Source organism: Flavobacterium sp. PL11, assembly GCF_035985025.1.
Lineage (GTDB): Bacteria > Bacteroidota > Bacteroidia > Flavobacteriales > Flavobacteriaceae > Flavobacterium.
Genome location: NZ_JAXCIA010000007.1, coordinates 57672 through 115342, shown reverse-complemented (window position 1 = coordinate 115342; position 57671 = coordinate 57672). Strand labels below are relative to the sequence as shown.

Here is a 57671-nt window from a genome sequence, read left to right as displayed (position 1 = left end):
ATAGAAAGTTATTACAAGCTATCTTAGAAAAGAATATAGATTTATACGATTATGAAACAATAGTTGACGCTGACAATCGTCGGCTAATTGGTTTTGGTAGATATGCTGGAATTGTGGGAGCATATAACGGAATTCGTGCATTCGGAATAAAATTTGAATTATTCAAATTACCAAAAGCAGAAACACTTTCGGGTAAAGAGGCACTAATTACGCATTTAAAACGATTAGTTTTACCACCATTAAAATTTGTAATCACAGGAACGGGTAAAGTGGGAAATGGAGCTAAAGAAGTTTTGGATGCGATAAAAATAAAAGAAGTTTCAGCTGAAAATTATTTGACAAAAAAATACGATCAAGCTGTTTACACACAAATCGATGTTTTAGAATATAACAAACGTAAAGACGGACAAATATTGGATTTTACTGATTTTTATCAAAATCCAAAAGAATATATCTCTGATTTTGAAAAGTTCACAAAGGTAACTGATATCTATATTACTGGACATTTTTACGGCACCGATGCACCTACAATTCTAACTCAAGAAATGCTAAAAGCTAGCGATTGTAATATAAAAGTAGTTGCTGATATATCCTGTGATGTCAATGGTCCTATTGCTTGTACGTTGAGATCATCTACTATTGCGGATCCTCTTTATGGCTATTTACCTGATGAAAATAAAGAAGTAGATCTTTTTCATCCCGCAGCAATTGTGGTAATGGCTGTTGATAATTTACCTTGTGAATTGCCAAAAGATGCCAGTGACGGCTTTGGTGAAATGTTTTTACAACATGTGATCCCAGCCTTTTTTAATAATGATAAAGATGGAATTTTACATAGAGCTAAGATCACTGAAAAAGGAAAGCTTACTCCACGATTTAGTTATCTACAAGAATTTGTAGATGGGCATTAAACTTTTTATGAAGTATATCAAACCTGTAGCATGAGTTGCAGGTTTTTTTTATTGTGTTAATATCTGTTTTCTTATGTTTTCAGTTCTGAATACTTATTCTCGAAAATAAAATAATTAACACGCAAAAGCGTAAAGGTATATTATTTCAGTAATTTTTTAACGACTTTGCGACTTTGCGATTTTGTATGGCATATTAAAAAATTGTCAAATAACTTAAATTAACATTAAAAACTAATAAATGGAACAGGTTACAAGTTTTTAAAAATCCTTTATCTGATAACTGTATATTAAAAATTACAAATCTCTTAACAGCACATAATTTCAGTCCTCATCTTAAAAGCTTAATTTTGTATAAACGATGAAAATGATCATGATGGCAAAAAACATTCCTATTTCGATACTAGAGTTAGCGGTAATTTCTCAGGGTAGTAATGCGCAAGAAACCTTCGAGAAAACAAAAGAACTGGCACAACTTGCTGATAATTTAGGTTATAAAAGATTCTGGCTGGCAGAACATCATAATATGGCGCACGTGGCAAGCACCGCAACGGTGGTTCTCATTGGTTATATTGCAAGCCAAACTAAAACGATACGCGTGGGTTCTGGAGGTATTATGTTACCCAATCACGCTCCTTTGATTGTTGCAGAGCAATTTGGAACGCTCGAAATTTTATATCCTAATCGCATTGATTTAGGTTTAGGTAGAGCGCCAGGAACTGATGGATTGACTGCTCAAGCAATTCGTAAAGATTTTTATGAGCAATCGCAGCGTTTTCCGCAAAATGTAGAGTCGCTGCAAAATTTTTTCTCAACTGATAATGCTGTTGCAAATGTGCGAGCTTTCCCTGCCGAAGGCACAAATGTTCCTATTTGGATTTTAGGATCGAGTATGGATAGTGCGGCATTGGCTGCAGCCAATGGATTACCGTATGCTTTTGCAGGACATTTTGCACCAAAACAGATGGTTCAGGCTTTTGAATATTACCGCGATAATTTTGAACCATCAAAATATTTAGAAAAACCAAAAACAATGGCTTGTGTAAACGCTGTTGTTGCTGATACTAATGAAAAAGCCGAAATATTATCTACAAGTTTAACCCAAATGTTTTTGAACTTGATTAGAAATGATAGAAAAGCATTGCAACCACCACTTGATTCAATGGACGATTTAATGACCGAACAAGAACATTTTCACGTCAACCAAATGACAGCCTGCTCTTTTATAGGAAGTAAAAGTAAAGTGGAATCAGAGCTGAAACAATTTATTAATTATACGCAAGTTGATGAACTGATGGTTACCAGTCCTATTTATAACCATATCGATAAATTGAAAAGTTTTCAATTATTAAAAGAAGTGGTTGATTCAATGCAAATAGAAAGTAGAGATACAGTATTTCAAAATAACTAATTCAAAAAACTTATAAAGTGTTTGTAAAGAAATAGCAGTTTTAATTAAATCATTTCTCTAAAATTTGATTTTTATTGTAATTTTGGATTTTAAACACAAACACTTTTTGAGAACTTCAATTTTTAAGTCTGTCCCTAATGCAAAGCTGTTTAAGCAACAGCTTTTATTTTGGTCACAGCAATATCGCGAAATTATATATTTAGATAGTAATGATTATCCTCAAGTTTATTCCAGCTATGACTGTGTTCTTGCAGTGGATGCTTTTACTTCGATAAAAACAGATTTTCATAACGCCTTTGAGGACCTAAAACAATACCAGCAAACCAGTAATGACTGGCTTTTTGGTTATTTATCTTATGATCTAAAAAACAGTACTGAATCATTATCTTCTAAAAATTTTGACGGGCTTGAATTTCCTGATTTATTCTTTTTTCAGCCTAAAAAAATATTTTTATTGAAGGGAAACCAACTCGAAATTAAATATCTTAATTTTTGTGATGATGAGGTAGAAGCTGATTTTGAAGAAATAGAGCAAATTTCTAATTTAGAAAATAGCAAGGAAGAAAAACTGAACATTCAGCAGCGCATTTCTAAGAAAGATTATATCAGTAAAGTGTCAAAAGCACTAGAACATATTCACAGAGGTGATATTTATGAACTTAATTTTTGTATGGAATTTTTTGCAGAAAATTCAACTATAAATCCTTTTGAAAAATTCAGTTTACTTAACGACATTTCTCAACCTCCATTTGCTACTTTTTTCAAGAATAACAATAACTTTTTACTGTCAGCGACTCCTGAGCGGTATTTAAGAAAAGACGGAGAGCGTGTAATTTCGCAACCAATTAAAGGTACCGCTAAACGATTTGCAGATCCGCTTGAGGATTTGAACTCTAAAAATCAATTGGCTTTAGATCCAAAAGAACGTTCTGAAAACATCATGATCACAGATCTTGTGCGCAATGATTTATCAAAAACAGCACAAAAAGGTAGCGTTGAAGTAACTGAATTATGCGGCGTTTATTCGTTTTTACAAGTGCACCAAATGATCACTACAATTACATCAAAGCTAGATTGTCAATTTGCTGCTGTTGATGTGATCAAAACTACTTTTCCTATGGGAAGTATGACTGGCGCACCAAAAATTGCTGCTATGAAAATAATTGAGGAACTTGAAGAAACTAAGCGTGGACTATATAGTGGAGTAACAGGTTATTTCACACCTGATGGCGACTTCGATTTTAATGTGGTTATTAGGAGTATTTTATACAATCAAGAAAAAAAATATGTTTCATTTTCAGTGGGAAGTGCAATCACTTCACTCTCTATTCCAGAAAAGGAATACGAAGAATGCCTGCTAAAAGCAAAAGCAATGCGGGAAGTTTTGGGAGATTTAGCGTAGTAATTGTAAATATTGAAAATTACATACAAAGTACACAAATTTAGACAGATTTTAGATTGGCATTATTACTAAAAACCGTTTATTTTCATTGTTAGAAATCTTAATTAACGTGATGAGTTTAATGGTTTAAAAAATGTAATTTTTATATAACCGGCATTACTTCAAATCTGCGAGAGGGATTGAAGATAATTGTTGCGTTTCATATCGCAAGTCTTAGCTTAAATTAAAATGAATTAATTAAATTTGGCGATGCTACAAAAATTCCAAGATCATTTACTTAATAATTTTCAGTTTTTAAATAATAAAAAGCTACTTCTTGCCACCAGTGGAGGAATTGATAGCATGGTTATGGTTCATTTATTTCAGCAATTAAACTATAAAATAGCTATTGCACATTGTAATTTTCAACTCCGTGGGGTAGAAAGTTTTGAAGATCAAAATTTTATTCAGGATTATGCTGCGGCTAATAATGTTGCTGTTTTTATCACACAATTTGATACAGTTGCTTTTGCTGACGACTACAAGCTATCTACACAAGTGGCGGCTAGAGAGCTACGTTATAATTGGTTTTATGAACTACTTGATACAAAAAAATACGACTATATAGTAACTGCACATCATGCGGATGATAATTTAGAAACCTTTCTTATTAATCTCTCTCGTGGAACGGGTTTAGATGGATTAACTGGTATACCAGAACAAAACGAAAAAATAATTCGTCCGCTTTTAGAATTTAGCCAACAAGAAATAGAAAATTATGCGGCAATAAATACTATTCAGTGGCGAGAAGATAGCAGTAATGCTTCCGATAAATATTTACGAAATAAAATTCGCCATCACCTGATCCCGATTTTTAAAGAAATAAATCCAAATTTCCTCTCCTCATTTCAAAAAACACAAAACTATTTGCAAGAAGCCGCTGATATGGTCGAAGATGCAACGATAATGATCTATCAGCAAGTTGCAAAACAAGAAGAGGAAAACATCAAATTTGATCTTAAACAATTAAAAAAATTGCCAAATTATAAGTCGTATTTGTATCGTTGGCTTCATGAATTTGGATTTACAGCGTGGAATGATATTTATGATTTGGTAAATAATCAATCAGGAAAGCAAGTTTTCTCTTCAGAATTTCGATTATTAAAAGATAGAGAATTTTTAATTTTATCGCCTTTGGATCTTGAAAAAAAAATACAAGAGTATTTTATTGAAAAGGATCAAAAAGTAGTTAATATTCCCTTAAAACTATCATTTCACAATGTCGCTGCACTAAGTTCGGTCTCAAATAAAACTATCTTTGTCGATTCTAATAAATTGCAGTTTCCATTAACTTTGCGGTCGTGGAACAAAGGCGATCAATTTCAACCTTTTGGGATGAATGGGAAATCAAAAAAGATTAGTAAACTTTTTAAAGATGAAAAATTATCACTTTTAGATAAAGAAAACACTTGGCTTTTATGTTCGAATAATACAATTGTTTGGATCGTTGGTCTGAGACAAGATGAGCGATTTAAAATTGAAAACACAACTAGAAATATACTTAAAATACAATTAGAAGAATGAAGAAATTACTGTTTATACTGATCGCTTTTTTGGCTTTTGCCAATGTAAATTCGCAAATTTTAGATCCTGCAAAGTGGACAAGCAAAATTGAAAAAAAATCAGAAACAAATTATGTTTTAGTATTTGATGCAGTTATTGAAAAAGATTGGCACCTATATTCTCAATTTACTCCTGATGGTGGACCATTACCGCTAGAAATTGAATTTAAAAATCAAAAAGGAAACTATACTTTAGTGGGTAAAGCTAAAGAAAGTAAAACCAGAACAGCCTTCAACGATATATTTGAAGTTAATGAAACCTTTTTTGAAAATAAAGCACAAATCCGTCAGGAAATTGTCATTACAAACGTAAAACTTACAGAAATTAAAGTAGATTTTAATTTTCAGGTTTGTAAGGAGGTTTGTATTAATGTGGAGAAAAATTTTACTTTTAAAATCCCTGCAATCGCCAGCAACACAGCGGTGGCAACTACTACAATTAGTGATGTTATTCCTCTTGATACAGTTACCGTAGTGGCTCCAGCAACAACGTTAAATGAAACACCAATAATAGAAACCACACCAAAAGAAGTAGCTACCACTGATTCTAAAACAACGGAGCAAAGAGGGTTATGGTCCATTTTCTTTATCGCATTTTTATCAGGATTTGCAGCATTGCTGACGCCTTGTGTGTTTCCAATGATTCCTATGACGGTTAGTTTTTTTACTAAACAAAGTAAAACAAAAGCTAAAGGAATAAGCAACGCAATTATCTATGGCGTTTCTATTATATTTATTTATGTCGTTTTAGGACTTTTAGTAACATGGATTTTTGGTGCTGATGCGCTCAATGCCTTATCGACAAATGTGTGGTTTAATGTTATTTTCTTTTTAATTTTAGTAACATTTGCAGTTTCATTTCTTGGAGCATTTGAAATTATGTTGCCAAATTCTTGGGCTAATAAAGTAGATAGTCAAGCCGATAGAGGCGGAATAATCGGTATTTTATTTATGGCTTTGGCTCTGGCTATTGTATCTTTTTCATGTACAGGTCCTATCGTGGGAACTTTATTAGTCGAAGCTGCCTCTAAAGGTGGAATCGCACCAGTTGTAGGTATGTTTGGCTTTTCATTGGCATTAGCCTTACCATTTATGTTATTTGCAATGTTCCCAGGTTGGTTAAATTCATTACCAAAATCAGGCGGATGGTTAAATACAGTAAAAGTTGTTTTAGGATTTTTAGAATTAGCGTTGGCATTTAAATTTTTATCGAATGCAGATTTAGTTTTACAATTGCATTATTTAGAAAGAGAAGTTTTCTTGGCCATTTGGATTGCAATTTTTGGAACATTAGCACTTTATTTGTTTGGGAAAATCACTTTACCGCATGATAGTCCTATGACTCATATTTCTGTAGGTCGATTGTCGTTTGGACTAGTAGTTTTAGCATTTACTATCTATATGATTCCAGGACTTTGGGGAGCACCATTAAAAATAATTTCTGGTTTTCCACCACCAATGACGTACAGCGAAAGCCCGTATGGAGTAGGAAATTCAAAAGGAGGATCAAACTCAGCTGCTCAAGTTTTACCAGAGGGAGCACATTTAGGTCCGCATGATCTAATTGCTTTTGAAGATTATGATAAAGGTGTGGCTTACGCTAAATCAGTAAATAAACCTATTTTACTTGATTTTACAGGATATGCTTGTGTCAATTGTAGAAAAATGGAGGATTATGTATGGTCAGATCCAGCTGTTTTGAAAATTTTGCAAGATGAAGTAGTATTGATTTCATTATATGTAGATTCTAAAGAGGAATTACCTAAAAATGAGCAATATATTTCTAAGGAAACAGGTAAGGAAATCACTAGTGTAGGAAATAAATGGAGTGACTTTCAAATCACCAGATACAAAGCCAATGCGCAACCTTATTATATTGTTTTAGATACTGAAGGCACAATGTTGTCCAACAAACCAGAAAGTTACAACTCAAATATTGACGAATACAAAGCTTGGCTGAGAGAAGGAATTGATCGCTTCAAAAAAGGAGAATAATAATACCTACTTACGTTTTATTTTTATAAAAATTGCACTAATTTACACAAATTTATGTGTGAAAATTAGTGCAATTTTCGTTTAAAGTCAAAATTATTAATGGGCATAAAACTTTAATTGGAAAAAATAAAAGGCACAATAAATAAACTTTTAAAATTTACAAATCCATAAAGTCCATTAAGTTTTGGCAGTGCTTAATTTTGTTTAATATTCTTAATGGTTTAAAAAAAATGGTTTGCATTTTAAATTGATAAATATTACAAAAGCAATCACTTTTTCAAAAACTCTTATCTATTCAATAGTTTTCTCAATATAATCCGAATTCAATAGATATAAAGCACCCATATATCGAATGGTAAAAGATACTAAATCCCCAATTTTATAAGTCTTTTTAGAATTTGAAATATCAATTACAAGCATATCAGAACTAGCGTCGACAATAGTAATATCTGCATCATCCGAAGCAAGATATTGTGGTTGCATATCTAGCAAACCAATATCTAGTATTGCTCTTAGAGAAGTAATTCCTAAGTCGGTGACATCATTCATAGAAAACGAATTTCCTGCAACATTTTCTCCTAATTCACCTGTTGGCGTTTTTGGTTTTTCAGTAATTTCAATGATTTCAGCAAATAGTTTAAAAACATCATTGTGCATTCCCTCAATAGTATCACCAGTGAACAAATCTTTACCAAAAAATAGCGCTTCGCCAATTCTAAAATGGTTAACCGCCATAGGTCGAGCATTTTTTAAAATCAACGGAATTGCAACTGAAGTTCCACCAGATACATACGGAATACTGATATTAAACTTGGCTTCAATTAATTGTTTGTATAAACTTAGTTGTATTAACTTGTCCTGCGTGGGCATAACGCCACTCAAACAATTCAAATTGGTACCAATTCCTGAAATTTCTATATTGGGCATTTTTAAAATGTCACCATAAAAAGCGATTAATTCCTCACCCATCACGCCTTCACGAAGATCACCCATTTCAATCATAATAATGACCTTATGCGTCTTGTTTTGTTTTACGGCTTCGTCAGATAAAAGTTGGATTGTATAAATTTCAGTATTAAAACTGATGTCTGCATATCGCACAATGCTTTCAATACTGCGTTTTGCTGGAGGTTTTATATACACCGTTTGAATATCCGGATCTAGCGCTTTTACTTTTTTAAGATTACTCACTCTAGAATCATGTATTTCTCGAACCCCTAATGCAATAATTTCTTGTAAATATATTTTATTACCACAAAGAAGTTTTGAAACTACGCCCCACTCTATATTTCTAGATTTAAAAATGTGGTCTAAAAAGGCATAATTTTCTTCAAGTTTTTTTCTATATAATTTTATAAAAGCCATTATTCTATAATTTTTCTTGGAATCGCCGTAGAAATTCGAGTTAATAATTCGTAATTAAGCTGGTCACTAAAATCACTAAAAGACGCCACAGTAATTGACAGTTCTTTTTGTATTCCTATTAATACCACTTCATCATTTTGCTTTGCTAAATCAATATCAGTAACATCAACGGTCATCATATTCATATTTACTGATCCTATTACAACACAGCGTTGTCCATGAATAAGGACGCGACCTTGATTGCTTAGTGATCTACTATAACCATGGCTGTAGCCAATGGGAACCGTAGCGATTTTCGTCATTCGCTTAGCCATAAAGCTTGTTCCATAACCAATAAAATCTCCAGTATGTACAGCTTTTATACTCATGATTTTACTTTTCCAACTAATAACACGTTGCAATGGATCGATTATATTTTTTTGAGAATGTAAATAAGTGATAAAAACCTCTGGACTTGGCCATAAGCCATATTGGATAATTCCCACTCGAATTAAATCCATCCTGGTCTCTGGAAACATGATTGATGCCGCTGAACATGCAGTATGTCTAATTTCAGGTATTAAATCATTTTGGCAAAATTGCTGGTAGATTCCCTCAAAATTCTTTATCTGGTTGCTAACGCGATCGTGATTTGAAATGCTTTCTGCGCCAGCATAATGCGTACAAAGTCCTTTAAAATTTAATTGATTAATCTGTTTTTTTACAATAGCAATTACCTCATTTACTTCATTTATATCAAAGCCAGTTCGATTCATTCCAGTTTCAACTTCAATATGAATTACTGCTTTTAAAGCTAATTTTTTTGCTATTTTAACAGCCTGTGATAATCGATTTTTATCGAAAACAAAGAATTCTATATTGTTTTGAATAACCCATTCCATCTCATCATCTTGCACTAATCCCATCACTAATATTGTCACTTGATCTTGCAATGTTTTTTTAATTTCTTTAGCTTCTTGCACATCAAAAACGGAAAAATGATTTACACCACATTGAAATGCCATAAGAACAAATTGGGCTATGCCATGTCCGTAAGCATTACCTTTTACTACCGAAGAAAAAATCACTTTATCGCCAAAAGTATTTTTAATAAATTGAAGATTATTTTGATATGCTGAGCGATTTAACTCAATTACTGAATTGCTATGCATTTGTTAATTCTTTACTGATTTGGTAAAACATTTTTACTCCAGTGCCAATAATTTCATCGGGAAAATCATAATCAGGATTGTGCAACGCAGCTGTGTTTAGTCCTGCACCTAATCCAAACATAGCACCAGAATAGTGTTGTGTAAACAAGCCAAAATCTTCTCCCCAAGTAAATGGTGTTTCTTTTTCTACTACTTCAAAATGATTTTTTTTTGCTACTTTCCTTATAATTTCTGCCGCTGTGTCACTATTACTATTAGCTTTAAAATTTTGAACCCAATTAATTTTACTATTCAAATCGTATTTATTTGCTATTGATTTTGCTACATTTTCTAAAGTAGCTTCTATAATTTCCATTTGTGCATTGCTATCGCTGCGAACAGTAAAATGAATTTCGCCAGCACCTGCAGAAACGCCATAGGCTTTACTGCCCATATTAATATAAATAGGAGTAATTAAACAATAATTTTCCTGACTTAGATCACTTTGAATCAAAGCGTTAAATTCCTTAATAATTTCTGCGATTGCTAGTGCAGGATTTATTCCATTTTCGGGCTCGCCTGCGTGAGCAGTTTTACCTTCTAATTTTATGATAATACTATGTACCGCACAAGTGAAAGTATTGTTCTTAACTACAATTTGATGCATCTTATAACTTGGTAAATTATGAAGTGCAAAAACGTAATCAGGTTGTAAATGTTTAAAATTTGGATCTAAAAAAACGCTTTGAGCACCTGATCCATCTTCCTCAGCGGGTTGGAATAATAAAATTACGGTACCCTGTTCCAATTTATTTTTATGCAATTCAGTTGCTAAACCACAAAGAATAGCGATATGCCCATCATGGCCACACTTATGTGAAACGCTTTTATTTTTAGATTTATGCCTAAAAGTATTTATTTCTTGAATTGGTAAAGCATCTAACTCGCAACGAAAAAGAACAGTATTTCCTGTTTTTTGACCTTTATAAATGGCAGCAAAACCTGTCATTCCTAAACTCGGAATTAGTTTATCAGGCGAATAATTTTCAAGAAAAGATAGAATGCGTTTTCGGGTTTCAAATTCCTTACCACTAAGCTCGGGATATTGATGCAGTTCTTTACGTAGCTCAATAAGCTCTTTTAAGATTTCCATGTATGTCTATTTTATGAGACGCATTTCTAAATACTTGTTCGTAAAACCTAATTTTTCATATAATTTTTTTGCAGGATTATCAGGCTCTACATGCAGCGCAATATTTCCCTCAGCGATTGAAATAGCTTTTTCCATCAATTTCTTTCCATATCCTTTTCCGCGATGACTGCTATCCACAGCTATATACACTAAAATATTTTCAGGAATAAAATCTTTCATCCCGGTATTATTTAATATCACAACGCCTACAATTTTTTGTTCATCGATTCCCAAAATAATATTTCCTCCTTTTAAAGGATTCATTACATAATTCATACATTTTGTAATGTCGGCAATAGTATCGCCGTATTGCTCTAAATGAGCGTATAGAAATAACGCTATAGCTTCACTAGTATATGTTTTGTCTTCTCCTGTGCTATCATTTATTTGTTTAAAATCCATTTTGTAGTTGTTAATTATTATAAATTATTACAGGCATTCCTTATTCTTCTTGATTGTATTTATTATTCAATAGCTTACAATAGTTCTTAATAAAAATTTTAGGAAATGAATATAAACGATACAGTAAACTACAATTAAAAGATAAGGATTTCTGTTTAAATTTTATTTTCGTAAAAGAAATTCCTTAATAAGATTCAGGCTTTAAAAACTAAAAGCAAAATAATTTTGAATCTAAAATGCGATTTAGCAAAGATAGCTTATAAATGAACAAAAATCCATTCGAAAGCTCTATTTTATGATTTTAAGATAAATTTTTGAACATTTAATTTGTAATAAACGCAATTATTTAGTTAATTAAAAGTTTGGTATACAGTAATTTATATAAAATCAGTGCAATTTTTTTTAGAAACTAAATTATTAACCAATTAGATTTTACTTTTTTGGCTTTTATCAGGTTTAGACAGTTTAAATATATTCAATTTGAAATTTTAAAACCAATTTAAGATGATTATTTGGCGTTATAAGTTTCTAGATAAAAGTAATAAAGCAGGTTGAAGTTTTTAAATTTTTAGTATCTAGTAATATTTTTGCTAATTAATTTTGGAGAAAATGAAAAGATTTCAAGATGCTTTACTGGGAGGAAATTTTTTTTTTCTAAAAACCTTAATTTAAAATAAAGTGAGTCATTACTAAATAAAAAAACTCCGATAACATCGATTATCGGAGTTCAGAGTTTATGTATTAAATTTATTTTCTAACAAATGTTGGTAATAATTTGCTAGACACTTCGCCAAAACCTATTCGTACATTTTCGTTTTGAGAATATCCTTTCATGATCACTGTATCATTATCATTTATAAATTTACGTTCTGTTCCATCACTCAATTTAATTGGGTTTTTACCTCCCCAAGTTAGTTCTAACATTGAACCATAACTATCTGCTGTAGGACCTGAAATAGTTCCCGAACCCATCATATCACCAGAATTCACACGACAACCATTAGAGGTATGATGCGCTAATTGCTGACTCATAGTCCAATACATATATTTAAAATTTGAACGTGTAACAACTGTTAGTTCGGCCTTTTCTGGTTTAATTGCCACTTCTAAATGAATATCAAAAGAGTGTTTTCCTTTTTGTTGCAAATAAGGCAAAGGTGTCGGTTCTTGTTTTGGTCCTTTAGTTTTAAAAGGTTCTAAAGCATCCATAGTCACAATCCAAGGAGATATTGACGATGCAAAACTCTTAGCTAAAAACGGACCTAATGGCACATATTCCCATTTTTGAATGTCGCGTGCGCTCCAATCATTTAGTAAAACCATTCCAAAAATATATTCTTCCGCTTCCGCTAGTAACAAATTTTCACCCATAATGTTCACATCCGTAGTGATAAAGGCAGTTTCTAATTCAAAATCAACTAAGCGCGAAGGACCAAAAACAGGTGTTGTTTCACCAGCCGGCAAGGTTTGACCCATAGGTCTATGAACTGGAATTCCAGATGGAACGATGGTAGAACTTCGTCCGTGATAGCCTACTGGAATATGTAACCAGTTTGGTAATAATGCATTGTCTGGATCGCGAAACATGGTTCCAACATTCGTTGCATGTTCTTTACTAGAATAAAAATCAGTGTAATCACCTATAAGAACAGGTAGTTGCATTTCTACTTCATCCATTTTGAAAATGATAATTTCTTTATCTTTTTCATTTTCTTGCAGCTTTGGGTTTTCTAGATCAAAAATGTCTGCAATGCGATTGCGAACTAATCGCCATGTTTTTTGACCATCTGAAATAAAATCATTCAATGTGTCTTGCATAAACATATCGTCAGTCAATTCTATACCTTCAAAATAATTTAATTGTTGTAAAGCACCTAAATCTATAGCGAAATCGCCGATTCTAGTTCCTACAGTAACCACATTTTCTCTGGTAAGAAAAACTCCAAAAGGTATATTTTGAATAGGAAAATCGCTATCAGCAGGAACGTCTATCCATGATTTCCTATTTATATCGTTAGCTAATATTGGCATATTTTGTTAATTATTTTGTTAAAAAATTACTCATCAAATATATTATAATCTAACTATTAACCAAACGTTTTTTCGTATTTTTGCATCAAATTAACGAAAATCAAAAAAATGCAACGCGACAAACAAATTTTTGACCTTATTCTAGAAGAACAAGAAAGACAAATTCACGGATTAGAACTTATCGCTTCAGAAAACTTTGTAAGCGACGAAGTAATGGAAGCTGCAGGTTCCGTTTTAACTAACAAATATGCTGAAGGATACCCTGGCAAAAGATATTACGGAGGTTGTGAAGTAGTTGATGTTGTGGAGCAAATTGCTATAGACAGAGCCAAAGAATTATTTGGTGCTGAATATGCTAATGTGCAACCACACTCGGGATCCCAAGCTAATACAGCAGTTTACCATGCTTGTATTAAACCTGGTGATAAAATTTTAGGTTTTGATTTATCTCATGGTGGTCACCTGACTCACGGTTCTCCAGTAAACTTTTCGGGACGTTTGTACACGCCTTCTTTCTATGGTGTTGATAAGGAAACTGGACTATTGAACTACGATAAAATTCAAGAAATAGCCACTAGAGAACAACCAAAATTAATTATTGCAGGAGCTTCGGCTTATTCTCGCGATATGGATTTTGAACGTTTTAGAGTGATTGCTGATAGTGTAGGTGCTATTTTATTAGCCGATATCTCTCATCCTTCCGGGCTTATCGCCAAAGGTTTGATGAATGATCCACTACCTCATTGTCATATTGTTACTACTACAACGCACAAAACATTGCGTGGTCCTCGTGGTGGTTTAATCATGATGGGCAAAGATTTTCCAAACCCATTTGGTGCAACAACTCCAAAAGGAGAAATAAGAATGATGTCTTCTTTATTGGATTTAGCCGTTTTTCCTGGAAATCAAGGTGGTCCATTAATGCATATTATTGCTGCTAAAGCTGTGGCTTTTGGTGAAGCATTACAAGATGAATTCTTTATTTATGCTTTGCAATTGCAGAAAAATGCAAAAGCAATGGCTGATGCTTTTGTAAAAAGAGGATACGAAATTATTTCTGGAGGAACGGATAATCACATGATGTTGATTGATTTGAGAAACAAAAATATCTCTGGAAAAGATGCTGAAAATGCATTAGTAAAAGCAGAAATCACAGTAAATAAAAATATGGTTCCATTTGATGACAAATCTCCATTTGTCACTTCAGGAATTCGTGTTGGAACTGCTGCAATTACCACTCGTGGTCTTATAGAATCAGATATGGAAACTATTGTTGATTTAATTGACAGGGTTTTAGTAGATCATACAAATGAAGACGTTATCGAGGCGGTTGCTAATGAAGTAAACGAAATGATGAGCGAAAGAGCTATTTTCGTATATTAAATAACTTTTTTTAAAGTTTAAGGTTTAAAGTGGTGTTTTGCAGTAATGTATGACGCAATTTTAAACTTTAAACTTTTTTATTTTTACATTAACCTGAAACTTTAAACAAATTTTCAATGTCTGTACTTAGATTAAAATTGCCAACGGATCCTAGATGGGTAAATATTGTAGAAAAAAATATTGAAGAAATACTAACGGATCACGCTTGGTGCGAACAAAAAGCAGCTACAAATGCCATTACAATTATAACTAATAACTCAGAGCACCAAGATTTAGTGCAGGATTTATTGGCTTTAGCCAAAGAAGAAATAGATCATTTTGAGCAAGTGCATAATATCATTATCAAACGTGGACTAAAGTTGGGACGCGAGCGCAAAGACGATTACGTAAACGAATTGTATTTATACATGAAAAAAAGTGGTAACGGCAGCCGAGTTTCTAGTTTAGTGGAACGTTTACTTTTCTCAGCTATGATTGAAGCTAGAAGTTGTGAACGATTTAAAGTACTTTCTGAAAACATTCAAGATGAAGAATTATCCGTTTTCTATAGAGAATTGATGGAAAGTGAAGCTGGACATTATACTACCTTCATTACTTACGCTAGAAAATACGGAACAGGAATTGACGTCGAAAAAAGATGGCGAGAATGGATTGAATTTGAAGCTTCTATAATAGCAAATTATGGGAAAAGCGAAACGATTCACGGATAATTAGTTTTAAATTTTTTATAAAAAGATAATGCTGTAACTTAATTCTTCCGTTTATTTGAAGGAATTATATAAGTATTAAACCAGATTCTCAATGCTTATTTTTGTATATTTAGAGTTCAATTAGTTTGAATCACTACAGTTAAATAAGAAGTACAATGAGTTCGAAAATACTTTCATTACTGGTTTTGTTGCTTTTATTTTCTTGTTCCAAAAAGGAAACGGAAAAAATAAAACCCACAATAGGCGATGTTACAGAAAGCGTTTATGCATCGGGAGTTATAAAAGCTGAAGGTCAATATACCGTTTACGCTACTGTGAACGGAACGCTACAAAAAGTAAATGTTATCGTTGGTCAATCTATAAATAAAGGTCAAACTCTTTTTGAATTAGAAAGTGATAAAGCAGAAATCAATACTGAAAATGCTCGATTGGCATATCAAATAAGTTTAGAAAGCAGCAGATACATCCAAGATAAAATCGCTGAAATGATACTGAAAGTTCAATCAGCTAAAGATAAGTTAGCCTTAGATGAATCTATTTTCAATCGAAATCAAAATGTAATTAAACAAGGCGGTATTTCTCAAATTGATTTTGAAAAAGTAGAACTAAGTTATAAAAGTTCAAAAATTAATTATGAATCAGCTCAGAAACAATTGGCGCAACTAAAAACGCAGTTGAAAAATGATCAAAGCAGAAATGCTAATAATCTCAGATTAAATCAAAAATCCCAAAGCGATTTTATTATCAAAAGTGCTTTTTCTGGACAATTATTCGATATTTTAGTTAAAGAAGGGACATTGATCACTCCACAATTTCCTTTAGCAATCATTGGTCAATCCAATTCTTTTTTACTAGAATTAGAGGTGGACGAAAACGATATGGTTCGCGTTAAACTGGGTCAAAGAGTGCTTGTAACAATGGACAGTTATAAAGGACAAGTTTTTGATGCCACTGTTGAAAAAATTTATCCCATTATGGATGAGCGCTCACGAACTTTTAAAATCGAAGCTCATTTTATAAATCCACCACAAAAATTATATCCAAATCTTACCGCCGAAGCTAATATTATTATTCAAATTAAAAAAAATACAGTCACGATTCCAAAATCGTATTTAATCAACGGTGCCTATGTTTTGGTAAATGAAGAGGAAAAGAGAGCTGTAAAAACGGGTTTGAGCGACTATGAAAAAGTAGAAATTTTAAGTGGATTAAAATCGGAGGAAATGATTTATAAACCTAAATAATGAATACGAAGCTAATTTTAAATATTGCATTTCACTTGCTACGCGCTCGTCTAAAACAAACTATAGTTGCGGCAGTTGGAGTAACGTTTAGTATTGCTATGTTTATCGCTTTAGTAGGTTTTATGAATGGTTTAAATGATTTGCTGGATGGTTTAATGATGAACAGAACTCCACATGTTTTACTCTATAATGAAATAAAACCATCAGAAAATCAACCTATATTTTTATCCAAGGAATTTAAGGATAAAACTAATTTTGTAGGTTCCATTAAACCAAAAGACATCGGTTTATCCATTTACAACAGCAAAACAATTATTGCTGTTTTGAAAAAAGATTTTCGTGTGATAGATGTGGCTCCAAAAGTTACGTTACCTGTCTTTTTTAATACGGGAACTATCGAAATATCTGGGATTATTAACGGAATCGATGTTTTATCCGAAGATAAATTATTTAAAATTAGCGACAATATTATAGAGGGAAAAGTAGCCGACTTGCTGCAGAACAATAGTATTATTATTGGAAAAGGCTTATCAGATAAAATGTTGCTTACAATTGGTGATATTATCAAAATCACTACGGCTAAAGGGAATTTAGCTTCACTTAAAATAGTTGGTATTTCAGAAATTGGTATTTCAGAAATTGATAATACAATGAGCTATACTTCATTAAACACAGCTCAAAAAATATTGGGTGAACCCACAAATTACATCACTGATATTCAGGTTAATTTGTATGATATTGAGTCGGCTCTCGCTGTTTCAAAAGAGTTTAAAGATAAATTTGATGTTGATGCGATTGATTTTAAAACTGCTAATTCTCAGTTTGAAACAGGAAGTTCAGTGCGAAGTATAATATCCTATGCAGTAGGAGTAGTGCTTTTGACCGTAGCAGGTTTTGGAATTTACAATATTTTAAACATGATGATTTATGAAAAAATGGATAGTATTGCAATATTAAAAGCGACGGGTTTTTCAGGAAATGACGTAAAATGGATTTTTTTATCGCTATCAGTAATTATCGGACTTGCTGGAGGAATTTTAGGTTTAGTATTTGGTTATATTTTCTCCTCCGTCATAGATTTAATTCCGTTCAAAACAGCTTCATTGCCTACTATAACTACCTATCCAATAGATTATAACCCTATTTATTACATGATAGGAATTGTGTTTGCTTTATTTACAACAATCATTGCCGGGCTTTTTCCAGCATTAAAAGCGAGTAAAGTAGATCCAGTATCCATTATTAGAGGGAAATAAATATGGAAAATAACGCAATTTTAGAGACAATTGGCATAAGCAAATATTTTTATGATCCTGTGAAATTTCAGGTATTAAAAGAAATTGACTTGAAAATAAATCATGGCGAATTTGTTTCCGTAGTCGGTAAATCAGGTTGTGGAAAATCAACATTGTTGTATTTGCTTTCTACTATGGATACGGATTACGAAGGTAAAATTTTGATTGATAACCAACTTGTAACGGGGAAAACCGATAAAGAACTGGCGATAATCCGCAATGAAAAAATAGGTTTTGTTTTTCAATTTCATTACTTGCTAGCAGAATATTCTGCATTAAAAAACGTAATGCTTCCTGGAATGAAATTAGGTAAATATTCTAATGAAGAATTAGAGCATCGAGCTATGGAACACTTAAAAACATTAGATATGGGCGACCAAGCCCTTAAAATGACCAACCAATTGAGCGGTGGACAGAAACAGCGGGTTGCTATTGCACGAGCATTAATTAATGATCCTGTGTTAATAATGGGCGATGAACCTACAGGAAATTTAGACAAGAAAAATAGCGACTTGGTGTTTGATATTTTTAATAAATTGACTCAAGAAGAAAATCAAACTTTGTTAGTGGTAACACATGACACTGATTTTGCTGAACGAACTAATAGAATTATCACGATGGAAGATGGTAAAATAATTTCTTAATTTACAATAATATCATGTTTATAAAGTAATCCTTTAACTCCTTCTAAAGAAAAAACTGCTTTCTTAATTTTGGTTTTGGTGGGATCGATAGTGTAATTGTAACTCGTTTGAAAATTAGCTTTATTAGCTATCGCTTTTGCAAATTCGCTACGGTACAAATCACAATTGTCAAAAACCACTTCGGTTAAGTCTGTGCTCATAAAATCGACTGCGATCAAACTGCAATTTTTGAAAGAGGTTCTTTTTATTTTCAGCGTGTAAAATTTGGAGAAATCCAAAACACAATCATTGAAAGCAATTTCAAAGATAAATTTATCACACATTGCAAAATTGACATCTTTGATTTCGCAATGATTAAAAATTACGGTTCTAAAGGCTACATAATTAATTCTAGCTTCGCTAAAAATACAGTTATTAAACGTGCAATCAATAAAAGTAACTGCTACAAAAACGCATTGTGAGAAATTACAATTGGAAAAAGTACAACATTCAAATTCCTTAAAATTGACTTCTTCTTCTGTATAAGTGATATTTTTGTATTCAATATCTAAAAAATATTCTGGCATTTAATATTTTAAATTTAGGTTTAATAGTAGCCACAAAGAAACAAATTCTTGACAGCTATTGTATGCATTATTTTTAAATATTAAACTCTCTCATAATCACCTTTCCAGTTAACAATTGCTTTTTTGATTGTATCACCTGTGAGATTATCTTTTAAAGCTATATCAGCTAAAGCAGCAAGTTCTTCATCAGGCGCAAATCGTAAAGCAAAAAGTTGAGAGTCATCAAATTTATCTTCGATTTCCTCAAATCTTTGTCCCGTTGTAGCTAGATAACGATAGCGTAATTCTAAGCGAACAAGGCGGTTTTGCAATGTTAAGGCATAATGTTGGCGGAGCATAAAGGCAAGACAAAAAAGTACAACAAAAATAGCGCTGATAAAACTCCATAATAAAGTATCCTCTGTGGTAAAAGCAAAATAAATACTGATAGAAATAAAAGCCATTACAACTGGATAATAGACAAAATGATGCGGTGGATAAAAGCGGATGTGATTCTTATAAGATTGCGTTTTCATATTTTTAATTTTTCTAAAGATAATTAAAAAAGAATTAAATAGAAATAAGGTGAAAGTCAATAAATTTCTAATAATGTATTTTTATACGAATGGGTATCTTTTTTTTTAATACCATATAAGAAATTGAAGAACATTGAAAAGTGTACTTATAAATAAGGAGCTTAAGAAATTTTATTAAATTTTTGAATAATACTATTGGATGATTTAATAATATGGTGTTCGGAAAATTTAAACATTTAAATAATGGCTTTCTTTTTTGCATTAGCTAATAAGGTTAAGAAAATTTATTGTAGTCTGTTCAAATTTTATCTTATCATATTTATAGAGGTAATTATCGTGTGAAAAATAAATGCGCACTCTATTGGAATTTTTTTATTGCTATTCGACGCTATGCGCAATAATTTAAAAGTAATTATAATAAAAAGTAAACAAAAAATTTTTTCAAAATTTGATGATTAATTGGTTTTATATAAATTTTGCATTATACTAGAAAATAAATTATAGAAATATTGTGAGTTGAGAGTACAACTAAAATTTAATAATTCCTTATTTTTAATAAAAATTAAAATCATGATACAAACGAAAGGATATGCAGTTCAAGATGCAAAAACAGATTTAGCTCCATGGAGTTTTGACCGAAGGGAAGTGGGACCACACGATGTGCAATTTGATATTCAATTTTGTGGTGTTTGCCATAGTGATTTACACCAAATAAAAGACGAATGGGGTGGATCTATTTTTCCAATGGTTCCTGGTCATGAAATTGTTGGAAAGGTTGTTAAAGTAGGAAGTCATGTCAAAAAGTTTAAAGTTGGAGATCTTGCTGGAACAGGTTGTTTAGTGGATTCATGTAGAACATGTGAAAATTGCAAAGAAGGCTTAGAGCAATTTTGTTCTAATGGAAGTACGGGAACTTATAATGCTTTAGGGCAAGATGGTAAAACACCAACTTATGGTGGCTATTCGAATACGATTGTAGTACATGAAGACTTTGTACTTCACATTTCTGACAAATTAGATTTAGCCGCTGTTGCTCCATTGCTTTGTGCTGGTATAACTACCTATTCTCCATTGAGACACTGGAAAGTTGGAAAAGGACATAAATTAGCTGTTTTGGGCTTAGGTGGTTTGGGCCACATGGCAGTAAAATTTGGAGTGTCCTTTGGAGCGGAAGTGACAGTACTAAGTACTTCACCTGAAAAAGAGGCAGATGCTAAAAAATTAGGTGCTCATAAGTTTGTTGTAACTAAAGATGCAGAACAATTTAAAAGCGTATCGGGTTATTTTGACTTTATTTTGGATACCGTTTCTGCACCACATGATTTAAATTTATACCTATCTCTCTTAGGTGTAAACGGAGTTCATATTTGCGTAGGAGTGCCACCAACACCTTATGAAATTCATGCTTTTAGCTTGATAGGAGGAAGAAAAAGTTTAGCGGGATCACTAATTGGTGGATTGCCAGAAACTCAGGAAATGCTTGACTATTGCGCAGAACACGACATCGTTTCTGATATTGAAATGATTGATATCAAAAACGTTCATGAAGCTTATGATCGAATGATTAAAGGGGATGTCCGCTATCGTTTTGTAATTGATATGGCAACGTTGTAAAATCTGATTTTAGATAAATTGATATAGAAAACGCTGCGAGTTACTGCAGCGTTTTTCATTTTATGTGGCCTTAGATTTTAGTATTACATTATATTTTTTTTTGAGCTTTTCTTGATTTAAGAACCATTACTTTTAACCACAAATTACACAAATTTTCGCAAATTATTGAAATTGTGTTATTTAAAGATTTTTTTATAAAGTTTTGTTTAATGATTTAGAATACAGTTTTTACCAAGCTTTCTTTACTTTTGTGATTTAAGCTTAATAGTTTGAATTACTATCTAAGTGACGGCATTTAATTGTATGCTAAAAGTGCTTCCTAAACCGAGTTCACTTTTCACTCCAATTACACCATTTTGTGCTTCTATAAATTCCTTACTAATGGCTAAGCCAAGTCCTGTTCCTAATTTATGACTTCCTGGAATTTGGAAATATTTATCAAAAACTTTGTTTTTATAATGGCTATCAATCCCTTTTCCTTTATCAATAACTTCGAAAACGATAGTGCTATTTTCTTTTCTTACTTTGACACTAATTTTACTATTTTCAGAGGAGTAGGTGATGGCATTCGTTAAAAAGTTAATCAAAACCCAAGAGGTTTTGTCGCTATCAGCTTTTACTAACGGCAAATTTTTATCAGCATCAATAATTATCTGGATTCCTTTTTGTTCCGCTTTTACTTTTACAGCATCAACCGAATAATCTATGATTTCATAAGGACTAGTATTGTCTATAGTCAGATGCAATTTTCCAGTTTCAACTTGGGATAAGTCCAGCAGTTCTCCTGTAATTTTTAGCAAGCGTTCACTATCTTCTTTAATACTTGTAATTAATTGCTTTTGATCCTCATTCATTATGCCCGTAACTTCTTTTTCAAGTAGTTGCAAACTCATTTTTATGGAGGAAATAGGCGTTTTTAACTCATGAGAAACGGTAGCAATAAAATTTGTTTTAGCAAAATCAAGCTCTTTAAAAACAGTAATATTTCTTAATATAATTACATCGCCTATGTCAATTGAGTGGTCTTCGCCTGTTGGTTTAACAGTAATATTTACAATTTCTTTTTCGAAATAACTTTCGATATTGTCTGCAAATATTTTCATGGGTTCCACCTTTTTCTTATCATCTTGAAAAGTACTTACAATCAATGATTTCATTAAATCGTTCTTTAGCGCAAGTGTTGTTGCTAAGTGGCCTACAACTTCTTCTAATTTTAATCCTATAATTTTTAAAGCTTCATTGTTTACAAATAATATACTTCCTTTATCATCTAATCCTATAATGGGATCGTGCATATTATTAATTAAAGTTTCTAATCTTCGTTTTTCAAATGACAATTTGTGCAAGTTACTATTACTGTATTCTTGTAATTTTTCTGCCATAGAATTGAATGATTTTGCTAAATCTCCAAATTCATTATGATTTAAAAAATGCACGCGTTGTGAATAGTTTTTATTAGCTATTTCCTTGATACTATTAGTTAATTCCTTAATAGGATTAGCGATATTATTGGGTAAATTGACTAATAAATTAAATGCAATCAAAAAACATAAAGTACCAGTTATGGCAATCCATAAGTTTGCGGTTTCGGCAGTGTGCGTTGCCACATTACTTTTTAATTTGATAGCATTCATATTCAACTTCATAATCTCAAAAATATCTTGCCGAATTTGATTTTTGATGGTATCATTATCAAAATCATTCTTAAGCTTGTTGAACTTTTTTTCTAAATTAATATTAGCATTTTTTTCACCAATTTCAGTTGCATTTGTCAACTGACTTTTAAGATTTTTTTCAAAAAAAGCAATATCTATTTTTTTATCCACATTACTTTTTTCTAGCGCTAACAACATATTACGAGAATATTCCAAAGTGTTATAATTCGCTTTTAAGATATTTTGAGTATCTATTTTTATCAAAAAAACTGAATATGCACTAACAAGAGAAAGAACGATGATCATTAAGAATAATAATCCAACTCCCAGATTTAATTTGGTTTTTATTTTCATGATGCTAGATTTATTGTTATGATAAAATGACTAAGTCAATATTTGATGACGATAGATTATTAAGTAATTTATTAAAGATAGTCGTGGATAAAATTACTTTAAATAAATTCAAATGTGGTTTTCCAATGCAAACTGTTGTAATGTTTTTCTGTTCTACAACTTCTAATATCGCATTAGTAATACTACTATTTTCAGTTTTAATAACCTCAGCATTTAACTGTGACGCTAGCTTGAAATTATTGATTAAATGACGCTGCTTATCTAAGGCTATTTTATTGGAACTTTCTTTTGGAGTTTCTACATACAAAACATACCATTTACAATTGTAATAACTTGCCAGTCGAGCCGTTTTCCGAATCACAATTTTAGCCATTTTATCATTACTACTAATGCAAGCTACTATTTTTTGAGGTTTAAGCGCCAGATTTTTTGGAACTTCATTTTCTACTTTTCGACCAACTTGATTGACTACTTCCTTCAGCGCCAATTCACGTAATTGCAAAATCTGATCTGATTTGAAGAAATTATTTAATGCCGTCGGAATTTTATCCGCTGTGTAAATTTTGCCCTCCTTTAATCGAGCAATCAAATCCTCTGAAGTTAAATCAATGTTTACCACTTCATCCGCCATTCTTAGCACATGATCTGGAATTCTCTCTTGCACATCAATATTAGTAATTCTTTTTACATCTTGATTTAAGCTTTCAATATGTTGAATATTTACTGCCGAAATTACATTAATCCCAGATTCCAGAATTTCTAAAACATCTTGCCAGCGCTTTTCATTTTTGCTTCCTTCTACATTGGTATGTGCTAATTCATCGACAATCACCACTTCGGGACGTAAATTTATGATAGCTTGGACATCCATTTCTTCCAGCTGTTTCCCCTTATAAAAAATAGAACGACGCGGTATAACAGGTAAACCGTCTAATAATTCATGAGTTTCTTTTCGATTATGCGTTTCAATATAGCCTATTTTAACATCAATGCCATTTTTCAATAAAGTATGAGCCTCTTGCAGCATGCGGTAGGTTTTACCCACACCAGCGCTCATTCCAATATAGATTTTAAACTTGCCTCTACGAGATTTCTGAATTAAATCTAGAAAGTGTTTGACATTATTTTCTTTTTCGTTGTCCATTTAGGTTAAATTATTTTTGCCGTTAAGGCACAAAGTCACCAAGAGTTTTGTAACAAAATTTAAAATACTCCAATAAAAATACTCTTTTCATTACTTAATCTAAAGAAAGCTTTGAGTCTTTGAGCCTTCGCAGCAAAATTTTTAATTTAAAATTTGATAGCCAAAGCAGTAACTATTGAAAAACTATTATTTGATACTTCAGCTGTATTTTTTGCAAAAATATCATCTTTACTACTATAATTTTTAATTTCAGTTCTCCACATTAAGTTTGATGTGATTTTATAATCTGCATTTAATGAAAAGCCATACGTTTCAAAACCATTAGGGTTTCCTGAAGAAATAATCACACCTTTTTTATCTTGATAATATTCGCCTCTAACGGCAAAATTTAATTTATCAGTCGCCATCAATTGCGCCATTATAGATGTACCGTACCATTTATTATAGTCGTCGCTTTGAGGTGCATCTTGTTCCCAACCTATATCAAATCCTGCTAATACTTTCACTTTAGTTGTTATATCGTAATCAAAATATAAATCATGGAAATAACGTTTTTGACGTACGTTATCAGCTTTATCATTCCCTAAAAAAGAACTACTATTTATTGAAAAATTAGAAGATGGTCTATATACAATTTGATGACCAAAACTTGGCGTTGTATTTCCATCAACTTTTTGAATTCTTTGCCATCCGTTAAGATACAATCCAGTTAATTCCCATTGTCCACTTGGTGAAATGTAGGTAATTTTGGCTCCAGCTTCAAAATAAGGAGAATTCTCTGCCATTATACTTCTTGTCAATGTAAAGCAATCTGCTCCTACAGCACTTTCATAACCTATATGTGATGGCATTATTCCCGCCGTTAGCCATAAATTATGATTCTTAGCCACTTTAAAACTTACATTGGCTTCGTAAATGTTTTTTAAAACTCCAGGTTCTACTGCATAATTAGCATTCATATAAGAACCGGCAGCGATAGCTAAATTAGCTCGTACGTTTTCAGTTTCGTAATTCGCTTTTACAAATCCAAGGTTCAAACTAACCTCATTATTGCGATTATGGCTGTAAATGAATCCTGGACGTGAATTATTGTCGGGATTATTAGCATCGTATTGAAAATAGGTTTCAGCATAACCACTTATGGTTAATGGATTTGTAGATTTTTCTTCTTGGGAAAACGCAATAGCTGAAAAACATAAGGTCATCGCAGCTAAACTAATTTTTGTATTCATCTTATATACGTTAAAGTAATTTTTAAAAAAGGGAAGTATGACAAGACCTCCCTAGCTCTGTTAACAGGTTTATTTTAGTTGGTCTAGAGCGATGTTTAATTTTAGAACATTAACTTTTTGTGGTCCAAAAACACCAAATAAGGGATCTTCAGTGTTCGCATCAATTAAGACAATTAATTTTTCGTAGCTTATATTTCTCGCTTTTTGAATACGAGCCACTTGAACTTTAGCACTTGCAACTGAAATATTTGGATCTAATCCGCTACCGCTTGCAGTTACCAAATCAACTGGAAGATCTGCCTTTTTTATCGTTGGGTTTTTAAGCAAAAAAGTATCAATTCGACCTTGTACCACAGCTAAATACTCTTCATTAGAAGCTCCTTTATTACTTGCCCCTGAACCTGCAGCATTATAGTCTACAGCTGATGGACGACCCCAAAAGTATTTATCGGCTGTAAAGCTTTGTCCTATGTTAGCGTATCCTTTATTTTGATTGTATAATACCACTTCGCCTTTTCCGTTGTTTGGAGCTAATTGTGCAATTGCCCAAACGAATAGTGGATAAACTACTGTGAAAAGCACAAGTAACACCACGGTCATTCTGATTCCTTTTATTAAATTATCTTTCATAATTTCTAATTTTTCGCCGTACTTTAACTCCTATCAATAAAGAGAGGAGCCAAGTTTGGAATTTGTTTGTTATTAAATTGTATCAAATTTCTTCATAAAAATCTCTATGCTCTATAATCTTTGTTCTTTTCTCTTTAATCTTTTTTCTTTTTTCTTTCTTCTTCTCTCTTTCTTCTTTTCTCTTTAATCTTTTTTCTTTCTTCTTTTCTCTTTAATCTTTTTTCTTTCTTCTTTTCTCTTTCTTCTTTTCTCTTTCTTCTTTTCTCTTTCTTCTTTTCTCTTTCTTCTTTTCTCTTTCTTCTTTTCTCTTTAATCTTTTCTCTTTAATCTTTTCTCTTTATTCTTTTCTCTTTCTTCTTTTCTCTTTAATCTTTACTCTTTACTCTTTACTCTTTTCCCTCCTCTACATAAACAATGCAACTACAATATCAATCAATTTGATCCCAATGAAAGGAACAATGATTCCACCAACACCAAAAAGCAAAAGGTTTCTTCTTAACAAAGCACTGGCGCCAATTGGTTTATAACTCACGCCTTTTAAAGCCAATGGAATCAAGAACGGAATAATAATCGCGTTAAAGATTACTGCTGAAAGTATCGCGCTTTGAGGACTATATAAATTCATTATATTCAAGCCTTGAAGCGCAGGAATTGCAGTGATAAATAAAGCAGGAATAATAGCAAAGTACTTAGCAACATCATTGGCAATACTAAAAGTTGTCAAGGTTCCGCGAGTCATTAATAACTGTTTACCAATTTCAACTATCTCAATTAACTTAGTTGGATCATTGTCTAAATCGACCATATTTCCTGCTTCTTTTGCCGCTTGTGTTCCGCTATTCATGGCTACACCTACATCTGCTTGGGCAAGGGCAGGAGCATCATTTGTTCCATCTCCCATCATAGCAACAAGTCTACCCGCCATTTGCTCTTGCTTGATATAATTCATCTTATCTTCAGGTTTCGCTTCAGCAATAAAGTCATCAACCCCAGCTTTTTCAGCTATGAATTTAGCAGTCAAAGGATTATCTCCCGTAACCATTACGGTTTTAATTCCCATTTTTCGTAGGCGTTCAAATCGTTCGAACATCCCTGTTTTAATGATATCTTGTAATTCGATTACTCCAAGAGCGATTTCATTTTCAGAAACTACTAAAGGCGTTCCTCCATTTTCAGCAATGACTTTAACTTGATCTAAAAGTTCTGTTGGAAAAGGATTCCCAGCATTTGTAACCATGTTTTTAATCGCATCTGTAGCTCCTTTTCTAATTCTAGTATTTTCAAAATTGATTCCTGAACTTCTTGTTTCAGCAGTAAACTTGATAAATTGTGCATTGCTCGTTTGAAAAGATAAAGGATCTATTTTTGATAGTTCAACAATCGATTTTCCTTCTGGCGTTTCATCAGAAATAGAACTTAAAAACGCCACTTTTACTAATTGTACTTCTAAAATTCCGGGAGCAGGGTAGAAGTGAGTTGCTTTTCGATTACCAATGGTAATTGTTCCCGTTTTATCTAATAGCAATACATCAATATCTCCAGCAGTTTCTACCGCTCTACCACTTTTGGTTATTACATTCGCTCTTAACGCTCGGTCCATTCCAGCGATTCCAATTGCTGATAAAAGTCCGCCAATCGTCGTTGGAATCAAGCAAACAAAAAGGGCGATAAAAGAAGCGATTGTAATATTAACATTTGAATAATCGGCCAATGGTTTTAAAGTCACACAAACAATGATGAACACTAATGTGAACCCAGCAAGTAAAATGGTTAAAGCGATTTCATTAGGTGTTTTTTGACGTGAAGCCCCTTCTACCAAAGCAATCATTTTATCTAGGAAACTTTCGCCAGGTTCGTTAGTTACTTCGACTACAATTCGATCAGAAAGCACTTTTGTACCACCAGTAACCGAACTTTTATCTCCACCTGATTCTCTAATTACGGGAGCGGATTCGCCTGTAATGGCACTTTCATCAATGGTGGCCAAACCTTCTACGATTTCTCCATCGGTTGGAATAATATCGCCAGCTTCACATACAAATAAATCGCCTTTTTTAAGTTGAGAGGAAGATGTTTTCTCGCCACTTTTTAACGTTGCAGGAGTTTCTTCTCTGGTTTTTCGCAAACTGTCGGCCTGTGCTTTTCCTCTTGCTTCAGCGATGGCTTCGGCAAAATTTGCAAACAATAACGTTAATAACAAAACTATGAATACAACGAAATTATATCCAAAACTACCTTGCGACGTTTCGCCTGTCAATGTCCAAATAGAAACAATAAGCATCACAAATGTTCCGATTTCTACCGTAAACATCACAGGATTTCGAAACATAAGTTTCGGATTCAATTTCACAAAAGAGTTTACTAATGCTTGTTGCACAATATCTTTTTGAAATAAGGATTGATCTTTATTCATTTTATATTTTTTTTAGTAAATGGTAAAATATTCAGCTATCGGTCCTAACGCTAACACCGGGAAAAAGGCTAAAGCGGCAATGATCACTATTACTGTTAAGGTTACTAATCCAAAAGTTCCTGTATCGGTTCTTAAAGTTCCATCGCCTTGTGGGATGTATTTTTTCTGTGCCAATAAACCAGCAATCGCTACAGGTCCAATAATGGGTAAAAATCGAGCTAAAATCAGAATGATTCCTGTAGAAACGTTCCACCAAACCGTATTATCTCCTAAACCTTCAAATCCACTACCGTTATTTGCTGAGGCTGAGGTAAATTCGTAAAGCATTTCACTTAGACCATGAAATCCAGGATTATTCAGTGTTGCAGTGCCATACTCAGGCATCGCAGCGGTTAATGCAGTGCCAACTAATATTAAAATGGGGTGGACTAAAGCTATAATCATAGCTATTTTCATTTCTCTAGCTTCCACTTTTTTCCCAAAAAATTCTGGAGTTCTGCCTACCATGAGACCACTAATAAAAACTGCCAAAATGATAAAGACAAAAAAGTTTAAAATTCCAACACCCACACCACCATAAAAACAATTAATCATCATGGCAATTAGCTCATTCATACCTGACAGAGGCATACTACTATCATGCATAGAATTCACGGATCCTGTTGAAATAACTGTGGTAGCAATGCTCCAATATCCTGATGCCGCTGCGCCAATTCGTGCTTCTTTTCCTTCCACAGCACCAAGAGAAGTATCAATTCCCATTTTTTCAATAGCAGGATTTCCATGCATTTCTCCTATTACATTTGGAATGGCCAAAGCCAAAAATCCAATTGTCATTACTCCAAAAATCATCCAAGAGAATTTCTTTCTTTTTATAAAATATCCAAAGGCAAAAATCATTGCAAACGGAATCAACATTTGAGCAATCATTTCGACCATATTAGACAAGTAAGTAGGATTCTCAAAAGGATGGGCGGAATTAGTACCAAAAAATCCACCTCCATTAGTTCCCACATGTTTTATTGCTATAAATGCTGCTGCTGGTCCACGAGAAACCTCTTGTGTATCATTTTGTAAAGTAGTAATGCTATCTTTTCCTTCAAATGTCATAGGCGTTCCTTGGAAAGCCAAGATAAGCGCAACTATAAATGAAATAGGGAGTAAAATACGCGTACAAGATTTCATAAAGTACATATAGAAATTTCCTAGAGTGGTACTGGATTTATCTCTAAAAGCTCTGAATACGACTACTGCAGCAGCCATTCCAGTTCCTGCACTTACAAACTGTAAGAACATTAACCAATATTGACCTAGATAACTTAATCCAGACTCACCTGAATAGTGCTGCAAGTTGCAATTCACAACAAAAGAAATCACCGTATTAAAAGCTAAATCGGCGGACATACTTGGATTCCTATCAGGATTCAGGGGTAAATTTCCTTGTGTCATTAGGATAATCATTCCCAAAACAAACCAAATTAAGTTTATGGTCAATAGAGCTTTTAAGTGTTGTTTCCAATCCATTTCTTCATCTGGATCGACACCGCTTAACTTAAAAAACATTTTTTCAAGCGGATTAAATATAAAATCAAGCCACGTCTTTTCTAGTCCGTAAACCTTGGAAATATATTTTCCTAATGGAATAGCGAGAGCCAAGGTGAGCAAAAACATTGCTACAATTCCTAATATTTCTGTATTCATTTTTTATTATTAAAGGTTAAATAATCTTTCATCGTCAAAATTTTTCTGGTTTTATAAGCACATAACAGATGTAAATAAAAACGGCTATTGCTACTATAAATAATGCTGTCATAATTTTTTAATTTTCTAAAATGGTTCGTAGATAACCTTGTTTTGATTCCTTGGAGAGAAAACCCAAATGTTTCTTTAAGCTTGCTGGATTTTCCTGAGTGCTTAACTCAGTAAAAAATTCATTTTCTATTGCGTTTCTCATATAATGATTACCGCCTTCATATAGCATATTTATTACTCTTATAACTTCTCTTGCCGCCTCAGATTCTTCTTCATTGGCTGAATCCATGTTTTCCATACAATATCTAGCGACACGTTTTAAAAGCGCATATTGATCAACGGTTTCATCATTTGTTGAGGGAAAATCGCTCCAGTTTTTACAATCAGGTATCCATTGCTGGATAGCCTCGTAAATTTTTGTTTTCATTGTTAAATGTTGTCAAAATAATTAATAGAGAGATAGAGCAACCAAAAGCAGAATAAACCGAGTGCAACGAGGATAATAGTTAGCATAGTAAATAAATTTAGATTAATGAAATTCAGAGTGTCACTTTTAAAATGATCTGCCTCAAACTCCTAGAGCATTGATTTGTTTGTTGTATTCTAATTTTAAATTTTGAGGAAAAAGGTTGGAAATGCTACAGTGACGCAGTTCCATAAAAGTGGAAACCGAAAAAACATAGACATTTGAAATCGCATTTTTAGTTTCGTTACTGCCGTTTAATAATAATTCGTCAGCAATTTGTAAACATTTTTTTGCACGAATGATATTTCCAGAAATAATAAATGTCTTGGTAATTTCCGCCAACCGTTCTGCTTGTTTGTAAATGGTAGTTACTTGATTTTTCATTAGTATGAATTTTTATGTTCTCTTCCCTTATGCCAAAATACGTTCCAATAAATATTAAATCATGTAAGGCGCTGTTAGCGTTGTACTTGTAAATTTTACTAAAAAAAAGACATAAAAAAAGCCTATCAAAATGATAGGCTTTTATTGAAATGATAGGCTTTTATTGAATGTTGTATTCTTCTAATTTTCGATATAAGGTTGCAATACCAATTTCGAGTAAACGAGCTGCTTCAGCTTTATTACCCTTAGTATAATTTAACAGTTTTTGGATGTGTAACTTTTCTACACTTTGCATGGAGAATGCCGATAAACTTTTATTGCTCTTTGGGATTTGTTGCTGAATTTCAAAAGGAAGTAAATCCATCGTCAAAAAATCATCATTGCATAAAATTATAGAGCGTTCTATTATATTTCTCAGTTCACGAACATTTCCTGGCCAATTATAAGTTTCTAATTTTTGTAAAAAATCGGGACTAATTTGTATTTTATTCCTACTCATTTTTTCTGCAAATAAATTAACAAAGTACTGAGTTAAGGGTTCAATGTCTTTTAGTCTTTCGCGTAAAGGCGGAATTATAATTTCAAAAATATTTAATCTAAAATATAAGTCTTGGCGAAAGCGATGTTCCTCACTTTCTATTTTTAAATTCCTGTTAGTGGCAGCAATCAGACGAAAATTTGATTTTTTAGGTGTAGAATCGCCAACGGGAATATATTCACTAGTTTCTAGCACACGCAGTAATTTAGACTGCAAATCAATGGGCATTTCGCCTATTTCATCTAAAAACAATGTTCCACCATTAGCTTCTTCTATAAACCCTTTTTTGTCTTTTACAGCGCCTGTAAAAGCTCCTTGCTTGTGACCGAATAATTCGCTTTCTAGGATTTCTTTACTAAAAGTGCTACAGTTTAATGCCACGAATGATTTGCCCGCTCTGTTGCTATTTTCGTGAATTGCTTGCGCAAAAACTTCTTTACCTGTTCCAGTTTCCCCACTTAAAAGCACAGTAGAATCCGTTTTAGCCACTTTTTTAGCCAATTCGATTACCTGCTCTAAACCTTTAGATTTTCCTATAACCGAATCAAAAGAATATTTATTAGAAATCCGTTTTTCAAGCTGTTTAATTTTTTGCTGAAAGGAGACCTTTTCTAATGCTTTATGTAAAAGTGGAATAATTTTATCATTATCATCTCCTTTTACGATATAGTCGAAAGCTCCATTTTTCATCGCCTGGACACCATCAGAGATTTTGCCATAAGCTGTTAATAAAATAACTTCTATTAAAGGAAAATTAGTTTTAATTTTTTCCAGAAAATCTACGCCGTTGCCATCAGGAAGTTTGACGTCACAAAGAACAACATCGATATCATTTTGCTCTAGCTTTTTAAAACCCGATTTTAAGTCTACGGCTTCAATTACCATAAAACCCTCTGATTTTATGATTCGCGCTAAAAGACCTCTTAGTTTTTCTTCGTCATCAATTATTAAAATATTTCTCAATTAGGCTGTAGTTTAATTTTTGTAAAATTAGAAATTAATTTTTGATGTGATACGCTTTCTAAATTATATAAAATTTATGATCAAATAGTGAAAACAGAGTAGAGCAACACTATAAATTTATTGCAAAAAAAAACGCTACAATTACTTGTAGCGTTTTCGTGGGGAGAGCAGGATTCGAACCTGCGAAGTTTACACAGCAGATTTACAGTCTGCCCTCGTTGGCCGCTTGAGTATCTCCCCTAAGCCTTTGAGTACAACAGTTAACCGTTGTTAGCGGTGCAAATATAGAAACTGTTTTTGTTTCTGCAAACTAATTTTATACTTAATTTCAGTATTATTTTTAACGTATTGGTATTGAATAAAATAAAAAAAATCTCCACGAGGGAGATTTTGAATTATTAGAAGAACTAGTATTTATTTTGCTAAAAGTTCAATGATTTTAGCTCGTAAAGCGTCACCTCTTAAATCTTTTGCAACTACATTTCCTGATGCATCAAGAATAAATGTTGCGGGAATAGATTCTACTTTATATTGTGCTGCAATAGGTTCATCCCAAAATTTTAGATTTGAAACTTGATTCCAAGTCAATTTATCTTTTGCTATAGCTTCTTTCCATTTTGCTTTATCTTTATCTAAAGATACTCCAATAATGTTAAGTCCTTTGCTGTGAAATTCGTTGTAAATAGCAACAACATTTGGATTTTCTTGACGACATGGACCACACCATGAAGCCCAAAAATCTACAATTGTTACTTTTCCTAAACTTTCCTTTAACGAAATTATTTTTCCATCAGGATTAGGAGCTGAAAAATCTGCTCTTCATTTACCGTCAGTTGTTGGGGCAGTAGCTCCAACACCTGCAGGTGCTTTCATTTCAGCAAGTTTAGCTTTGATCGCTTTACCTGGTTTTGTATTTTTCAACGATTCTTCTAAACCGTTATACAATTTTTCAGATTTTGCAACATCAGCAGTTGGATCATTTAACATACCTTGAATAATCAAAGCTGAAATAAACGATTTTGGATGTGTCTCAGCATAAGAAACGTATTTAGCTTTTGAAGCTACACCTACTTCTTCTTGCAACTTATTAAATTCTTTCATCAAACCATTGATAGCAACTGTATCTTTAGTTTGCTGAGCAGTATTCATTGCGTTCATATTCTTATTTTGAAAATCCATTAGTTTTTTCTGAACTTTAGTGATTTCCTCATTGAAACTTACGTACTCATCATTGTTATAAGTTCCTGAAACTTTAGATTTTTGAATACTATCTTTGTCGATAGCTATAGTAACTTCGCCATTTTCAAGAATAAAAGGTACTTTAGCTTGTGCACCTTCAAGTTGAATCGTATAAAATGCAGGCTCAGTAATATTTCCTTTCATTGAAAATTTACCATTTTCAACTTTTACAGTATCTTTAGCAAGCAAACCCATACCGTTTTCATCTTGAGTTTCTAAGATGATTGTTTTACCATTTTCAATTCCTGTAGCAGTTCCTGAAATTAGGTATTCATCTTTGCCAACTTTGTTACAAGAGATTAGAACTACAGCTGCCGAAAGTAATAAAATTATTTTTTTCATTATTAATTAGTTATTTGATTTAAGAATGCAAAAGTATTTAAAATTATCAAATTTCAATTCTTTTTAGAGCTTAAAATTTTGTTATATTTTTTAACTTTCCGACCATTATTTGTAATATTTATTATAAAGCATTGTAATTATTTAGTAATAAAAATTAACATTTATTGATAATATTTTGAAAATCAGTATTTTGTGTTTTTTTTGTATTGTTATAAAACTCAGTACTTAGATTAGAATAGACATTAAATTTACTTTTATCTGTAAATTTTGATTTTAAACACAAAAAAAGCATCCTAAATAAGGATGCTTTTATATTTTTTTGATTCAAAATTATTAGTCTTGATTAATTGTTTTTCTCCATGTAAAAGAATTTAATATGTGGCGTTTAGCGAATCTTCCAGGAGAATCAGCATTAACCATTTTTACATAAGTGGCTTTAGGAACACTAATATATTCATAAACACTACCATTTGAAAAATTAATTATCAATCTACCTTCAACAAACTTGTAATCAGTTATTGTAGATGTAGCTATTGTTTCTGTATATTCTGGTAAATTTGCTTTTATCGTTTCAGGATTGATACTTACCAAAAAGTGGTACGCTTCAATAATTTTTTTACTATTTTCTTCTGCTTCTTTTAATCCATTTTCATCACCTTGAAATTTATCAGGATGTGCTTCTTTCATCGCATTGCGATAAATTGTTTTCAAATCTTTAAGTTCTGCAGTTTTATCTACATTAAGCAATTTACGGTATTCAACTATTTTTTTCATAAATAAAGTAACTACTTGTCCTTTTCTATAAGATCAATATACTTGATTTTATAAGCGACAAATTTTTTGCAAAGGTACACTTTTTTTTATTTTAAAAGTTTATGGTTAATAAAATTTTATAAAAATGACTAATTACTTTAATTTAAGCTACTAATAATTTTTTATTGTTGTGGTTTGTTATTTGCTTTGTCGAAATTTTTTGATTTTTTTGGATATTTATTGTAGCTAATATCACTTGGATTCTCAATGATTGATTTTATGGTAATCCATTCACCAACAGCATATTTAGTTGCCATTTTATAATCTAATAGGTATTCACCGCAAAAAAAGTTGTTATTTTCATCTTTTTCCATAATTCCAGTGTAAACCCCTTTTTGTAACATTCTTTCTTCAGATGCTTTAGTCATAATTTATATATTTATATCTGTTTTTTGACTGCAAAGCTAATCAAATATTGTTTCGGTTGCTACCATTTACCCTTTGTCATTATATTTGCACCATGGAAAAAAACTTTAAACCCAATCCAAATTCATTTAAAAATACTTTTTGTATATTTTATGAAGTCGACAAAAAAGATATTGAGGGATTGGCAATACAATACGATAGTAAAGCGGGGAGTAAATATTATTACACTAAACTAGGAATGTATCGTCTCTCAAATCATTGGGGACGACTCGCCAATAGTAAATGGCGCTTACAGCCTTTAGAACTAGAGTCTGAATCTAAATATAAATTAGGTTTTGCATTATGGGAAAACTTCTATCAAGATAATGCCTTGGAGAAACTTTATTATTTGGAAGCTGATTTTACAAAAAACACTATTAACTATCAACATAAATGCAATCCTAATTATGATAGTATAGCGATATTAAGAACTAGTTTTGAAACTACTAAACGGATCAAACAAATTCGAAATTTATTTAATTTAACTTCTTGGGCTCAATATTTTAAGAATTATGATATTGCTTTTTTAAGGGAAAAAATTATAACAGATATGATTTATACTGATAAAACGTTAGAGGAAATAAAAAGAAATTATTTATAAATTTTTGACAAGCCTAGATTAATCTTTTCTGTTTGCATTCATCTGTAAATTAGTAATATCAATTTTTTTAATAAAATAAATTATTTTTAAATCTTGAAGCACTGATAAAGGAAATGTAAAGTTTTTATTCAAAGAATTTTTATATTAAAAATTTTGAAGACGGAGGTTAAATCGTATCACTTTATTAACTAAAGTCTTGATACAATATAAACTAAATCAAGAATTGTTATTGGTTTTGATAAATATCCCAAAATATTGGAATAAGACTGTGCTTTAGTTTTATCTTCTAGTGCAATTGAAGAACTTACCAAGTAAATCACGATATTTTTTTTAATTTTATCTTGTTGGAGTAACATTTCATCCATAAATTCCCATCCATCCATTATAGGCATATTAACATCTAGTAAAATTAAATCTGGAGAATTAGTACAACTATCTGTCAAATTTAATAATTCATCAAATGCTTCCTGACCATTACTAAACGAACAGATCATCGAAAAGATATCCGATTTTTTAATTATTTTATGTATTATGGTTTGATAGATAGGGTCATCATCTATGATCCAAACTGTTTTTTTTATCATTTTATATAGATTTTAAATGTTGTCCCAATATTGAGTTCACTTTCTACATTTATAAATCCACCCATGGCATCAATTTGATTTTTAGTAATAAATAATCCTAAGCCCTTAGAATCAGCATTAGTACTAAAAGTTTTATACATTCCAAAAATTTTATTACCATTTCTTTTTAAATCAATTCCAATTCCATTATCCGTGATTGTAAGAACATTGAATCCATTTTCCTGATGTAAACTTATAATTATTTTAGGTTTACGCTCACTATGACGGTATCTAATAGCATTTGAAATTATATTGTACAAAACACTTTCTAAATAGGCTGGATTATAAATGATTGTACAGTCAGGATCAATTTCATTAGTTATTTCAACTTCATTAATCTTAATACTATCTTGTAATAAATTAGTAGTCATTGTAATATAATGTTGTAATCGCAATGGCTCGGTTAATATACTGGTATTCGTATTAATATTGATAACTTCATTTAAATGCAGCATTGTTTCATCTAAAGAAGCAGAAACGCTTTTTAATAATTCTAAAAATTGTTCACGTTCTTCTTCATTTTCTGCTGATTCAATTAAGGAAATAATCGATGCAATATTGCTAGTATGAGATCTTAAATTATGTGAGATAATATAGGAAAAATTGAGTAATCTTTTATTCTGCTCAGAAACTAATTGAAAGGAGGCATGTAGTTCTTTTTCAGCTTCTTTATTTTTTGTGATATCAAGTGTGAGACCGCGTAGTTGGGTAGCAATTCCATCACTACTTATTATCGTTACTATATTGCGCATCCAAACGGTTCGTCCATCTTTGGCGATCATTCTATACTCAAATTCATGATTTTGCAACAATTTAATTTGGTTATCACAAAATTCTTGAACCCACACTCGATCTTCTTCATGAACATGATCCAACCAGAAAGTGGGCGAGGACAACCATTCCGTAGTTGTATATGCTAATATTTTAGTGACTTTATTGCTAATAAAATTGAAAGTATAATTAATTGCGTCGCATTCCCAAACAATACCGTCAATTGTATTAATCAATGATTCAATACGCAATTGAGATTCTACTATTATTTTTTCAGAATTTTTACGTTCCGTTATCTCTTCCGTAGAAATAATAATTCGTTCAAGATTTTCTTCATAGCCATGAATAACATTCCACCTTAAATCAATATTGCGAATCTCTTTGTTTGCATTAATAATTGTAGTGTCAAATATCCCTTGCGTTGCTTTTTGTGTAATAGCAGTTATTATTTTACTAAAATCGCCTATCGCATCTGATCCAATAATTTTACTAAATCCTAATTTTAAGTTTTCTTTATTTTCAAATTCACATAAGGTTAAACTCATTGCATTTACGTCAATTACTCTTACTAGAGCGAGGCAGTCATAAAATATTTGTGAATTAGCTTTTAAATATGCATTAACAGCTTTAGGCTTTTGATTTATTAAATTTATTTTTAATAGATATTTTTTGACATCAGAAAAATCTACTTCCCATAATGGAATTGGCGTATCCTCAAAAAGACTTTTAAATCTTATTTCACTATTTTTAATTAATATTTCGGCATTTTTTTTAATTGATATGTCTTCTATAATTGCAATATGATTTACAAACGAATAATCTTCTTTTAAAAGAGGTGAAACCGTTAAGTTAATCCATAAAACATCGCCATTTTTAATATATAATCTTTTTTCTATCGAATAATTTTCAATTAATCCCTCTTTGATATTCTCAAAAAGCACTAAATCTTCTGCTAAATCTTCTGGATGCGTAATAGATTGGAAATTCAACTCTTTCATTTCCTTTTGTGTGTACCCTAATAACTGGCAATATTTCTCATTTGTTTCAATAAACTTTCCAGTAAATGAATCTAAATAAGCAATACCAACAGCTGCTTGATCAAAAATGACTTGATATTTGATTTCAGAATTTATTAATTTTCGAGCTTGTGCGTTTATTAGAAGTTCTAACTCTTTTGGTTTTTTAAGTAAATTAAAAATTAAAACACCAAAAAGTGCTGCCAAAAATATTCCAATAATTCCTGGAATTAATATTTGAGCTTGAAAAAAATTTTGTTCTTTAGCAATAATATGTAACTTCCAGTCTCCATCTGGAATTGTGGTAGACATACTATAATGCTTAGTAAAATCGGTGGGATTTGATAAATAAAAAGTTTCCTTTTTCTTTAACATATCATATTTTGAGAATTGAAAATAATATTTAGAGTTATCAATATTTTCAATACCTGCTGATTTTAACAACGATTTTAAACTTAATATAACTGATGAAAATCCCCAAAATTTATTATTTTCAAAAACAGGAAATCTTCCAATAATACCTAATCCACCTTGCTTTAATTTTTGAGGACCCGCAAAATACATTTTTTTAGTCGCAATAGATTTTAATGCATCTTTATTATTGCTAACATCATTAAGTATATTTAAATTTAAAGCTCCGCGGTTTGATTCAAGCGGGTAAATATACTTTACAATCCCATTAGGCGAAAGTTGGACAGTGTGAATACTATAGTTTGAAGCTATTAATCTTTTAGCTATAATATCAAAATCTTTGGGAATACCTTCATCATCGATAGTCAAAGCAAGAGTCAAAGTAGTAGTATAGCAATTTTTTAGAGATTGTTCTATATTTTGACGGATGACATTGAGAATGGTGTTCATTTCCCGCTGTTCATCTTCCTTCATCAATTTATATTGTTGAAAAACGATAAAACTCGCAATATAACTCAGAATTAAAAATGTTATAAATCCAGTTAATTTAGGTCGTTTATAAAACCATTCAGCAAATTTATCTTGTTTTTCTTTTGAATCCATGTTTTAAAAAAACGGTTTATAATGATCAAAAATATAAAAAAAAGTTAAATAATGATATGAATTATTAAGTAAACGGGTAAAAATTCCAATTTTGTTAGAAAGTTTACGATAAAAAGGTTTTGATTGATTTAAGCAATTCAATAATTATTATTTATTAATCACTAATTTTGTTAGCTAGTCAGTTATCAGTGATTATTTAATTGTTATTATATTAAGAAAATTTTGAGGATAAATTATGACCGTTGAGCTGAGTTGTTATTAAATTTATCTTTATGCATAATTAGTTCAACACCAAATATCAAATATTAATAATCTATGGGTAGAAACAACGAAAGAAATATAAAGAAGCACAATGATAAATTGCATAAAGCACAAGATAAAATCAAGCAAGCTGAAATAGTTCGTAAGGAGAAATTAAAGCAAATCGTAAAGAAGTTTAATGAAGACAATATACAAGACACTAATTTAAATAAAGATCATGGAAAAAAATAAATTTGCCACAGTAAAAGTAGGTGTTCAAGTGATAATCGATTTAATTGCAGATAAAAACGCTAAAGAAGCAGAAAACAAATTAGCGGAAGTAAGTGAAGACTTAGATGAATTACTAGATTTCGCTCAAGAAGATGAGGATTTGCTGGAAGTGAGTAAATATCAAGTATTATTAAACCAATTGCATCAAAAAATTGTTGGGCTTAATGGACAAGCTACTTCTTCCAATTAATTTTTAGTATAATAATGATTATAATAGACTGTTACTGCGGATCTAGCAAGCAGTTCCGAGATTGTTGCGAGCCAATTATTAAAGGGGCTTATAATGCGACAACTGCCGTGACTTTAATGCGTTCTCGGTACTCCGCATACGCAACACTTCATGCTGATTATTTACAAGCGACCACTCATATTTCTACAAGGAAGTTTTATAGTATTGACGATATTTTACAATGGGCGACGAGTAATCATTGGCAAAAATTAGAAGTGCTGCACGCTACGGAAAATACGGTGGGGTTCAAAGCATATTATTTAGACGATAATGGTCAAAACCAAATTCATCACGAACTTTCTAGTTTTGTTTTTGAAAATGGGAGTTGGTTTTATGTTGATGGGAAGTTTTTTTGAGTTGACAAATAATTAATTAGAATTTGCTTTTAGTACTAATTGAAACCGTTAAAAAAAGGAATCTTAAAGTATTGTATAAAAAAAGACGCGTTTTAGCATCTTGTAATTCAAGAATTATTTCAAAACTATAAAATTTTCGAATGTCTGCATTGTAAAGATTCTGATACATAAACTCAGGTGGAATGTGAGAATTTCTTAATTGTTTTTCTTCAAGAAAAAGTCTGCGTTTTGCTAATGTTTTCATATTTCAATTTTATATTTTTTGTTTTAAAGGTTGGTTATGTTACTGATTTTGAGGTACAAGTACTTGTAACGTCTCCGCGCTAAAAGTACATTATTAATGATAGCTAACTGAGAACTTTAGGTAAGATAAAATATTTTCGTGAAAACAAAATTTCTGACAAGTGTAAATTTTGAAATGAATTTTATCATGCGTTGTCGGCTGGCTCTGTTATTATATAATTCTATAAATTTCGTCAATAGTTTTTTTGTCCTTGTTTTTCCATTCTGTCCAGCCATTTGCTCTTCTTCCTAATACGGCTGCTGCAGCGGCACTTGGAGATCCGAAAAGGTAATCTTCCGTAAAGATGTAAACATCATTTTGTAACTGTATAATATTATTTTCTTTAAGTTTATTTCTGACTCCTAAAACCCTTTCTCCAGCAGTTTTAGTTTCTTCGATATTAGCTTTGGAACCTTTAAATACAACAAAACCATCGTCAGATAATTCTCCTTGCGCAAGTGCATTTTTTCCCTTACAATGTAAAATTTCTTTTGATGTAGTTTCAGCATTTCGAATTTCTTCAAAGATTGGAAAGCCCAAAGTTGATAGCAAGATTTTCATTGTTTCAAAATTATCATGTAAATCAGCTTCCATACTCTCTGAAATATGTTCTCTAGTTGGAACTGTTAAGTTTTCTAAATCATATCGTCCAACTTCTTTCGCAGTTTTAACACAATAGTACTCAAGAAATTTTACATGTGATTTTGTAAATATTTCTGATTTCGAAGTTATTGCGATTGCATAGTTCGAAAACTCTTTTTGTCTATTATGATCTTTTAGTCTTTTAAAACAGTCATCGGTTTCCCCAATGTATGCAATAGGTTTAGCTTTGTCTTCGTTAATTCCAAACAAAAAACAAACACCGTACTTTTTGATTTCTTGTCTAGCTTCACTATCTAGTAACTTATTACGTGGAATCAAAGTCGCATGAATCATTCGATTTGTAATTTCTGCAATCTTTATACTTGTTGGATTTCCGTCTGGAAGAAAGATTTGTATTGTTTAAGGACGATTGTTCATCTTTATGTGATTTTTTTCAGCTTGCTTGTAACTTATTTATGCGTATGACAAAATCATAAATACTTAGCCAATTGTGGGCGGATATGTATGACTATTTCACATACATTACTAAACCCAAATACATAAAATTTTGTAACAAATTCATTACCACCTTTTAATGACAATTATCTTTCTTGCACAAATCGCGCGTGAGTGATAGTAGTGGAAATCCTCCCGCTTTTCAGGGAGATTGAAACGTATAGCACGACCGCGCTGCAACGTTAGTGGAAGCGTGGACACGCCCAAATCATTATGAAAAGAGTCACCTAAAATCTCATTTAACTAAAAATTAGTAAACGTTTGCCTGAAGGACGCTGCAAAATGATGTAATTTTAAAGTCTATGGAAAATGTAAATAAAAAAGGTTTCTTTTTCAAGCAATATGAAGCGCCGTTTCAGTCCCCGTTTGATAAACTCTTTGGGATTTTCAAGGAGTTAATTACCCATACTTCGGGAGATTTTGATGAAGCGATCGACTGGTTGCGAGAATTAGACAAGGAATATAAACTCACCGATGAACAATATACTATTGATGATTTTATTGAAGATTTAAGGAAAAAAGGATATATCCGTGATGAACTAAAGGAGGACGGAACTTCGGGAATTGGGATTACCGCCAAGACGGAACGTGCGATAAGACAGCAAGCTCTGGATACTATTTTTGGCAATCTAAAACGCTCTGGAAGTGGGAATCATAAAACCAAACATGCAGGAAGTGGAGACGAACATACAGGTGAGTTTCGGGAGTTTCATTTTGGAGATGGACTGGAACGAATTTCGTTGACAGAAAGTCTACGCAATGCCCAAATCAATAATGGTGTCGAGGATTTTATGTTGACCGAAAACGATTTGGTTGTTGAGGAAACGCAGTTTAAATCCCAGATGAGTACGGTGTTGATGATTGATATAAGCCACAGTATGATTTTGTACGGCGAAGATCGAATTACACCTGCTAAAAAAGTAGCGATGGCGCTGGCGGAATTAATTACAACGCGCTATCCAAAAGATACTTTAGATATTTTGGTTTTTGGAAATGATGCTTGGACGATCCAAATTAGCGATTTGCCGTATTTAAAAGTGGGACCTTATCATACCAATACAGTCGCTGGATTGCAGTTGGCTATGGATATTTTGCGTCGCAAACGTAACACCAACAAACAAATTTTTATGATTACCGATGGGAAACCGAGTTGCGTTAGAGAAAAAGATGGTTCCTATTACATGAATAGTAACGGTCTGGATGAATATATTGTGGATAAATGTTACAATCAGGCACAACAGGCCAGAAAGTTGCACATTCCCATTACTACGTTTATGATCGCCAATGATCCGTATTTGCAAAAATTTGTAAACCATTTTACCGAAGCGAATCAAGGAAAAGCATTTTATACTGGTCTCAAAGGACTAGGAGAAATGATTTTTGAAGATTATGAGACGAATAGGAAGAAGAGGATTAAGTAGTTTTAATTTAGGAGGAAAGAGGAAAGAGGAAAGAGGAAAGAGGAAAGAGGAAAGAGGAAAGAGGAAAGAGGAAAGAGGAAAGAGGAAAGAGGAAAGAGGAAAGAGTAAAGAGTAAAGAGGAAAGAGGAAAGAGGAAAGAGTAAAGAGGAAAGAGTAAAGAGTAAAGAGGAAAGAGGAAAGAGGAAAGATGAAAGAAAGTAGTTATTAGTTATAAGTAATTAGTTAAAAATATATTTAGAGAATAGCAGTAATAAAATATAAAATTAATCTTGGTGAACTTTGCGTAAAAACTTGGTGAACTTTGTGGTTAAAAAAAACAAACATGAAAATAGAAAATATAAATACACTTGGCGATTTAAGAAAAGTGAATTACGAAAGTAAAACCATTAAAGACGAATTGCGTTCGAATTTGAGAGAGAAGATTAAAGCTGGACAAACTACTTTTGAAGGAGTCCATGGTTTTGAGAATACTGTAATTCCAGAGTTGGAACGCGCGATTTTGTCGCGTCATAATATCAATTTATTGGGGTTACGTGGTCAAGCCAAAACGAGATTAGCACGTAAAATGATCGAATTATTGGATGAATATATTCCATTTGTGACAGGTTCAGAGATTAATGATGATCCTATGAATCCGATTTCCCGATTTGCAAAGGATATGATTGAAAGTAAAGGCGACCAAACACCAATATCTTGGTTGCACAGAAGCGATCGTTTCTTTGAAAAACTAGCTACACCGGATGTAACAGTTGCCGATTTGATTGGTGATATTGATCCTATAAAAGCAGCCAATCTAAAACTTTCTTACGCTGATGATCGTGTGATACATTTTGGAATGATTCCACGAGCGAATCGCTGTATTTTTGTCATCAATGAACTACCCGATTTACAAGCTCGAATCCAAGTTGCTTTGTTTAATATCCTACAAGAAGGTGATATCCAAATTAGAGGTTTCAAATTGAGATTGCCGCTCGATATGCAATTTGTATTTACAGCTAACCCTGAAGATTACACTAACAGAGGAAGTATTGTAACGCCACTGAAAGATAGAATAGGTTCGCAAATTTTAACGCATTACCCTGATACTATCAAAATTGCTAGAACCATAACAGAGCAAGAAGCAAAGTTAGATTCTTTACAAAACGAAATGGTGTATGTGCCTTCACTGGCAAGAGATTTACTGGAGCAAGTTAGTTTTGAAGCTCGAGAAAGTGAATATATTGATAATAAAAGTGGAATTAGTGCTCGATTGAGTATTACGGCTTTTGAGAATTTACTAAGCACAGCAGAGAGAAGAGCTTTAAAAGCTGGTGATGATAAAACAACGGTGCGTTTATCAGATTTTATGGGAATTATACCTTCTATCACTGGAAAAGTTGAATTAGTTTATGAAGGAGAACAAGAGGGAGCAGCTGAAGTGGCGCAACATTTATTAGGTGATGCAATTCATACTTTTTTCCCGGCCTATTTTCCAAAGATTGAAAAGTTAGAAAAACAAGATGAAAAAACTGCTTATACAGATATCATCGATTGGTTTTTTGCCGAAAGTGGTTTTGAATTATTAGACGACTGCTCAGATGAAGACTATCAGAGAATATTGGGAAGTATAGTTCCACTTGAAATTTTAATCAAAAAATATCAGCCACAAGTCTCCAATGAAGATAAATTTTTTATGAAAGAGTTTATATTGTGGGCTTTAGTAGAATATAAAAAATTAAGCAAAGATCGCTTCTCAGAAGGGTATCAATTTAAAGATATTTACGGTAGTTTTATCAGTAAATTGTAAATTGAGAAGGGTTTAGATTTAGTTCTAAGCCCTTTTTTTTAATTACTATTGTTCTAACCGCAAATTCGCAGATTTTAAATTTATATATTGTTGACAAATAAATTTAGTATTTCAAATAAAACAATTTAAATTTTTGACTTTTAATTAAAGTTTTTAATAATCAGCGAATCTGCGGTAAAAAAACAACTTATATTTATTTCACAATAATTCAATCCAAATTTTTTTTTTTCTACTTTTACCCGTTGGCGGTCTAAGCAGTCAATGAGAATTGACATGGAAAATAACTTCGAGACTTTAATTGCCACTTATATTGAAAATAAAGTAGGTATATCAGAACATTTTTTGAGTGATACTTTAGCCAATAATTTAAAGCAAAACTTAATTGCTCTCAATACTAAAAGTTTATTGGTTGAGGCAGGCACAGGAAACGCAGAAAAAGTTTTGTATGATGGAGCAATTCGGAGTGATTCTATTTATTGGTTAGACAAAAAACACAACAATGCATTTGAAAATGAATTCTTTACCTTGATAGAAGAATTTATACTTTATTTAAATCAAAGTTGTTATGCCGGTATCACTAGTTATGAATTTCATTATTCCTTATACGAACCGGGTGATTTCTATTTAAAACATTTGGATCAATTTAAAAGCAATCCTAGCCGGAAATACTCTATGATCAGCTACCTAAATGCTAATTGGCAAGAAAGAGATGGTGGCGAATTACTAATTTACCAGGTAGATCACAATCAAAATATTGCGCCAACACAAGGTAAAACCGTTTTCTTTAAAAGTGACGAGCTAGTACATGAAGTATTAGTTACTAACAGTACCAGAATGAGTATTACGGGTTGGTTAAAGAGTGATTAATTTCGTAGATGCTAAATAATATTCGTTATTAAAAAGACATACTCTACTGAAATTAATTGCCTTTCACTCGAGTGAAAATCTTTTGTAGTAATCTTTTCCCATCGCGTTTACTTTTAGGAACTTCGATAGCTTTTAACTCAGAATTGCTTTGAATGAATTGATAACTAAAGGCGAATTGTGGGCTCGTTGGATTGTCATTTAAAAGGCCGAATCGCAAATCATTAAAGTATAAATGATTATCTTTTTTAGAGATAATATACCAACCTTCGCTAGCTTGCTTAAGCTTTTCAAAATCTGAATTTCCTATTAAACGCTTTTCTAAAGTGATATTTTTACTGTACGCTTCAAATGAAATAGGCTGGGTATCAAAAAGGGAATAGTCAGCGAGTAAATAATGGTTCGTAGTCGCGATGTTTGCATTCCACAGAATCAAGTTGAAAGCGGTTGGTTTTACAATAATTTCTGCATATTGAATTCCTTGTTTAGATAATGCTTTTTCAAACTGAGATAAGATATATAATTTTATAAAACAGGACAAAAGTAAATACGAACTGCTAACTAGTAATCCTCTTTTTATATATTTATATCGGAAGGTTTCGTTTTTTGTTTTCCCTACCATTATTAGTGAGATAATAAGTGGAATGGTATATAAAGGATCAATTACAAAAATGGTTTTTAAAGCAAATCGATGTTCCAATGGCCACAGTATTTGAGTTCCCCAAGAGGTAAACATATCTAGCAATACATGAGTGAATAAAACCCAAAAAGACATATTAGTTGCATGAAAAAAGTTAATTTTTCCTTTTTCTATTTTTGAAATTATATATCCAAAAAGCGGACTAATTAATAAAAATAGAAAAAGCGAATGACTAATTCCGCGATGAATTAATACTGCATCTACAGGATTTAAGAGTAATCCAACAAGCACATCTAAATCTGGCAGTGTTCCTAAAATCGCACCGTACAAAAAAGTTTTATTTTTTAGTTGTTTGCCAGCGCATACTTCGGCTACTGCAATTCCGAGAACGATTTGAGTAAAAGAATCCATACTGCGAAAGTAAGTCTTATCAATCGACTTCACAATTGAAGTATTATAAATTGCATGTTATGTAATTATTTTTTGAGCTACAGATCAAAAAAATTAAAATGATTTTATAACTGTGGAAATTTATGAATTCTGTCGCAAAAATTTTAAGGTATTTATTCGAATTTGAAGCCTTAATGTGCTAACGCATATTAATTTTAGAAATAAACTCTCCATTTAACAATAAACAGTAATTTTGCGTTCTAAAATTTTGTTATGCTTTTTCTTATTTTAAGTGTTATATGCAGTGTTACAGTAGGTGTTATTTTTAAAATATCTCGAAAATATAAGGTCAATAATTCCCAGATTGTTGCCTCAAATTATTTCTTTGCTTTGTTATTTTGTTATTTTTTTTTCAGTCCTGATTTAACGTCTGTAAGTGCGCAATCACCATGGAGTTTATATATCATTATTGGGCTCTTGTTGCCCACTGTTTTCCTAGTTTTGGCAGCGTCAATAAAACATATTGGAATAGTAAAAACCGATGCTGCTCAACGACTTTCACTTTTTATACCTATTCTCGCGGCTTGGTTTATTTTTAAAGAGGAATTTAGCACTTTGAAAATTACAGCGCTGATTATTGGATTACCAGCAATAGCACTGATTTTGGCGAAACCTACTGAAAAAACCGAAAACAAATGGATTTATCCTGCATTAGTTTTACTAGGATTTGGACTGATTGATATTCTTTTTAAACAAATTGCATTATACACCACTTTGCCTTATACTACATCATTATTTGTGGTTTTTAGTGTTGCATTACTTATTATGATAATGGTAATTGTTTATGAATCAATCATAAAAAATACAGCTTTAGAATTCAAAAATTTAGCCTTTGGTGGATTAGTTGGTGTTTTCAATTTTGGAAATATACTTTTTTATTTAAAAGCGCATCAGGCATTTTCAGAAAATCCCTCTACTGTTTTCGCTGGTATGAACATTGGGGTAATTATATTGGGAAGTATAATTGGTATTTTTATGTTTAAAGAAAAACTAACTAAATTAAATTATTTAGGACTTTTTTTAGCTTTGATAGCAATTGTATTATTAGTCTTCTCCCAATTAAAATTACATTGATTAAATTTTTATTTTTTCTAACTCTAAATAGATATGATCCATTTCTTTTTTAATTTGAACAATATCTTTATTTATGGCTTCAATTTCATTCTCAATTAGCTTGATTTCCTGATCTTTTTCGCTAGCTGATCGTAATAATTGAAATTCCTGAGCTTTTTTAAGTCGGTCTTTAGCTTGGTCTAAAGCGCTTACATTTACAAAAAGTTTTTCTTGCAGTACAACAACGTCTGTATTTAGTCGGATTTTTTTTTCTTTCAAAATTCTTTCCAGTTCTAATTTTTCCCGCTCAATGATTTGACTTTTTTGTTCCTCAATTCGTTTCTCTTGCAACTGAAATTGTAAATTATCCTTTTCAGTGATACTGTTTTTTTGATTTATATCGGCAGTTCTTTCGTTTTTAAACATGGTAAAAACAAATGTTCCTATAGTCATTATAATAAGCGCACTGAGCATATAAAAGAGAGTTTTATTAATTCCCAGTACCTTTGAATCTAATTGTTCTTCTACTTCAATATCTAAATCATCAGCTCTAATATCTGGCATTATTTTAAAAGGCGGAGGTGTCGCAATAAACAGAGATTGCAATTCAGGTACATCTCCAGCCTGTTTCCAATCGGTCATACCTTCGCACCACACGGGAGTAGTTTTTAGTAGTTCTATAGATTTAAGAGTTACTAATTCAAAAGGACCGGTACTTTCAGTGCCGTTATGTAAGTAATAAGATTTCATGAAGCAGATGATTATTTGAAAATTCAAATGTACAAAACAAATTGTTTTTTTTGTATTACCATGAAGCCGGAAAATTTTAAGATTATAAGCGTAAAATTAAATAGTTTCATGACATTATCTTTAAATTAGGTGTTGATATTATTGTTATTATTGATTTTATCGTGTTTAATAATACTGGCATTACTATCAATGATAGAAAGCTTACTTCTACCTAAAAATTACTTTTTAAATATAAAATACTACTAGAAATATATAAGTCAATTACAATATTAAATTTTAAAAATTATATGAGATACAATTTAAGGTGTTTTAGCTCGCACATGTATTATGACTTTCAAAAGTTTTAAACGATAACCATTGCTGAGGTCTAAAGATAAGGACATGGAAAAATTAAAAATAATTATAGTACGTTTGTAATTAAAGCTTTCCAATTATTTAAAAAAAAAATCAAATGAGTTTAAAAGATTTATTAGACCTTAGTAATGACAGCAGCCTTTCTGGTCAAAAATGGCATGTGTTGCGACAGTCAATTGTTAAAAGACTTTTGTCCACAGGCAACGCTACTATTGCTGAGTTAGGTGCTGAACTACAATCTAGTGTACCTACAGTGACTAAAGCTGTGAATGAATTACTAACTGAAGATTATATTGTAGATATGGGGAAAATCACTAATAGTGGTGGAAGACGTCCTTCTCTATACAGTATTAACCCTACTTGTGCTTATTTTTTAGGAATTGAAGTAGGTAGAAGTAGCATGTCTATTGGATTGCAAAATATAAAGAGTGAGTTTGTTAGTATAGAATTAGGAATATCTTTTATTTTAGAAAACACTCAAGATTCGCTATTAGAATTTTGTCATTTAATTAATTCTTTTGTCGATGATACAGCCGTCGATAGACAAATGATTGTAGGCGCTTGTATCAATTTATCAGGTCGCATCAACTCTATGGAAGGGTTTAGTTATAACTTCTTTTTTAGTGAAAATCGTCCCTTATATGAAATCATTTCTGAACAGCTAGGTTTGCCCGTTCGTTTAGAAAACGATACTAGAGCAATGGCGTTTGGTGAATATCGAAAAGGAGTTGTTGATGAAGAACAAAATGTGATTTACTTAAATTATGGTTGGGGAGTTGCTATCGGAATTATTACGGATGGCAACTTATACTATGGAAAATCGGGATATTCAGGGGAATTTGGTCATAGCAATATATTTGATAATGGAATTTTATGTCAATGTGGTAAAACAGGATGTTTAGAAACAGAAATATCAGGTTGGTCTTTAGTCAATCAATTTAAAGAAGCCATCAAGGAAGGAAAACAATCTAAAATTGTACTAGATGAAAATTCAAATAGCTTGCAACATTATACGATCATAAATGGAGCCCTGCAATATGAAGATAGCTTATGTGTTGAATTAATATCGAAACAAAGCGAGAAAATGGGGCGTTATTTATCTATGATTCTCAATATTTTTAATCCTGAGTTACTTGTTATTGGTGGTGATTTCTCCATATTAGGGGGTTATGTGCTGTTGCCAATTCAATCTGCATTAAAGAAATATTCTTTAGGACTGGTAAATAGAGATGTTAAATTAAAAAAATCAAGTTTAGGGTTGCGTGCTGGCGTAATTGGCGCTTGTTGTGTAGTGAAGGAAAAAATGTTACATTCTGTTTTTATAGCAACAAATTCCTAAAATTAAGATATTTATTAAAATTTTTTAATAATTATATATTGTTTGTTAAATAATTTTGTAAGTTTACAATCAAACTTATATTAAAGACCTATGAAATGTTTAATTAAAAAACGACCACCAACTTCTTGGTTGTCTTCAAAAAACCGGAAAGTTGCCCATGTAGTTACAATCTTTCTAACAGCTGTAACAATTCAAGTTTCGGCTAAAGAATCAACTGTAAAAAATAAAGACAACCCTAAAATTGATGTTGCTTATAATTTTATTCAGAAAATTATTAAAGGTAGAGTAGTTGATGAAAAAGGAGAAGCAATACCTGGAGCAAACATAACTGCAAAAGGGTCTAAATTATCTACACAAACAGATTTTGATGGTAATTTCACATTTGAGATTCCTGACAATGTGACTACATTAATTGTTTCATATATTGGTCTTCAAGAACAAGAAGTTACTATTGGTAACTTACCACTGACAATAGTTCTTAAAGAAGTAGGACAGCAAATGAATGAGGTCATTGTTGTAGGTTATGGACAACAAAACAGAAGAACTTTAAGTACCTCAATTTCTAAATTAGATAAAAAAGTTCTTGAAAACGTACCTTATTCTAATGTTACTCAAGCATTGCAGGGAAATGTGACAGGACTAACGGTTCGCACTGCATCTGGCCAACCTGGCAAGGCATCAAATATTTTAGTTCGTGGAGGAACATCTATTGACAATCCTTCGGGCGCTACGCCAATGTATATTGTTGATGGTGTTATTCGTTTTCAAATCGACGACATAAATCCGCTTGATATTGCTTCTTTACAAGTCTTAAAAGATGCGGCCGCTACTTCAATTTATGGGGCTCGTGCTTCAAATGGAGTTATTATTATCACTACATCTACTGGTAAAGCAGGTAAAACTAAAATTACTTACAACGTCTCTACGCAAAATAGCCAAGTAGGTAAGAAATACGATTTTTTAGATGGGGGAAATTATATCAGATTACAAAGACAAGGTCTTTATAACGCTGCAGAAATTGCAGGACTTTCTACCACCACTGGTATTGCCAGATTAGGACAATTGACAGGAGCATCTCCAGCAGGAACAGGTAATAATTTATTATCAAATACACCGTTTGCCACTCTATTAAAATCTAATTTATCAGCAAGTACTATTGGAGATTTACAAGCTAAAGGCTGGCAAGAAATTACCGATCCACTTAATGCTGCAAATATTATCATGTATAAAAGCACGAATTGGAATGATGTATTGTTTCAGTCTGCAATAACACAGAATCATACGTTAGGAATTAGTGGCGGCAGTGATAAAGGAGTGTTCGACTTAAGTCTAGGATATTTAAAAGGGGACGGGATTACCATATTTACTGGCTATCAACGTTTTACAAGTAAATTGAACGCCTCATTGAAAGTAGCTGATAATTTCACCTTAAATGGACGTGTATTATATTCTAGAGCAAGTAATAATCAAGTAGTGGCTAGTAGCGTCGTATTTAACCGCTATCTAGGAAATTCGCCAACAACAAAATTATACTTAGAAGACGGTTCACTAGCTCCTGGACAAAACAATATTAATGGGAATCCGTTGTATCAAATGGGCAAAGTGAAAGGAATAAATGAAAATGATAAATTGCAAATGAGTGTTGATGGCGATCTCAAAATCAATAAGGATTTAACTTTTACACCATCTCTTTCTCTTTACAGCGAAAATGAAAATAACAATACCTTTCAACAAGCCTTTTTAAGTGGTAGTAACGGTTTAGTCGATAATACACGTACTGCAACAAGATTAAGCAATCAAATTGCACAATTTCAATATGAAGGAGTATTGACTTATGTTAAAAATTTAGAAAACATAGGTGATTTTCAAGGCAAATTGGGCGTTTCCAAATTTGATAGAACAATCAAATTATTTAACGCATCAGGAAAAGGAAGTCCATCTGATCTTGCCCAAACCTTAGATTCTTCTCCTACACCTGTTTCTGTATTTAGCAACAATACTAAATTAGTTTTGAATAGTATTTTTGGTCGTTTAAATTACGATTATAAAAGTAGATATTTTGCAACAGCATCATTTAGATATGATGGTGCTTCAAGTTTAGGACCAGATAATAAGTATGGTTTTTTTCCAGGCTTATCTGTAGGCTGGAACGTCCATGAAGAGCAAATATGGTCTGTAATGCCAGAAGTAATTTCTTCCTTAAAAATTCGTGGAAGTTTTGGCGTAAACGGAAATCTAGGTACGTTAGGTGATTTTCAAGCAGGTGGTTTATATTCAGGAACTTCTAATGGATTTGCAAACAGTTACAACGGACAGTCTGCAATTGTAAATTCTCAAATTGCAAACCCCGGTTTAAAATGGGAACAATCACAAACCTTTAATGCTGGCTTTGATTTAGGATTTAGTAATGATAAAATTAGATTGTTAGGCGATTTCTATAATAAACTAACTTCAGACTTATTGACTAACTTAACACTACCTTCTAATAGTGGTTTTTCAACTGTTTTAACTAATTTAGGTGGATTGAGAAGTAAAGGATTTGAGTTAGAGTTAAATGCTAATGTATATAATCAAAATGATTTAAAAATCAATATTGGCGCAAATATTTCTCATAACATTAATACAATTGAAAAGCTTCCATTCAATGGTAATATTAATAACAGAATTGGAGGGACGGAAATTTGGGATGTAGAAAGTGGAAGTTATAAATACGTTGGCGGTTTACAAGAGGGACAGAAAATTGGAAATTTTTATGCTCATAAGCAATTATCTATTCTTTCTACAAAAGCAGAAGCAGATGCTTATAATTTGACCACAAGGGATAATTATGTTTCAAAAACTGCTGTAAATGGAGGAAATCCAACAGGAAATAAATTTGCAGGTGATGCCATATTTGAAGATACTGATAAAAATGGTATAATTGATAGTAGAGACAGAGCTTACATGGGTAATATGTTGCCAAAATATACCGGAGGTTTTAACTTTACAACTGAGTATAAAGGTCTTTCGTTAGCAGTTAGAACTGATTATTCAATAGGGTCAACCATTTATAATGAAGCTCGAGCACGTTTCGTTGGTCAATTTCAAGGAAATTATGGGCTAATCGCTGAAAGTTTACAGTCTTGGCAAAAAGAGGGCGATATTACAAATGTACCTCGTTATCGATGGGCAGATCAAACTAACCAAAATAATTTATTTAGATCTGAGGCAGGTGGTGCATCTTATAATACAAATATGTTCCAAGGTAATAGTCGATATTATGAAAGTGGTGATTATTTGTGTTTAAGAGAAATAACTGTAAGTTATAATGTACCAGAAAGTATAGTTAAAAAAATAAAATTGTCTAATATACGAGTATACTTAACAGGTAGTAATTTATATTATTTTACTAAGTACACTGGTTTAAGTCCAGAAGTGCAAGGAGTTGATGGAGGTTCTAGTTTAGGATTGAATGATGCTGGAGCGAAAGGAACTTATCCTGTACCTAGAAGCATCACAATTGGTTTAAATATTGGATTGTAAATTTTTAAAAAAAAACATAATGAGAAAGAAATTTTTTTTATACACAATACTCTTTACAAGTTTTTCAATACTGAATTCTTGTCAGGATGATTTGGATCTTAAATCAGAGAGTGTAATTACTTCTGATAGTTTTTGGAAAACTGAAGATGACGCTAAAGCAGGAGTTAATGGGATGTATTACAATTTTAGAAATGTATCGCAACAAAATTATTATTTATTGGGCGGAGCTAGAAGTGCTGAAATTACGAGCGGTGTGCAGTCACCATTGAATTTAGCAAATTATTATAATAATAATTTAACCCCTCAAAATATTGATGTAGATTGGTCAGGTCTTTATACTGTAATTCACCAGGCAAATTTAATTTTGAAATATGTGCCTATAATTTCTTTTAGTCCAACAACTCAAAATGAACAAAAAAGATATTTAGCGCAAGCTTATTCAATGCGTGCTTTAGCTTATTTTATTATGGCTCGTTCTTGGGGTGGAGTTCCAATTGTAACAACACCTACGGAGAATACCAATCAAGGAGAATATATTATTCCACGTAACACGGTTGCTGAAGTCTTTACTTTTATAAAATCAGATATTGAATTAGCAATTTCAAATTTTCCTGATGCAAATCTTAATAGAACACAATTATCATTAGCCTCTGTATATGCACTAAAATCTGAGGTTAATTTATGGACTGCAAAGCAACTTGCTGGTGGAACACCAGATTTGACCACCGCTTTAACAGCGATTAATGCAATCCCAGCAGGACCAGCTTTACTATCTAATTTTAAAGATGTATTTTCTTTTAATAATAAAGGAAATAATGAAATACTATTTGCTATTCGATATTCTTTAGCCGATGTTCCTTCATCAGTCTCAGATAACTGGAATTCATTTATGTTTGTAGGTCCAAGCGATTTTGCACCTTTAACGGCAGCAACTGCTATAACAACCTTTGGAACTTTAGGAGGTGGAGCAGGAAATGCTGGTATCTCAAGAGTACAACCAGATATTACACGTTTTAACTTTTCTAATACTGATACCCGCAAATCAGCTACTTATTTAACCTTGATGAATGGAGCTACGCCCGTTGTAACAGGTTTAGTAAAATATAATGGAACAGTTGATGGAACTACCAGAAGATTTGTGAGTGATATTATCATTTATCGTTGGGCTGACATTTTATTAATGAAAGCTGAAATTAAAAACGCCTTAAATCAAGATCCATCTACGGAAATGAATTTAGTTATACAAAGAGCAGATCCTACAGCATCATTTATAAATGGTTCTAAAGCTGATAATGATGATGCAATTTTAAGAGAGCGTTTACATGAATTAGCTTTCGAAGGAAAAGCATGGTGGGATTTAGTTCGTTTTTATAAAACTGCTAATATAACTTCTATGGCGGGGAAAAAGATTTTGTTTCCAATATCGCAGAACACTTTAAATTATAATCCTAAAATTACACCTAATCCATAAAACTATTATAAATGAATTTTGAGGCCAGATATTTCTTAAATTTCTGGCTTATTCTTATAATTAATAAAAAAAACATCTTCATGAAAATTCAACATTTACAAGGTTTAATATCGGCTCCTTTTACGCCATTTGATACAAATGGAAAATTAGACGTAAGTCAAATACCAACTTACTATTCTTTTTTAAAACAAAATGGAGTAACAGGCGCTTTCATTAATGGTTCTACTGGAGAAGGAGTTTCAACAACTTTAGCCGAAAAAAAAGCAGTAGCTCAAGCATGGGCTGATTGTAGTAATGATGATGCTGATTTTAAAGTAATGGCATTTCTTGCAGGAACTTGTCTTGCTGATTGTATTGAACTAGCGCAACACGCTTATGAAATTGGTTTATACGCCGTTTCATTAACGGGTCCTTTTTATTTTAAACCAGCAAATGTTGATGTATTAGCACAAATCTGTATTGAAGTAGGAAAGGAAGTGCCTAACATGCCCGTGTATTATTATCATATTCCTGTATTGACTGGAGTAAACTTTCCAATGTTTGATTTAGTAAGAGCTTTAGATGGAAAATTACCCAATTTTGCTGGAGTCAAATATACGCATGAAGATTTTATGGATTATCAAAGTTGTATGACGTATGCCGATGGGAAATACGATATGCTTTGGGGACGTGATGAAAATATGCTGTCCGCATTAGTATTAGGCGCAAAAGGCGCAGTAGGAAGTACTTTTAACTATGCGGCTCCTCTTTACTATGACTTAATTGATGCTTTCAACACTAATGACTTAGTTAAAGCGCGTGTTCTACAGCAAAAATCAATTGATATGATACGACTGCTCGGTAAATATGGCGGTATCTCTGTTGGTAAAGCGTATATGAAAATGGTAGGATTTAATCTAGGAGAGTTTAGATTGCCTGTCAAAAACATGAGCACTGAACATTTTGAGTTATTCAAACAAGATGTAGCAAGTTTGAATTTTGACCAATTCAAATCAAAATAATTATTAGTTAAAAGTCTATAAAAATTCCAATATAATTCTTAGATAATAACAATAATTCACATTACCATACGTGTGAATTAGGGTAGGTTATGTTTAATACCTACATCCATTTTTAATTTTTGAATGACTTTAAAGTCACAAATAATTTAACAGCACGTTTTAATAGAAAATTATAACGATGAACAAATCTATTTTTTCTCTACTATTAATATCCCTTATTATGGCAACAACTGACGCATTTTCTCAAAAAAAAGAAGTGAAAAACGTAAAGTGGAAAACGGCGACTCAGTTAGAGAATGCTGATGGAAGTCTATCTCTCGGATTTGCAGGATCCATAAATGGCATCAGCAATGATGCATTGGTTGTAACAGGCGGCGCCAATTTTCCTGATAAAATGCCTTGGGAAGGAGGAAAGAAATATTACTCTAAAACTATTCATATACTTAAAAAGTGTACAGATGAATTTTCTTGGATTATAGAAGTGAGGGGCGAATTGCCTGAACCAATTGCCTATTGTGGCTCTACAACTGCAAGTTTAGGTGTAGTATATGTTGGTGGAGAAAATGAAAATGGACTGTCTAATAGATCTTATTTGTTAAATTGGAATAAAGATAAAAAGCAAACTGAGGTCACCGTTTTACCTGATTATCCTATTGCTGCCGCAAATATTTCGTTGGCACAAAATAATAATGTAATTTATGCAATTGGTGGCGATGAAGCAGCGAAATCTTCTGATTTATTTGCTAGTTTAGATTTAAAG

General features: G+C 32.0%; 51 protein-coding genes, 1 tRNA gene and 1 pseudogene (2 of these 53 cut by a window edge). 25 read left to right on the top strand and 28 right to left on the bottom strand.

Annotated features, from left to right (window positions below):
- The 5 genes from RCH18_RS05800 to RCH18_RS05780 all read left to right on the top strand — a co-directional run.
- Window positions 1-911, top strand: the 3' portion of a protein-coding gene (locus RCH18_RS05800) for an NAD(P)-dependent oxidoreductase (RefSeq protein ID WP_326935808.1). 292 nt of this gene lie to the left of the window's left edge; only the last 911 of its 1203 coding nucleotides appear in the window; its start codon lies beyond the left edge, outside the window; its stop codon occupies window positions 909-911.
- A gap of 373 nt (window positions 912-1284) precedes the next feature.
- Window positions 1285-2319, top strand: coding sequence for an LLM class flavin-dependent oxidoreductase (locus tag RCH18_RS05795; RefSeq protein ID WP_326935807.1), 1035 nt, complete (start codon window positions 1285-1287; stop codon window positions 2317-2319).
- A 106-nt stretch (window positions 2320-2425) separates the two neighbouring features.
- Window positions 2426-3721 carry an anthranilate synthase component I family protein gene (locus tag RCH18_RS05790; protein ID WP_326935806.1) on the top strand — a complete coding sequence of 432 codons (1296 nt, stop codon included), beginning with the start codon at window positions 2426-2428 and terminating at the stop codon, window positions 3719-3721.
- Between the two features lie 249 nt (window positions 3722-3970).
- Window positions 3971-5284: a tRNA lysidine(34) synthetase TilS gene (gene tilS, locus RCH18_RS05785; protein WP_326935805.1), complete on the top strand. Its 1314-nt coding sequence runs from the start codon at window positions 3971-3973 to the stop codon at window positions 5282-5284.
- Window positions 5281-7317, top strand: a complete 2037-nt coding sequence (locus RCH18_RS05780; RefSeq protein WP_326935804.1) for a protein-disulfide reductase DsbD family protein — start codon at window positions 5281-5283, stop codon at window positions 7315-7317. The genes tilS and RCH18_RS05780 overlap by 4 nt, the downstream gene beginning before the upstream one ends.
- Window positions 7318-7608: 291 nt before the next feature.
- On the opposite strand, the gene RCH18_RS05775 is transcribed toward RCH18_RS05780, so the two are convergent.
- The 5 genes from RCH18_RS05775 to fahA all read right to left on the bottom strand — a co-directional run bounded on the left by RCH18_RS05775 (window position 7609) and on the right by fahA (window position 13437).
- Window positions 7609-8682, bottom strand: a complete 1074-nt coding sequence (locus RCH18_RS05775; protein ID WP_326935803.1) for an alanine/ornithine racemase family PLP-dependent enzyme — start codon at window positions 8680-8682, stop codon at window positions 7609-7611.
- A complete protein-coding gene (gene alr, locus RCH18_RS05770; RefSeq protein WP_326935802.1) occupies window positions 8682-9833 on the bottom strand; it encodes an alanine racemase in 1152 nt (383 codons plus the stop codon). The genes RCH18_RS05775 and alr overlap by 1 nt, the downstream gene beginning before the upstream one ends.
- Window positions 9826-10965: an amidohydrolase gene (locus tag RCH18_RS05765; protein WP_326935801.1), complete on the bottom strand. Its 1140-nt coding sequence runs from the start codon at window positions 10963-10965 to the stop codon at window positions 9826-9828. Before RCH18_RS05765 ends, alr begins: the two co-directional genes overlap by 8 nt.
- 6 nt (window positions 10966-10971) lie before the next feature.
- Complete coding sequence (locus RCH18_RS05760) at window positions 10972-11406, bottom strand: GNAT family N-acetyltransferase (RefSeq protein WP_326935800.1); 435 nt, start codon at window positions 11404-11406, stop codon at window positions 10972-10974.
- Between the two features lie 747 nt (window positions 11407-12153).
- Window positions 12154-13437 carry a fumarylacetoacetase gene (gene fahA, locus RCH18_RS05755; RefSeq protein ID WP_326935799.1) on the bottom strand — a complete coding sequence of 428 codons (1284 nt, stop codon included), beginning with the start codon at window positions 13435-13437 and terminating at the stop codon, window positions 12154-12156.
- A gap of 108 nt (window positions 13438-13545) precedes the next feature.
- On the opposite strand from fahA, the gene glyA reads away from it, so the two are divergent.
- From glyA to RCH18_RS05730, 5 genes are all read left to right on the top strand, one after another.
- On the top strand, window positions 13546-14820 hold the full coding sequence (gene glyA, locus RCH18_RS05750; RefSeq protein WP_326935798.1) for a serine hydroxymethyltransferase: 1275 nt from the start codon (window positions 13546-13548) through the stop codon (window positions 14818-14820).
- Window positions 14821-14936: 116 nt separating this feature from the next.
- The gene (locus RCH18_RS05745; protein ID WP_326935797.1) at window positions 14937-15530 is read left to right on the top strand and encodes a tRNA-(ms[2]io[6]A)-hydroxylase; all 594 of its coding nucleotides are present in this window, start codon (window positions 14937-14939) and stop codon (window positions 15528-15530) included.
- Window positions 15531-15685: 155 nt separating this feature from the next.
- Complete coding sequence (locus tag RCH18_RS05740) at window positions 15686-16774, top strand: efflux RND transporter periplasmic adaptor subunit (protein WP_326935796.1); 1089 nt, start codon at window positions 15686-15688, stop codon at window positions 16772-16774.
- Window positions 16774-18030 (top strand): ABC transporter permease, encoded by a 1257-nt coding sequence (locus RCH18_RS05735; protein ID WP_326935795.1) that lies wholly within the window; start codon window positions 16774-16776, stop codon window positions 18028-18030. Before RCH18_RS05740 ends, RCH18_RS05735 begins: the two co-directional genes overlap by 1 nt.
- A gap of 2 nt (window positions 18031-18032) precedes the next feature.
- Window positions 18033-18713 carry an ABC transporter ATP-binding protein gene (locus RCH18_RS05730; protein WP_326935794.1) on the top strand — a complete coding sequence of 227 codons (681 nt, stop codon included), beginning with the start codon at window positions 18033-18035 and terminating at the stop codon, window positions 18711-18713.
- Here the strand turns inward: RCH18_RS05730 and RCH18_RS05725 are convergent.
- Both RCH18_RS05725 and RCH18_RS05720 read right to left on the bottom strand, forming a co-directional pair.
- A complete protein-coding gene (locus RCH18_RS05725) occupies window positions 18710-19279 on the bottom strand; it encodes a pentapeptide repeat-containing protein (RefSeq protein ID WP_326935793.1) in 570 nt (189 codons plus the stop codon). The genes RCH18_RS05730 and RCH18_RS05725 overlap by 4 nt on opposite strands.
- A gap of 80 nt (window positions 19280-19359) precedes the next feature.
- Complete coding sequence (locus RCH18_RS05720) at window positions 19360-19794, bottom strand: DUF6526 family protein (protein ID WP_326935792.1); 435 nt, start codon at window positions 19792-19794, stop codon at window positions 19360-19362.
- 570 nt (window positions 19795-20364) lie between these two features.
- Here RCH18_RS05720 and RCH18_RS05715 point away from each other — a divergent pair.
- Window positions 20365-21408, top strand: a complete 1044-nt coding sequence (locus RCH18_RS05715) for an NAD(P)-dependent alcohol dehydrogenase (RefSeq protein ID WP_326935791.1) — start codon at window positions 20365-20367, stop codon at window positions 21406-21408.
- Between the two features lie 281 nt (window positions 21409-21689).
- Here the strand turns inward: RCH18_RS05715 and RCH18_RS05710 are convergent, their stop codons facing one another.
- The 15 genes and pseudogenes from RCH18_RS05710 to RCH18_RS05640 all read right to left on the bottom strand — a co-directional run bounded on the left by RCH18_RS05710 (window position 21690) and on the right by RCH18_RS05640 (window position 35701).
- Entirely contained in the window at window positions 21690-23417 is a 1728-nt protein-coding gene (locus RCH18_RS05710; protein WP_326935790.1) for a sensor histidine kinase, read from the bottom strand.
- A gap of 16 nt (window positions 23418-23433) precedes the next feature.
- The gene (locus RCH18_RS05705; protein WP_326935789.1) at window positions 23434-24561 is read right to left on the bottom strand and encodes a sensor protein KdpD; all 1128 of its coding nucleotides are present in this window, start codon (window positions 24559-24561) and stop codon (window positions 23434-23436) included.
- A 146-nt stretch (window positions 24562-24707) separates the two neighbouring features.
- Window positions 24708-25793 carry a porin gene (locus RCH18_RS05700; protein ID WP_326935788.1) on the bottom strand — a complete coding sequence of 362 codons (1086 nt, stop codon included), beginning with the start codon at window positions 25791-25793 and terminating at the stop codon, window positions 24708-24710.
- A 69-nt stretch (window positions 25794-25862) separates the two neighbouring features.
- On the bottom strand, window positions 25863-26423 hold the full coding sequence (locus RCH18_RS05695; RefSeq protein WP_326935787.1) for a K(+)-transporting ATPase subunit C: 561 nt from the start codon (window positions 26421-26423) through the stop codon (window positions 25863-25865).
- Window positions 26424-26826: 403 nt separating this feature from the next.
- Window positions 26827-28836 carry a potassium-transporting ATPase subunit KdpB gene (gene kdpB / locus RCH18_RS05690; RefSeq protein WP_326935786.1) on the bottom strand — a complete coding sequence of 670 codons (2010 nt, stop codon included), beginning with the start codon at window positions 28834-28836 and terminating at the stop codon, window positions 26827-26829.
- 12 nt (window positions 28837-28848) lie between these two features.
- Complete coding sequence (gene kdpA, locus RCH18_RS05685) at window positions 28849-30537, bottom strand: potassium-transporting ATPase subunit KdpA (RefSeq protein WP_326935785.1); 1689 nt, start codon at window positions 30535-30537, stop codon at window positions 28849-28851.
- A gap of 34 nt (window positions 30538-30571) precedes the next feature.
- Window positions 30572-30649: a potassium-transporting ATPase subunit F gene (locus RCH18_RS05680; RefSeq protein WP_326935825.1), complete on the bottom strand. Its 78-nt coding sequence runs from the start codon at window positions 30647-30649 to the stop codon at window positions 30572-30574.
- A gap of 6 nt (window positions 30650-30655) precedes the next feature.
- Entirely contained in the window at window positions 30656-31015 is a 360-nt protein-coding gene (locus tag RCH18_RS05675; RefSeq protein ID WP_326935784.1) for a DUF7674 family protein, read from the bottom strand.
- Between the two features lie 141 nt (window positions 31016-31156).
- Entirely contained in the window at window positions 31157-31438 is a 282-nt protein-coding gene (locus RCH18_RS05670; protein WP_121926322.1) for a DUF7674 family protein, read from the bottom strand.
- Between the two features lie 160 nt (window positions 31439-31598).
- The gene (locus RCH18_RS05665; RefSeq protein WP_326935783.1) at window positions 31599-32939 is read right to left on the bottom strand and encodes a sigma-54-dependent transcriptional regulator; all 1341 of its coding nucleotides are present in this window, start codon (window positions 32937-32939) and stop codon (window positions 31599-31601) included.
- Window positions 32940-33098: 159 nt separating this feature from the next.
- Window positions 33099-33179 (bottom strand) — tRNA-Tyr (locus tag RCH18_RS05660).
- A gap of 174 nt (window positions 33180-33353) precedes the next feature.
- Window positions 33354-33740 (bottom strand): annotated as a pseudogene (locus RCH18_RS05655) (TlpA family protein disulfide reductase); the annotation flags it as partial.
- Window positions 33741-33758: 18 nt separating this feature from the next.
- Complete coding sequence (locus tag RCH18_RS05650; protein WP_326935782.1) at window positions 33759-34520, bottom strand: DUF4369 domain-containing protein; 762 nt, start codon at window positions 34518-34520, stop codon at window positions 33759-33761.
- A 333-nt stretch (window positions 34521-34853) separates the two neighbouring features.
- Window positions 34854-35294: a KTSC domain-containing protein gene (locus tag RCH18_RS05645; protein ID WP_326935781.1), complete on the bottom strand. Its 441-nt coding sequence runs from the start codon at window positions 35292-35294 to the stop codon at window positions 34854-34856.
- A 161-nt stretch (window positions 35295-35455) separates the two neighbouring features.
- Window positions 35456-35701: a hypothetical protein gene (locus RCH18_RS05640; RefSeq protein ID WP_326935780.1), complete on the bottom strand. Its 246-nt coding sequence runs from the start codon at window positions 35699-35701 to the stop codon at window positions 35456-35458.
- 92 nt (window positions 35702-35793) lie between these two features.
- Between RCH18_RS05640 and RCH18_RS05635 the strand changes: the two genes are divergently transcribed.
- A complete protein-coding gene (locus RCH18_RS05635) occupies window positions 35794-36339 on the top strand; it encodes a hypothetical protein (protein WP_326935779.1) in 546 nt (181 codons plus the stop codon).
- 188 nt (window positions 36340-36527) lie between these two features.
- On the opposite strand, the gene RCH18_RS05630 is transcribed toward RCH18_RS05635, so the two are convergent.
- Entirely contained in the window at window positions 36528-36923 is a 396-nt protein-coding gene (locus RCH18_RS05630) for a response regulator (RefSeq protein WP_326935778.1), read from the bottom strand.
- Entirely contained in the window at window positions 36920-39763 is a 2844-nt protein-coding gene (locus tag RCH18_RS05625) for a PAS domain S-box protein (RefSeq protein ID WP_326935777.1), read from the bottom strand. Before RCH18_RS05625 ends, RCH18_RS05630 begins: the two co-directional genes overlap by 4 nt.
- A gap of 315 nt (window positions 39764-40078) precedes the next feature.
- Between RCH18_RS05625 and RCH18_RS05620 the strand changes: the two genes are divergently transcribed.
- From RCH18_RS05620 to RCH18_RS05610, 3 genes are read left to right on the top strand one after another with little or no spacing between them, the layout of a single operon-like run.
- Window positions 40079-40255: a hypothetical protein gene (locus tag RCH18_RS05620; protein ID WP_326935776.1), complete on the top strand. Its 177-nt coding sequence runs from the start codon at window positions 40079-40081 to the stop codon at window positions 40253-40255.
- Entirely contained in the window at window positions 40242-40484 is a 243-nt protein-coding gene (locus RCH18_RS05615) for a hypothetical protein (protein WP_326935775.1), read from the top strand. Before RCH18_RS05620 ends, RCH18_RS05615 begins: the two co-directional genes overlap by 14 nt.
- 14 nt (window positions 40485-40498) lie before the next feature.
- Window positions 40499-40879, top strand: coding sequence for a YchJ family protein (locus RCH18_RS05610; protein WP_326935774.1), 381 nt, complete (start codon window positions 40499-40501; stop codon window positions 40877-40879).
- 16 nt (window positions 40880-40895) lie between these two features.
- On the opposite strand, the gene RCH18_RS05605 is transcribed toward RCH18_RS05610, so the two are convergent.
- A complete protein-coding gene (locus tag RCH18_RS05605) occupies window positions 40896-41123 on the bottom strand; it encodes a hypothetical protein (RefSeq protein ID WP_326935773.1) in 228 nt (75 codons plus the stop codon).
- 210 nt (window positions 41124-41333) lie between these two features.
- Window positions 41334-42098 (bottom strand): GIY-YIG nuclease family protein, encoded by a 765-nt coding sequence (locus RCH18_RS05600; RefSeq protein WP_326935772.1) that lies wholly within the window; start codon window positions 42096-42098, stop codon window positions 41334-41336.
- Between the two features lie 464 nt (window positions 42099-42562).
- On the opposite strand from RCH18_RS05600, the gene RCH18_RS05595 reads away from it, so the two are divergent.
- The 4 genes from RCH18_RS05595 to RCH18_RS05580 all read left to right on the top strand — a co-directional run bounded on the left by RCH18_RS05595 (window position 42563) and on the right by RCH18_RS05580 (window position 46334).
- The gene (locus RCH18_RS05595; protein ID WP_326935771.1) at window positions 42563-43681 is read left to right on the top strand and encodes a vWA domain-containing protein; all 1119 of its coding nucleotides are present in this window, start codon (window positions 42563-42565) and stop codon (window positions 43679-43681) included.
- The gene (locus RCH18_RS05590) at window positions 43650-43796 is read left to right on the top strand and encodes a hypothetical protein (RefSeq protein ID WP_326935770.1); all 147 of its coding nucleotides are present in this window, start codon (window positions 43650-43652) and stop codon (window positions 43794-43796) included. Before RCH18_RS05595 ends, RCH18_RS05590 begins: the two co-directional genes overlap by 32 nt.
- A gap of 207 nt (window positions 43797-44003) precedes the next feature.
- Window positions 44004-45467: an AAA family ATPase gene (locus RCH18_RS05585; RefSeq protein ID WP_326935769.1), complete on the top strand. Its 1464-nt coding sequence runs from the start codon at window positions 44004-44006 to the stop codon at window positions 45465-45467.
- A 273-nt stretch (window positions 45468-45740) separates the two neighbouring features.
- Complete coding sequence (locus tag RCH18_RS05580; protein ID WP_326935768.1) at window positions 45741-46334, top strand: 2OG-Fe(II) oxygenase; 594 nt, start codon at window positions 45741-45743, stop codon at window positions 46332-46334.
- 52 nt (window positions 46335-46386) lie between these two features.
- Here RCH18_RS05580 and RCH18_RS05575 read toward each other — a convergent pair whose 3' ends face one another.
- Window positions 46387-47382 carry a metal-dependent hydrolase gene (locus tag RCH18_RS05575; RefSeq protein ID WP_326935767.1) on the bottom strand — a complete coding sequence of 332 codons (996 nt, stop codon included), beginning with the start codon at window positions 47380-47382 and terminating at the stop codon, window positions 46387-46389.
- Between the two features lie 252 nt (window positions 47383-47634).
- Between RCH18_RS05575 and RCH18_RS05570 the strand changes: the two genes are divergently transcribed.
- Window positions 47635-48495: a DMT family transporter gene (locus RCH18_RS05570; RefSeq protein WP_326935766.1), complete on the top strand. Its 861-nt coding sequence runs from the start codon at window positions 47635-47637 to the stop codon at window positions 48493-48495.
- Here RCH18_RS05570 and RCH18_RS05565 read toward each other — a convergent pair whose 3' ends face one another.
- Window positions 48496-49224: a DUF4339 domain-containing protein gene (locus RCH18_RS05565; RefSeq protein ID WP_326935765.1), complete on the bottom strand. Its 729-nt coding sequence runs from the start codon at window positions 49222-49224 to the stop codon at window positions 48496-48498.
- 451 nt (window positions 49225-49675) lie between these two features.
- On the opposite strand from RCH18_RS05565, the gene RCH18_RS05560 reads away from it, so the two are divergent.
- The 5 genes from RCH18_RS05560 to RCH18_RS05540 form a co-directional block, all read left to right on the top strand.
- Window positions 49676-50917: an ROK family protein gene (locus RCH18_RS05560; RefSeq protein WP_326935764.1), complete on the top strand. Its 1242-nt coding sequence runs from the start codon at window positions 49676-49678 to the stop codon at window positions 50915-50917.
- A 90-nt stretch (window positions 50918-51007) separates the two neighbouring features.
- Window positions 51008-54439, top strand: a complete 3432-nt coding sequence (locus tag RCH18_RS05555; RefSeq protein WP_326935763.1) for a SusC/RagA family TonB-linked outer membrane protein — start codon at window positions 51008-51010, stop codon at window positions 54437-54439.
- A gap of 19 nt (window positions 54440-54458) precedes the next feature.
- Window positions 54459-55910 (top strand): RagB/SusD family nutrient uptake outer membrane protein, encoded by a 1452-nt coding sequence (locus tag RCH18_RS05550; RefSeq protein ID WP_326935762.1) that lies wholly within the window; start codon window positions 54459-54461, stop codon window positions 55908-55910.
- 80 nt (window positions 55911-55990) lie between these two features.
- Window positions 55991-56911 (top strand): dihydrodipicolinate synthase family protein, encoded by a 921-nt coding sequence (locus RCH18_RS05545; RefSeq protein ID WP_326935761.1) that lies wholly within the window; start codon window positions 55991-55993, stop codon window positions 56909-56911.
- A gap of 220 nt (window positions 56912-57131) precedes the next feature.
- Window positions 57132-57671, top strand: the start of a protein-coding gene (locus tag RCH18_RS05540; protein WP_326935760.1) for a galactose oxidase. 594 nt of this gene lie beyond the right edge of the window; only the first 540 of its 1134 coding nucleotides appear in the window; it begins with the start codon at window positions 57132-57134; the stop codon falls past the right edge of the window.

Excerpts from the sequence above, each read along its gene's own strand:
- RCH18_RS05795 (WP_326935807.1), top strand. The coding sequence starts at position 1,285 with ATGGCAAAAAACATTCCTATTTCGATACTAGAGTTAGCGGTAATTTCT.
- tilS (WP_326935805.1), top strand. The coding sequence starts at position 3,971 with ATGCTACAAAAATTCCAAGATCATTTACTTAATAATTTTCAGTTTTTA.
- RCH18_RS05780 (WP_326935804.1), top strand. The coding sequence starts at position 5,281 with ATGAAGAAATTACTGTTTATACTGATCGCTTTTTTGGCTTTTGCCAAT.
- RCH18_RS05775 (WP_326935803.1), bottom strand. The coding sequence starts at position 8,682 with ATGGCTTTTATAAAATTATATAGAAAAAAACTTGAAGAAAATTATGCC.
- alr (WP_326935802.1), bottom strand. The coding sequence starts at position 9,833 with ATGCATAGCAATTCAGTAATTGAGTTAAATCGCTCAGCATATCAAAAT.
- RCH18_RS05765 (WP_326935801.1), bottom strand. The coding sequence starts at position 10,965 with ATGGAAATCTTAAAAGAGCTTATTGAGCTACGTAAAGAACTGCATCAA.
- RCH18_RS05760 (WP_326935800.1), bottom strand. The coding sequence starts at position 11,406 with ATGGATTTTAAACAAATAAATGATAGCACAGGAGAAGACAAAACATAT.
- fahA (WP_326935799.1), bottom strand. The coding sequence starts at position 13,437 with ATGCCAATATTAGCTAACGATATAAATAGGAAATCATGGATAGACGTT.
- glyA (WP_326935798.1), top strand. The coding sequence starts at position 13,546 with ATGCAACGCGACAAACAAATTTTTGACCTTATTCTAGAAGAACAAGAA.
- RCH18_RS05745 (WP_326935797.1), top strand. The coding sequence starts at position 14,937 with ATGTCTGTACTTAGATTAAAATTGCCAACGGATCCTAGATGGGTAAAT.
- RCH18_RS05740 (WP_326935796.1), top strand. The coding sequence starts at position 15,686 with ATGAGTTCGAAAATACTTTCATTACTGGTTTTGTTGCTTTTATTTTCT.
- RCH18_RS05735 (WP_326935795.1), top strand. The coding sequence starts at position 16,774 with ATGAATACGAAGCTAATTTTAAATATTGCATTTCACTTGCTACGCGCT.
- RCH18_RS05730 (WP_326935794.1), top strand. The coding sequence starts at position 18,033 with ATGGAAAATAACGCAATTTTAGAGACAATTGGCATAAGCAAATATTTT.
- RCH18_RS05725 (WP_326935793.1), bottom strand. The coding sequence starts at position 19,279 with ATGCCAGAATATTTTTTAGATATTGAATACAAAAATATCACTTATACA.
- RCH18_RS05720 (WP_326935792.1), bottom strand. The coding sequence starts at position 19,794 with ATGAAAACGCAATCTTATAAGAATCACATCCGCTTTTATCCACCGCAT.
- RCH18_RS05715 (WP_326935791.1), top strand. The coding sequence starts at position 20,365 with ATGATACAAACGAAAGGATATGCAGTTCAAGATGCAAAAACAGATTTA.
- RCH18_RS05710 (WP_326935790.1), bottom strand. The coding sequence starts at position 23,417 with ATGAAAATAAAAACCAAATTAAATCTGGGAGTTGGATTATTATTCTTA.
- RCH18_RS05705 (WP_326935789.1), bottom strand. The coding sequence starts at position 24,561 with ATGGACAACGAAAAAGAAAATAATGTCAAACACTTTCTAGATTTAATT.
- RCH18_RS05700 (WP_326935788.1), bottom strand. The coding sequence starts at position 25,793 with ATGAATACAAAAATTAGTTTAGCTGCGATGACCTTATGTTTTTCAGCT.
- RCH18_RS05695 (WP_326935787.1), bottom strand. The coding sequence starts at position 26,423 with ATGAAAGATAATTTAATAAAAGGAATCAGAATGACCGTGGTGTTACTT.
- kdpB (WP_326935786.1), bottom strand. The coding sequence starts at position 28,836 with ATGAATAAAGATCAATCCTTATTTCAAAAAGATATTGTGCAACAAGCA.
- kdpA (WP_326935785.1), bottom strand. The coding sequence starts at position 30,537 with ATGAATACAGAAATATTAGGAATTGTAGCAATGTTTTTGCTCACCTTG.
- RCH18_RS05680 (WP_326935825.1), bottom strand. The coding sequence starts at position 30,649 with ATGACAGCATTATTTATAGTAGCAATAGCCGTTTTTATTTACATCTGT.
- RCH18_RS05675 (WP_326935784.1), bottom strand. The coding sequence starts at position 31,015 with ATGAAAACAAAAATTTACGAGGCTATCCAGCAATGGATACCTGATTGT.
- RCH18_RS05670 (WP_121926322.1), bottom strand. The coding sequence starts at position 31,438 with ATGAAAAATCAAGTAACTACCATTTACAAACAAGCAGAACGGTTGGCG.
- RCH18_RS05650 (WP_326935782.1), bottom strand. The coding sequence starts at position 34,520 with ATGAAAAAAATAATTTTATTACTTTCGGCAGCTGTAGTTCTAATCTCT.
- RCH18_RS05645 (WP_326935781.1), bottom strand. The coding sequence starts at position 35,294 with ATGAAAAAAATAGTTGAATACCGTAAATTGCTTAATGTAGATAAAACT.
- RCH18_RS05640 (WP_326935780.1), bottom strand. The coding sequence starts at position 35,701 with ATGACTAAAGCATCTGAAGAAAGAATGTTACAAAAAGGGGTTTACACT.
- RCH18_RS05635 (WP_326935779.1), top strand. The coding sequence starts at position 35,794 with ATGGAAAAAAACTTTAAACCCAATCCAAATTCATTTAAAAATACTTTT.
- RCH18_RS05630 (WP_326935778.1), bottom strand. The coding sequence starts at position 36,923 with ATGATAAAAAAAACAGTTTGGATCATAGATGATGACCCTATCTATCAA.
- RCH18_RS05625 (WP_326935777.1), bottom strand. The coding sequence starts at position 39,763 with ATGGATTCAAAAGAAAAACAAGATAAATTTGCTGAATGGTTTTATAAA.
- RCH18_RS05620 (WP_326935776.1), top strand. The coding sequence starts at position 40,079 with ATGGGTAGAAACAACGAAAGAAATATAAAGAAGCACAATGATAAATTG.
- RCH18_RS05615 (WP_326935775.1), top strand. The coding sequence starts at position 40,242 with ATGGAAAAAAATAAATTTGCCACAGTAAAAGTAGGTGTTCAAGTGATA.
- RCH18_RS05610 (WP_326935774.1), top strand. The coding sequence starts at position 40,499 with ATGATTATAATAGACTGTTACTGCGGATCTAGCAAGCAGTTCCGAGAT.
- RCH18_RS05605 (WP_326935773.1), bottom strand. The coding sequence starts at position 41,123 with ATGAAAACATTAGCAAAACGCAGACTTTTTCTTGAAGAAAAACAATTA.
- RCH18_RS05600 (WP_326935772.1), bottom strand. The coding sequence starts at position 42,098 with ATGATTCATGCGACTTTGATTCCACGTAATAAGTTACTAGATAGTGAA.
- RCH18_RS05595 (WP_326935771.1), top strand. The coding sequence starts at position 42,563 with ATGGAAAATGTAAATAAAAAAGGTTTCTTTTTCAAGCAATATGAAGCG.
- RCH18_RS05590 (WP_326935770.1), top strand. The coding sequence starts at position 43,650 with ATGAGACGAATAGGAAGAAGAGGATTAAGTAGTTTTAATTTAGGAGGA.
- RCH18_RS05585 (WP_326935769.1), top strand. The coding sequence starts at position 44,004 with ATGAAAATAGAAAATATAAATACACTTGGCGATTTAAGAAAAGTGAAT.
- RCH18_RS05580 (WP_326935768.1), top strand. The coding sequence starts at position 45,741 with ATGGAAAATAACTTCGAGACTTTAATTGCCACTTATATTGAAAATAAA.
- RCH18_RS05575 (WP_326935767.1), bottom strand. The coding sequence starts at position 47,382 with ATGGATTCTTTTACTCAAATCGTTCTCGGAATTGCAGTAGCCGAAGTA.
- RCH18_RS05570 (WP_326935766.1), top strand. The coding sequence starts at position 47,635 with ATGCTTTTTCTTATTTTAAGTGTTATATGCAGTGTTACAGTAGGTGTT.
- RCH18_RS05565 (WP_326935765.1), bottom strand. The coding sequence starts at position 49,224 with ATGAAATCTTATTACTTACATAACGGCACTGAAAGTACCGGTCCTTTT.
- RCH18_RS05560 (WP_326935764.1), top strand. The coding sequence starts at position 49,676 with ATGAGTTTAAAAGATTTATTAGACCTTAGTAATGACAGCAGCCTTTCT.
- RCH18_RS05555 (WP_326935763.1), top strand. The coding sequence starts at position 51,008 with ATGAAATGTTTAATTAAAAAACGACCACCAACTTCTTGGTTGTCTTCA.
- RCH18_RS05550 (WP_326935762.1), top strand. The coding sequence starts at position 54,459 with ATGAGAAAGAAATTTTTTTTATACACAATACTCTTTACAAGTTTTTCA.
- RCH18_RS05545 (WP_326935761.1), top strand. The coding sequence starts at position 55,991 with ATGAAAATTCAACATTTACAAGGTTTAATATCGGCTCCTTTTACGCCA.